The organism is Aquaspirillum soli, from assembly GCF_054781915.1.
In genome coordinates this window covers 1-55,846 of record NZ_BAAGTM010000010.1, presented here as the reverse complement: position 1 = coordinate 55,846, position 55,846 = coordinate 1, and the positions used below count along the sequence as shown (strand labels likewise).

The 55,846-nt window shown below is 50.3% G+C and carries 60 protein-coding genes, 3 tRNA genes and 1 pseudogene (1 of these 64 cut by a window edge); 33 read left to right on the top strand and 31 right to left on the bottom strand.

Annotation, left to right across the window (positions count from 1 at the left end):
• Nucleotides 1–709: the final stretch of a methyl-accepting chemotaxis protein gene (locus tag ACYVJG_RS09685; protein WP_460430878.1), read on the top strand. Its footprint begins 1,304 nt before the window's first position; 709 of the gene's 2,013 nt are visible here — the last part of the coding sequence; the start codon falls outside the window, past its left edge; the stop codon is at nt 707–709.
• A gap of 213 nt (nt 710–922) precedes the next feature.
• Nucleotides 923–2,506, top strand: a complete 1,584-nt coding sequence (locus tag ACYVJG_RS09680) for a methyl-accepting chemotaxis protein (protein WP_460430877.1) — start codon at nt 923–925, stop codon at nt 2,504–2,506.
• A gap of 44 nt (nt 2,507–2,550) precedes the next feature.
• Here the strand turns inward: ACYVJG_RS09680 and icd are convergent, their stop codons facing one another.
• The gene (icd, locus tag ACYVJG_RS09675; protein ID WP_460430876.1) at nt 2,551–3,798 is read right to left on the bottom strand and encodes an NADP-dependent isocitrate dehydrogenase; all 1,248 of its coding nucleotides are present in this window, start codon (nt 3,796–3,798) and stop codon (nt 2,551–2,553) included.
• A 338-nt stretch (nt 3,799–4,136) separates the two neighbouring features.
• On the opposite strand from icd, the gene aceK reads away from it, so the two are divergent.
• The 7 genes from aceK to ACYVJG_RS09640 all read left to right on the top strand — a co-directional run bounded on the left by aceK (nt 4,137) and on the right by ACYVJG_RS09640 (nt 9,690).
• On the top strand, nt 4,137–5,885 hold the full coding sequence (gene aceK / locus ACYVJG_RS09670; protein ID WP_460430875.1) for a bifunctional isocitrate dehydrogenase kinase/phosphatase: 1,749 nt from the start codon (nt 4,137–4,139) through the stop codon (nt 5,883–5,885).
• 136 nt (nt 5,886–6,021) lie between these two features.
• Nucleotides 6,022–6,348 carry a hypothetical protein gene (locus ACYVJG_RS09665; protein ID WP_460430874.1) on the top strand — a complete coding sequence of 109 codons (327 nt, stop codon included), beginning with the start codon at nt 6,022–6,024 and terminating at the stop codon, nt 6,346–6,348.
• 212 nt (nt 6,349–6,560) lie between these two features.
• Nucleotides 6,561–7,193 carry a pseudouridine synthase gene (locus ACYVJG_RS09660; RefSeq protein ID WP_460430873.1) on the top strand — a complete coding sequence of 211 codons (633 nt, stop codon included), beginning with the start codon at nt 6,561–6,563 and terminating at the stop codon, nt 7,191–7,193.
• Nucleotides 7,194–7,292: 99 nt separating this feature from the next.
• The gene (locus tag ACYVJG_RS09655; protein ID WP_460430872.1) at nt 7,293–7,877 is read left to right on the top strand and encodes a glutathione peroxidase; all 585 of its coding nucleotides are present in this window, start codon (nt 7,293–7,295) and stop codon (nt 7,875–7,877) included.
• 54 nt (nt 7,878–7,931) lie between these two features.
• The gene (gene folE2, locus ACYVJG_RS09650) at nt 7,932–8,732 is read left to right on the top strand and encodes a GTP cyclohydrolase FolE2 (protein WP_460430899.1); all 801 of its coding nucleotides are present in this window, start codon (nt 7,932–7,934) and stop codon (nt 8,730–8,732) included.
• Nucleotides 8,729–9,481, top strand: a complete 753-nt coding sequence (locus ACYVJG_RS09645; RefSeq protein WP_460430871.1) for an SDR family NAD(P)-dependent oxidoreductase — start codon at nt 8,729–8,731, stop codon at nt 9,479–9,481. The genes folE2 and ACYVJG_RS09645 overlap by 4 nt, the downstream gene beginning before the upstream one ends.
• A 68-nt stretch (nt 9,482–9,549) precedes the next feature.
• Nucleotides 9,550–9,690, top strand: coding sequence for a DUF2256 domain-containing protein (locus tag ACYVJG_RS09640; protein WP_460430870.1), 141 nt, complete (start codon nt 9,550–9,552; stop codon nt 9,688–9,690).
• Here the strand turns inward: ACYVJG_RS09640 and ACYVJG_RS09635 are convergent.
• The 6 genes from ACYVJG_RS09635 to hemE form a co-directional block, all read right to left on the bottom strand.
• Nucleotides 9,687–10,679 (bottom strand): NAD(P)H-dependent glycerol-3-phosphate dehydrogenase, encoded by a 993-nt coding sequence (locus ACYVJG_RS09635; protein ID WP_460430869.1) that lies wholly within the window; start codon nt 10,677–10,679, stop codon nt 9,687–9,689. The two genes, ACYVJG_RS09640 and ACYVJG_RS09635, sit on opposite strands and share 4 nt — an antisense overlap.
• Nucleotides 10,680–11,144 carry an SH3 domain-containing protein gene (locus ACYVJG_RS09630; RefSeq protein WP_460430868.1) on the bottom strand — a complete coding sequence of 155 codons (465 nt, stop codon included), beginning with the start codon at nt 11,142–11,144 and terminating at the stop codon, nt 10,680–10,682.
• Nucleotides 11,134–11,583, bottom strand: coding sequence for a protein-export chaperone SecB (gene secB / locus ACYVJG_RS09625; RefSeq protein ID WP_460430867.1), 450 nt, complete (start codon nt 11,581–11,583; stop codon nt 11,134–11,136). Before secB ends, ACYVJG_RS09630 begins: the two co-directional genes overlap by 11 nt.
• A 98-nt stretch (nt 11,584–11,681) precedes the next feature.
• On the bottom strand, nt 11,682–11,948 hold the full coding sequence (gene grxC / locus ACYVJG_RS09620) for a glutaredoxin 3 (RefSeq protein WP_460430866.1): 267 nt from the start codon (nt 11,946–11,948) through the stop codon (nt 11,682–11,684).
• A gap of 89 nt (nt 11,949–12,037) precedes the next feature.
• Nucleotides 12,038–14,224 carry a primosomal protein N' gene (locus tag ACYVJG_RS09615; RefSeq protein ID WP_460430865.1) on the bottom strand — a complete coding sequence of 729 codons (2,187 nt, stop codon included), beginning with the start codon at nt 14,222–14,224 and terminating at the stop codon, nt 12,038–12,040.
• Entirely contained in the window at nt 14,221–15,288 is a 1,068-nt protein-coding gene (gene hemE, locus ACYVJG_RS09610) for a uroporphyrinogen decarboxylase (RefSeq protein ID WP_460430898.1), read from the bottom strand. The genes ACYVJG_RS09615 and hemE overlap by 4 nt, the downstream gene beginning before the upstream one ends.
• Nucleotides 15,289–15,470: 182 nt before the next feature.
• Here hemE and ACYVJG_RS09605 point away from each other — a divergent pair, with 182 nt between their 5' ends.
• Nucleotides 15,471–17,090, top strand: a complete 1,620-nt coding sequence (locus ACYVJG_RS09605) for a DUF342 domain-containing protein (RefSeq protein ID WP_460430864.1) — start codon at nt 15,471–15,473, stop codon at nt 17,088–17,090.
• A gap of 39 nt (nt 17,091–17,129) precedes the next feature.
• Here ACYVJG_RS09605 and ACYVJG_RS09600 read toward each other — a convergent pair whose 3' ends face one another.
• The 6 genes from ACYVJG_RS09600 to ACYVJG_RS09575 all read right to left on the bottom strand — a co-directional run bounded on the left by ACYVJG_RS09600 (nt 17,130) and on the right by ACYVJG_RS09575 (nt 22,170).
• A complete protein-coding gene (locus ACYVJG_RS09600) occupies nt 17,130–18,311 on the bottom strand; it encodes a flagella assembly protein FlgT middle domain-containing protein (protein WP_460430863.1) in 1,182 nt (393 codons plus the stop codon).
• Nucleotides 18,312–18,319: 8 nt separating this feature from the next.
• Nucleotides 18,320–18,922: an LPP20 family lipoprotein gene (locus ACYVJG_RS09595; protein ID WP_460430862.1), complete on the bottom strand. Its 603-nt coding sequence runs from the start codon at nt 18,920–18,922 to the stop codon at nt 18,320–18,322.
• Between the two features lie 65 nt (nt 18,923–18,987).
• Entirely contained in the window at nt 18,988–19,839 is an 852-nt protein-coding gene (locus ACYVJG_RS09590; protein WP_460430861.1) for an NAD(P)-dependent oxidoreductase, read from the bottom strand.
• Nucleotides 19,840–19,841: 2 nt separating this feature from the next.
• On the bottom strand, nt 19,842–20,171 hold the full coding sequence (locus ACYVJG_RS09585) for an EscU/YscU/HrcU family type III secretion system export apparatus switch protein (protein WP_460430860.1): 330 nt from the start codon (nt 20,169–20,171) through the stop codon (nt 19,842–19,844).
• Nucleotides 20,164–21,609 (bottom strand): flagellar hook-length control protein FliK, encoded by a 1,446-nt coding sequence (gene fliK, locus ACYVJG_RS09580; protein WP_460430859.1) that lies wholly within the window; start codon nt 21,607–21,609, stop codon nt 20,164–20,166. The genes ACYVJG_RS09585 and fliK overlap by 8 nt, the downstream gene beginning before the upstream one ends.
• A 12-nt stretch (nt 21,610–21,621) precedes the next feature.
• Nucleotides 21,622–22,170, bottom strand: coding sequence for a DUF2802 domain-containing protein (locus ACYVJG_RS09575; RefSeq protein WP_460430858.1), 549 nt, complete (start codon nt 22,168–22,170; stop codon nt 21,622–21,624).
• Nucleotides 22,171–22,421: 251 nt separating this feature from the next.
• Here ACYVJG_RS09575 and ACYVJG_RS09570 point away from each other — a divergent pair, with 251 nt between their 5' ends.
• Nucleotides 22,422–23,327, top strand: coding sequence for a ProQ/FINO family protein (locus ACYVJG_RS09570; RefSeq protein ID WP_460430857.1), 906 nt, complete (start codon nt 22,422–22,424; stop codon nt 23,325–23,327).
• On the opposite strand, the gene ACYVJG_RS09565 is transcribed toward ACYVJG_RS09570, so the two are convergent.
• Together ACYVJG_RS09565 and ubiD are read right to left on the bottom strand one after the other, a co-directional pair.
• The gene (locus tag ACYVJG_RS09565; RefSeq protein ID WP_460430856.1) at nt 23,246–23,623 is read right to left on the bottom strand and encodes a DUF423 domain-containing protein; all 378 of its coding nucleotides are present in this window, start codon (nt 23,621–23,623) and stop codon (nt 23,246–23,248) included. The genes ACYVJG_RS09570 and ACYVJG_RS09565 overlap by 82 nt on opposite strands.
• Entirely contained in the window at nt 23,620–25,101 is a 1,482-nt protein-coding gene (gene ubiD / locus ACYVJG_RS09560) for a 4-hydroxy-3-polyprenylbenzoate decarboxylase (protein ID WP_460430855.1), read from the bottom strand. The genes ACYVJG_RS09565 and ubiD overlap by 4 nt, the downstream gene beginning before the upstream one ends.
• A 259-nt stretch (nt 25,102–25,360) precedes the next feature.
• On the opposite strand from ubiD, the gene ACYVJG_RS09555 reads away from it, so the two are divergent.
• The 9 genes and pseudogenes from ACYVJG_RS09555 to ACYVJG_RS09515 all read left to right on the top strand — a co-directional run bounded on the left by ACYVJG_RS09555 (nt 25,361) and on the right by ACYVJG_RS09515 (nt 31,313).
• The gene (locus ACYVJG_RS09555) at nt 25,361–25,969 is read left to right on the top strand and encodes an OmpW/AlkL family protein (RefSeq protein WP_022653426.1); all 609 of its coding nucleotides are present in this window, start codon (nt 25,361–25,363) and stop codon (nt 25,967–25,969) included.
• A 372-nt stretch (nt 25,970–26,341) separates the two neighbouring features.
• Nucleotides 26,342–27,412 carry a porin gene (locus tag ACYVJG_RS09550; protein ID WP_460430854.1) on the top strand — a complete coding sequence of 357 codons (1,071 nt, stop codon included), beginning with the start codon at nt 26,342–26,344 and terminating at the stop codon, nt 27,410–27,412.
• 130 nt (nt 27,413–27,542) lie between these two features.
• On the top strand, nt 27,543–28,802 hold the full coding sequence (locus ACYVJG_RS09545; RefSeq protein ID WP_460430853.1) for an HlyC/CorC family transporter: 1,260 nt from the start codon (nt 27,543–27,545) through the stop codon (nt 28,800–28,802).
• Nucleotides 28,802–29,032, top strand: a pseudogene (locus ACYVJG_RS09540) (prepilin peptidase); the annotation flags it as partial. The gene ACYVJG_RS09545 and the pseudogene ACYVJG_RS09540, both read left to right, overlap by 1 nt.
• Before the next feature lie 75 nt (nt 29,033–29,107).
• Complete coding sequence (locus ACYVJG_RS09535; protein ID WP_460430897.1) at nt 29,108–29,569, top strand: prepilin peptidase; 462 nt, start codon at nt 29,108–29,110, stop codon at nt 29,567–29,569.
• Nucleotides 29,570–29,582: 13 nt separating this feature from the next.
• A complete protein-coding gene (gene coaE, locus ACYVJG_RS09530; RefSeq protein ID WP_460430852.1) occupies nt 29,583–30,236 on the top strand; it encodes a dephospho-CoA kinase in 654 nt (217 codons plus the stop codon).
• Nucleotides 30,237–30,268: 32 nt separating this feature from the next.
• Nucleotides 30,269–31,027 carry a cell division protein ZapD gene (gene zapD, locus ACYVJG_RS09525; RefSeq protein WP_460430851.1) on the top strand — a complete coding sequence of 253 codons (759 nt, stop codon included), beginning with the start codon at nt 30,269–30,271 and terminating at the stop codon, nt 31,025–31,027.
• A 9-nt stretch (nt 31,028–31,036) separates the two neighbouring features.
• Complete coding sequence (gene yacG / locus ACYVJG_RS09520) at nt 31,037–31,219, top strand: DNA gyrase inhibitor YacG (protein WP_027405190.1); 183 nt, start codon at nt 31,037–31,039, stop codon at nt 31,217–31,219.
• Nucleotides 31,167–31,313, top strand: a complete 147-nt coding sequence (locus tag ACYVJG_RS09515; RefSeq protein ID WP_460430900.1) for a hypothetical protein — start codon at nt 31,167–31,169, stop codon at nt 31,311–31,313. The genes yacG and ACYVJG_RS09515 overlap by 53 nt, the downstream gene beginning before the upstream one ends.
• On the opposite strand, the gene ACYVJG_RS09510 is transcribed toward ACYVJG_RS09515, so the two are convergent.
• The 3 genes from ACYVJG_RS09510 to ACYVJG_RS09500 form a co-directional block, all read right to left on the bottom strand.
• Nucleotides 31,302–31,377, bottom strand: a tRNA-His gene (locus tag ACYVJG_RS09510). The two genes, ACYVJG_RS09515 and ACYVJG_RS09510, sit on opposite strands and share 12 nt — an antisense overlap.
• 23 nt (nt 31,378–31,400) lie before the next feature.
• Nucleotides 31,401–31,477: transfer RNA gene (locus ACYVJG_RS09505), tRNA-Arg, on the bottom strand.
• A gap of 43 nt (nt 31,478–31,520) precedes the next feature.
• Nucleotides 31,521–31,597: transfer RNA gene (locus ACYVJG_RS09500), tRNA-Pro, on the bottom strand.
• Between the two features lie 114 nt (nt 31,598–31,711).
• Between ACYVJG_RS09500 and folD the strand changes: the two genes are divergently transcribed.
• From folD to ACYVJG_RS09485, 3 genes are all read left to right on the top strand, one after another.
• Nucleotides 31,712–32,566 (top strand): bifunctional methylenetetrahydrofolate dehydrogenase/methenyltetrahydrofolate cyclohydrolase FolD, encoded by an 855-nt coding sequence (gene folD / locus ACYVJG_RS09495; protein ID WP_460430896.1) that lies wholly within the window; start codon nt 31,712–31,714, stop codon nt 32,564–32,566.
• 79 nt (nt 32,567–32,645) lie between these two features.
• Nucleotides 32,646–33,506, top strand: a complete 861-nt coding sequence (gene purU / locus ACYVJG_RS09490; protein ID WP_460430850.1) for a formyltetrahydrofolate deformylase — start codon at nt 32,646–32,648, stop codon at nt 33,504–33,506.
• Nucleotides 33,506–34,120, top strand: coding sequence for a hypothetical protein (locus tag ACYVJG_RS09485; RefSeq protein ID WP_460430849.1), 615 nt, complete (start codon nt 33,506–33,508; stop codon nt 34,118–34,120). Before purU ends, ACYVJG_RS09485 begins: the two co-directional genes overlap by 1 nt.
• Here the strand turns inward: ACYVJG_RS09485 and ACYVJG_RS09480 are convergent.
• Nucleotides 34,117–34,431, bottom strand: coding sequence for an ArsR/SmtB family transcription factor (locus ACYVJG_RS09480; RefSeq protein ID WP_460430848.1), 315 nt, complete (start codon nt 34,429–34,431; stop codon nt 34,117–34,119). The genes ACYVJG_RS09485 and ACYVJG_RS09480 overlap by 4 nt on opposite strands.
• Before the next feature lie 104 nt (nt 34,432–34,535).
• On the opposite strand from ACYVJG_RS09480, the gene gpmI reads away from it, so the two are divergent.
• From gpmI to ACYVJG_RS09460, 4 genes are all read left to right on the top strand, one after another.
• Nucleotides 34,536–36,062: a 2,3-bisphosphoglycerate-independent phosphoglycerate mutase gene (gene gpmI, locus ACYVJG_RS09475; protein ID WP_460430847.1), complete on the top strand. Its 1,527-nt coding sequence runs from the start codon at nt 34,536–34,538 to the stop codon at nt 36,060–36,062.
• 13 nt (nt 36,063–36,075) lie between these two features.
• Nucleotides 36,076–37,596 carry a murein hydrolase activator EnvC family protein gene (locus ACYVJG_RS09470; protein ID WP_460430846.1) on the top strand — a complete coding sequence of 507 codons (1,521 nt, stop codon included), beginning with the start codon at nt 36,076–36,078 and terminating at the stop codon, nt 37,594–37,596.
• Nucleotides 37,597–37,619: 23 nt separating this feature from the next.
• Entirely contained in the window at nt 37,620–39,038 is a 1,419-nt protein-coding gene (locus ACYVJG_RS09465) for a S41 family peptidase (RefSeq protein WP_460430845.1), read from the top strand.
• Nucleotides 39,039–39,210: 172 nt separating this feature from the next.
• Entirely contained in the window at nt 39,211–39,621 is a 411-nt protein-coding gene (locus tag ACYVJG_RS09460) for a hypothetical protein (RefSeq protein WP_460430844.1), read from the top strand.
• Between the two features lie 16 nt (nt 39,622–39,637).
• Here ACYVJG_RS09460 and ACYVJG_RS09455 read toward each other — a convergent pair whose 3' ends face one another.
• The 4 genes from ACYVJG_RS09455 to purM are packed head-to-tail and all read right to left on the bottom strand — an operon-like array spanning nt 39,638 to nt 43,542.
• Nucleotides 39,638–40,909 (bottom strand): RsmB/NOP family class I SAM-dependent RNA methyltransferase, encoded by a 1,272-nt coding sequence (locus tag ACYVJG_RS09455; protein WP_460430843.1) that lies wholly within the window; start codon nt 40,907–40,909, stop codon nt 39,638–39,640.
• A complete protein-coding gene (locus ACYVJG_RS09450; RefSeq protein WP_460430842.1) occupies nt 40,902–41,897 on the bottom strand; it encodes a DUF3108 domain-containing protein in 996 nt (331 codons plus the stop codon). The genes ACYVJG_RS09455 and ACYVJG_RS09450 overlap by 8 nt, the downstream gene beginning before the upstream one ends.
• A 10-nt stretch (nt 41,898–41,907) precedes the next feature.
• Entirely contained in the window at nt 41,908–42,501 is a 594-nt protein-coding gene (gene purN / locus ACYVJG_RS09445; RefSeq protein ID WP_460430841.1) for a phosphoribosylglycinamide formyltransferase, read from the bottom strand.
• A 3-nt stretch (nt 42,502–42,504) separates the two neighbouring features.
• Entirely contained in the window at nt 42,505–43,542 is a 1,038-nt protein-coding gene (purM, locus tag ACYVJG_RS09440) for a phosphoribosylformylglycinamidine cyclo-ligase (RefSeq protein ID WP_460430840.1), read from the bottom strand.
• 149 nt (nt 43,543–43,691) lie between these two features.
• Between purM and ACYVJG_RS09435 the strand changes: the two genes are divergently transcribed.
• Genes ACYVJG_RS09435 through ACYVJG_RS09415 form a run of 5 tightly spaced genes read left to right on the top strand, consistent with a single transcriptional unit; the run spans nt 43,692 to nt 48,073 of the window.
• A complete protein-coding gene (locus ACYVJG_RS09435) occupies nt 43,692–44,783 on the top strand; it encodes an AI-2E family transporter (protein WP_460430839.1) in 1,092 nt (363 codons plus the stop codon).
• The gene (hda, locus tag ACYVJG_RS09430) at nt 44,784–45,500 is read left to right on the top strand and encodes a DnaA regulatory inactivator Hda (protein ID WP_022654752.1); all 717 of its coding nucleotides are present in this window, start codon (nt 44,784–44,786) and stop codon (nt 45,498–45,500) included.
• A gap of 59 nt (nt 45,501–45,559) precedes the next feature.
• The gene (locus ACYVJG_RS09425; protein WP_460430838.1) at nt 45,560–46,243 is read left to right on the top strand and encodes a histidinol-phosphatase; all 684 of its coding nucleotides are present in this window, start codon (nt 45,560–45,562) and stop codon (nt 46,241–46,243) included.
• Nucleotides 46,240–47,127: an ATP-binding protein gene (locus ACYVJG_RS09420; RefSeq protein WP_460430837.1), complete on the top strand. Its 888-nt coding sequence runs from the start codon at nt 46,240–46,242 to the stop codon at nt 47,125–47,127. The genes ACYVJG_RS09425 and ACYVJG_RS09420 overlap by 4 nt, the downstream gene beginning before the upstream one ends.
• A gap of 1 nt (nt 47,128) precedes the next feature.
• Nucleotides 47,129–48,073 carry a class I SAM-dependent methyltransferase gene (locus tag ACYVJG_RS09415; RefSeq protein WP_460430836.1) on the top strand — a complete coding sequence of 315 codons (945 nt, stop codon included), beginning with the start codon at nt 47,129–47,131 and terminating at the stop codon, nt 48,071–48,073.
• A 47-nt stretch (nt 48,074–48,120) separates the two neighbouring features.
• Here ACYVJG_RS09415 and ACYVJG_RS09410 read toward each other — a convergent pair whose 3' ends face one another.
• From ACYVJG_RS09410 to surE, 8 genes are all read right to left on the bottom strand, one after another.
• Nucleotides 48,121–48,663, bottom strand: a complete 543-nt coding sequence (locus ACYVJG_RS09410; RefSeq protein ID WP_460430835.1) for a type II secretion system protein — start codon at nt 48,661–48,663, stop codon at nt 48,121–48,123.
• Between the two features lie 13 nt (nt 48,664–48,676).
• Complete coding sequence (locus ACYVJG_RS09405; protein ID WP_022652761.1) at nt 48,677–49,270, bottom strand: type II secretion system protein; 594 nt, start codon at nt 49,268–49,270, stop codon at nt 48,677–48,679.
• Complete coding sequence (locus ACYVJG_RS09400) at nt 49,240–50,364, bottom strand: hypothetical protein (RefSeq protein WP_460430834.1); 1,125 nt, start codon at nt 50,362–50,364, stop codon at nt 49,240–49,242. The genes ACYVJG_RS09405 and ACYVJG_RS09400 overlap by 31 nt, the downstream gene beginning before the upstream one ends.
• Nucleotides 50,365–50,443: 79 nt before the next feature.
• Nucleotides 50,444–51,400, bottom strand: a complete 957-nt coding sequence (locus ACYVJG_RS09395; RefSeq protein ID WP_460430833.1) for a histone deacetylase family protein — start codon at nt 51,398–51,400, stop codon at nt 50,444–50,446.
• A 197-nt stretch (nt 51,401–51,597) separates the two neighbouring features.
• Nucleotides 51,598–52,590, bottom strand: a complete 993-nt coding sequence (rpoS, locus tag ACYVJG_RS09390) for an RNA polymerase sigma factor RpoS (protein ID WP_460430832.1) — start codon at nt 52,588–52,590, stop codon at nt 51,598–51,600.
• A gap of 63 nt (nt 52,591–52,653) precedes the next feature.
• Nucleotides 52,654–53,901, bottom strand: coding sequence for a peptidoglycan DD-metalloendopeptidase family protein (locus tag ACYVJG_RS09385; RefSeq protein WP_460430831.1), 1,248 nt, complete (start codon nt 53,899–53,901; stop codon nt 52,654–52,656).
• Between the two features lie 143 nt (nt 53,902–54,044).
• A complete protein-coding gene (locus ACYVJG_RS09380; RefSeq protein ID WP_460430830.1) occupies nt 54,045–54,707 on the bottom strand; it encodes a protein-L-isoaspartate(D-aspartate) O-methyltransferase in 663 nt (220 codons plus the stop codon).
• Nucleotides 54,691–55,443: a 5'/3'-nucleotidase SurE gene (gene surE / locus ACYVJG_RS09375; RefSeq protein ID WP_460430829.1), complete on the bottom strand. Its 753-nt coding sequence runs from the start codon at nt 55,441–55,443 to the stop codon at nt 54,691–54,693. The genes ACYVJG_RS09380 and surE overlap by 17 nt, the downstream gene beginning before the upstream one ends.
• Nucleotides 55,444–55,647: 204 nt before the next feature.
• On the opposite strand from surE, the gene ACYVJG_RS09370 reads away from it, so the two are divergent.
• On the top strand, nt 55,648–55,846 hold a 199-nt coding region (locus tag ACYVJG_RS09370; protein WP_460430828.1), incomplete at its 3' end, for a hypothetical protein.

Below are 55,846 nucleotides of genomic sequence, written 5' to 3'. Positions count from 1 at the left end.
CGCTGCCAGCAGCCAAGTGGCGATGGTCACCGAGCGTCAGGCTTCTAGCCTTGAAGAAATCTCCGCCAGTGCCAATGAAATGAGCCAAGGTGTGGCGCAAAACGCTGAACGCACCCAACAAGCCGCCAGCATCAGCCGTGAAGCGGAACAGCTGGCCTCTCACAGTGGACTACAGATGGCGGCTCTGGTCGAAGAAATTGCCATGTTGGCCAGTAGCTCAGACCGAATTCGCGCTATTGTTGGAGTGATGGATGGGATTGCTGAACAAACCAATTTGTTGGCATTGAATGCGGCTATTGAAGCAGCGCGGGCGGGTGAAGCCGGGCGTGGGTTTGCAGTGGTGGCGGATGAAGTGCGGGCCTTAGCACAACGCTCAGTCGATGCGGCTCACCAAATTGACGCTTTGATTACTGAATCGACTGCCAAAATGGCCGATTCAAAACAGCGTGCAGCTCAGGTTGGCGTGGCATTACAGCAAGTGGTGACGGTGGTAGAACAGGTTCACAGTTTGATGGGGGAAATTGCCCGTGCCAATGCCACCCACGCCGATGGTTTTATTAACTTAAATGCTGCGTTGCGTGAAATTGATGCCACGACACAACATAATGCCGCTGTCGCAGAAGAAACCTTAGCCGCAACCAAATCGCTTGATGATCAAACGATAAATTTGGTAAAAACAGCAGCAAAATTGCAATTTTCTGAAGATTAAAAATCGACTTATGGCATAAGTTAAGCCACTGTTTTAATAAAGAGATTGGCTTAACTTGTCATAAAATTCTGTTTTGTCATTGCGGCAAAGTTTTCATTTTGTCGTTCATATTTTGACACAATCTTGTCACATCTCCCCCGTAGGCTTGGCGCGTTTTTCTTACTTCGACCGCGCTAAGTCCTACCGGCTATGGTGTCTGGAGCTGTGTCTCTAATGAAAATTTCTACCCGCTTATATGCACTTGCAGCATTAGCCACCCTCACCCTATTGGCGGTGATGGGGGGGAATGCGTGGCAGCTGCAACAACTCGAAGCGCGATTTGCCAACTATGAAACACGGCAAAATGCGATCTTTCGCCTCACCACGGTCAAAGCCAATGCGCTTTCTGTTGCCCGAGCTGATCCGATTTTAGAAGAAACCGATAAAGTGCTGCGTCAAACCGATGAGCTGATTCAGGCTGAATTGCTGGCGCTGCGTGATGATCTGGAGCCGAGCGAACATCAGCGTTTGGATGAACAAATCAATCAAAACTGGAAGAACTACCTCAAACAATTTCAAAGCGCAGTGAAAATTGCGGCCACGGCCCCCGAAGATGCTATTGCGATTCCTGAACAAATCTATCGCATTTATATGGCACCGATGGTCAGTGAAATTGATGGTTTGATTGCGATTGAACAAAAACGGGCGGTGGTGGCACGTGAACAAGCAAAACAGCGTATTAACCATCTTTTCTTAGGAATTTTAATTCCGCTGGCTTTATCAGCATTCTTGATTGTGGGCAGTCAAATTTGGGTTAGCCAATCGTTGGCGCGCCGTTTGAAACACATGAGCGTGGTTTGCGGTTTATTGGCTAATGGTGATTTACGCCAGCGTTTGCCCGTCGGCACTCAAGATGAAATTGGCGAAGTGGCACAGGCTTTCAATCATTTCATTCACACCTTGGTCGATTTGTTGCTCGATGGCCGGCAACATGCAGCAGAATTGGACGAAGGGGCGCGCCAACTGGCTGCAATGAGTGAGCGGGTGCGTGAACATACGCGGGAACATTCTGAAGCGGTGACGGCGGTAGCCAATGAAATTGAAGAAGTGGGCGAGCTAGTTCACCACATGGCGCTCAGCGCAGCAGAATCCGCCACTGCAGCGACCGAGGCTGAGCGACGTGCTTATGAAGCAGGGATTACCGGCAAGAAAGCGGCAGCGGATTTGGCCGACTCGGGGCAGGTGGTGCGTGATGCTGTGGCAAGGATGAATTTATTAGCCAATCGTATTCAAGAAATTGAGCGAATTAGCATCAGCATCCAAGACATTGCCGCCCAAACCAATTTATTGGCGTTGAATGCTGCTATCGAAGCGGCACGCGCAGGAGAACAAGGGCGTGGGTTTGCGGTGGTGGCGGATGAGGTACGCAAATTAGCCGAACGTACCGCAGCGTCAACCGCCGACATCTCACGCTTGGCTGAGCATGTCAAAACAGAAATCAGTGCGGCCCAAGAAGCGGTAGGCGCGGCGGCCGAGGCCAGCGTGCGAGGGGTGGAAGACGGACAAATTATTGTCAGTGAGTTGGATGGGATTGGTCAGGCCGTGGTAGCGTTGGCAGAAGCATTCCGCAAGCTAGCCGAAGAGGCCGAAGAACAAGCGCGTACCAGTCATATCATGTCTGATCGTCTCGAAGCGTTGGCCGAAGGGGCCGATCACACGGTATCGGTGGTCTCGGCATCACATCTGCAAGTCGAGGCACTTTCCCACGCGGCAGAAACCCGCTTATTGGTGGTAAACCGCTTCCAACTTGAGGCATAAAAAAACCGCAGCTGGCAGCTGCGGTTTTTCACGACAACACGTGATTACATGCGTTCGATCATTGCCTTACCGAAGTCAGAGCAGCTCACTTCAGTTGCACCATCCATCAGACGGGCAAAGTCATAAGTCACGATCTTGTCGCCAATGGCGGCTTCCATCGACTTGATCACCAAGTCGGCGGCTTCTTTCCAGCCCAGATGGCGCAGCATCATTTCTGCCGACAGAATCAGCGAACCTGGGTTCACTTTGTCCAGACCAGCATATTTTGGTGCAGTACCGTGGGTTGCTTCAAAGCAAGCGTATTGGTCAGAAATGTTTGCACCTGGGGCAATACCAATACCACCAACTTGTGCAGCCAAGGCGTCAGAGATGTAGTCGCCGTTCAGGTTGCAGCAAGCGATCACATCGTATTCAGCAGGACGCAACAGGATTTGTTGCAAGAAAGCATCAGCAATCGCGTCTTTCACCACGATTTCACGACCGGTGTTCGGGTTGGTGAATTTGCACCATGGGCCGCCATCGATCAGTTCTGCGCCGAATTCTTCTTGAGCCACTTTGTAGCCCACATCACGGAACAGACCTTCGGTGAACTTCATGATGTTACCTTTGTGCACCAAGGTAACGCTCTTACGATCGTTGTCGATCGCGTATTTCATCGCGGCGCGCACAATACGAGTGGTGCCTTCAACTGAAATAGGTTTGATACCGATACCCGAGGTGGCTGGGAAGCGGATTTTTTTCACGCCCATTTCGTTTTGCAAGAAGTCGATGACTTTCTTGGCGTTGTCGGACTCAGCTTGCCATTCGATACCAGCATAGATGTCTTCGGTGTTTTCACGGAAGATCACCATATCGGTTTTCGTTGGGTCTTTCAGTGGCGAAGGCACGCCAGTGAAATAGCGCACAGGGCGCACGCACTGATACAAGTCGAGTTCTTGACGCAATGCCACGTTCAACGAACGGATACCGCCGCCGACTGGGGTGGTCATTGGGCCTTTGATCGACACGGAATATTCTTTCAGTGCGTCAAATGTTTCTTTTGGCAGCCATTCATCAGCACCGTAGATGCGGGTGGATTTTTCACCAGCATACACTTCCATCCAATGAATTTTCTTCTCGCCACCATAGGCTTTCGCAACAGCAGCATCAATCACATCTTTCATCACCGGAGTGATATCGACACCAATACCATCGCCTTCGATGAAAGGAATAATCGGATTGTTAGGAACGGGTTGACCAGGGACAATTTTTTGGCCTTCTTGGGGGACCTTGATATGCGAAGTTGCGCTCATGCCTACTCCATCTTGAGTTGAGTTATTAAAGGTGTGGCTCGAACGGAGCCGCGCCCGGGTGGGGGCGGCTTGGCGCCATGAGGCGGTGCCCAGCGGCCCTCAGGGTACGAAAGTGCGGGCGAAGCGGAAAAAATATAATGTGGCAGGGTAGGCCAAACATCAGATTTTTTCGTGTTCCCCTCTATTATCCGGCAAAACCCGCGCCCCTGCTAGCAAGTCGTTGGCTTTTGCTGTGGCAAAAACTATCTTTGCCTGAGATCGAGACAACGCGCTATGCTTACGGTATTTTACCGTCCGTAACACACAAAACAAATAATCAAAAGAGGGGTGCTTGTTTTATGAATATCGCTGTCACTCGCCATCCAATTGCATGGGACATTGCCCAAGCTTTAGTCGATGGTTTTAATCGTCATTACCGTTTGTTCCGTGAGTGTAGCGCACGTGCCAAGTCGCAATTTGAAGCGCAAGATTGGATGGGGATGCAACGCACCATCCAAGAGCGGATTGATTTTTATGATGAGCGTGTGACAGAAACCACCGCTCGTTTACAAGATGAATTTCAGGCGCAGTCGTTGGATGAAACGGTGTGGCAGCAGGTTAAGCTGCACTTTATCGGTTTGTTGGTGAATCATCGCCAACCCGAATTGGCCGAGACTTTTTTCAACTCGGTGTTCACCCGCATCTTGCATCGTAACTACTTCAATAACGATTTTATTTTTGTGCGGCCGGTGATTTCGACCGAGTACATTGAAACCGACCCGCCCACCTATCGCAGCTACTACCCTGCCAAAACAGGTCTACGCGCCACCATTCGTAAAATCATCGAAGATTTTGGTTGGAAAACGCCGTTTGCTGATTTACAGCGTGATATTCAGCATGTGATGCGGGCGGTGTTTAATCATCTTGGCGGCGCGTGGCCACAGCCCGAGGTGAGTTATCAAATCCAAATTCTGCACTCGGCTTTTTATCGCAATAAAACCGCGTGGATCATTGGTAAAGTGGTCAACGGCGCACAGGTTTATCCTTTTGCCGTGCCGGTGATGTTTAACGACGATGGCCGTTTGCGTTTAGACACGGTGTTGTTAGAGGCGTGGCGGATTGGCGTGTTGTTCTCGTTTTCACGGGCGTATTTCTTGGTGGAAATGGAAGCGCCTTCGGGTTATGTGCAATTCTTGCGCTCGATTTTGCCGACTAAAACCAAGGCCGAGCTTTACACCATGTTGGGCTTACAAAAACAGGGTAAGAATATTTTTTACCGTGATTTCATGCACCATCTGCAACATTCCAACGACAATTTTGTGATTGCCCCCGGTATTCCGGGTTTGGTGATGTTGGTGTTTTTGCTGCCGTCGTTCCCGTTTGTGTTCAAGATTATTAAAGATGTGTTTGGTACGAGTAAGGAAGTTGATCATGCAACGGTGAAACGGAAATATCAGTTGGTGAAGCAACATGATCGTGTTGGGCGGATGGCGGATACGTTGGATTTTTCAAATGTTGCGTTTCCGAAACACCGTTTTGATCCTGAGTTGATGGAGCAATTACGCACATTGGCGCCATCGATTATTGAAGAAACCGAAGACAGCATTGTGATTCAACATTTGTATATTGAGCGGCGGATGAAGCCGTTGAATATGTATATCGAGAATGCAACACCGGAGCAGAAAGAGCACGCGATTAAAGAGTATGGCGATGCGATTCGTGAGTTGGCGACGGCGAATATTTTCCCGGGGGATATGTTGTGGAAGAACTTCGGGGTAACGCGTTATGGTCGGGTGATTTTTTATGACTACGATGAAATCGAGTACATGACCGATTGTAATTTCCGCAAAATCCCACCGGCACCCACGCCGGAGATGGAGATGTCGTCCGAGCCGTGGTATCCGGTGGCGAAAAATGATGTCTTCCCCGAGGAGTTTGCGACTTTCTTGCTTGGCAATCACGAAACTCGGCGGATGTTCTTGAAGTATCACCGCGATTTGTTAAGCGCGGAGTTTTGGATTGAGCGACAACAGAAAATTCGCGCAGGTCACATGGAAGACTTCTATCCCTATCCACAGGCCCTGCGTTTCTGTCATCAATTTGCTTAATGTTTTTTGGGCCGTTGGGTTGATTTTTTCAACCCAACCTACCCAGCTAAGATGGATGTTTTTGATCTGTATAATTAGACATGTTTAATTAGATATGTCAGAATGGTTTTTCTGCAACTAAAAAAGGAAATTTTCCATGTTTGGATTTGATGCAGGCTCTTTCTCTGATTTGGCTGAAACTCCACTAGGGAAAGCCATTTGGGACTTCCTGAATACAGCAGAGGCTTTGGCGTGTCTTGAGACAACAACTTTTCTTCAGCGGCCTGCGCTGGAAGGGCTACAGCCACAACTGGTCGCAAAATTCGGAGAAGAAATCCGTCAGGATCGCTGTAAGCAAATGACAGGGCGTATGGTTCGTCAGATTATGGAAAATCGCGGTTATCAGTTAGACCAAATAGGCGTAAGAACCCGAGTCGGTGATTTGTTTACCAGTGCAGCAAGGTACAAAAAAATGCCTAGTTAAAAACTGTAAGGCGGGTAAAACGTTTATCCGTACGGTGCCGTCACCCCGCAGGGGCGACGCACCAATTACTCAAATTACTCAAAACGCCACACAAATACACCGCTTCACCCCTACCCCCGCTTGCCTCACCGCAACATCATCGCCCTATCGCCACACAAATATGCTAAAAAACCGCCCCCGAACCTTATTACCGTTCAAAAACTCATCTTTCTATGTCAAAAGTCATCCTACTCAACAAACCCTACGGCGTGATTTGCCAATTTAGCCCATCACCCCCCCACCAATCCCTAGCCGACTACGTCCCTGTGCCAAAAATCTATCCCGCTGGCCGCCTCGACACCGATAGCGAAGGCTTGGTACTTCTCACCGATGATGGCCCGTTACAACATCTGATTGCACACCCCCGTTTCAAACAAGCCAAAACCTATTGGGTGCAAGTGGAGGGCATCCCCTCGCCACAACAAATCACCCAACTACAACAAGGCGTCGATTTAGGCGACTTTGTGACACAACCCGCCCAAGCTCGACAGATCGCAGAACCCACGCTGTGGCCACGACAACCACCGGTGCGGTTTCGCAAAAATATCCCCACCTCGTGGCTAGAAATCATCCTGAAAGAAGGCAAAAACCGCCAAGTACGGCGGATGACTGCCAAAGTTGGGCTACCCACTTTACGCTTGGTTCGGGTTGCAATTGGCGAATTACAGTTAGCAGATTTGCCCTTGGGCGCATGGCGCGAACTTTCCGACAGCGAGAAACAAGCTTTGTTGCCACCTGCCCCGCCCAAACGCGTGAAACCGTCGCTTCCTGCTATTCGACAAACAAGATGGACAAACCACAAATAACCTTAATTTGTTCAGTACAAAAATAAGACAAATTTCTTGACAAAGGGTCAGGTGGGGCATAAATTGATCTAAATCAATCTGCTTTGCGGGAGTCCCAGCATGTCTGCTCGCGTGTCTCGGCCAAATTGGCAACGTCTTAGTTGGTGTGGTGTCGCACTGTTTGGTGCAGCTTTATGGTGGAGTGGCGAGAGCCACGCCGCCTCACCAAAATGTCCTGCACTACTCGACCACCGTTTCACCACCCTACAAGGTGAAAAAATCAACCTGTGTCAGTACGCAGACCGCCCGATTTTGGTCGTTAACACCGCAAGCAAATGTGGCTACACACCGCAGTTTGAAAAACTAGAACAGCTCTACCGCCAACATCAGGGCCGTTTGTTGGTGGTGGGTTTTCCAAGTAATGACTTTTTGCAAGAGTTAACCAGCAATAAAGAAATCGCTGACTTTTGCAAGCTGACCTACTTCGTGCAGTTCCCGATGATTGAAAAATCGGTTGTGCGGGGGCCGCATGCGATGCCGTTCTACCAACAACTGCGTACCGCCACCGGCGAAAGCCCACGCTGGAATTTTCACAAATACGTGATCTTGCCGCAGGCAAGCAAAGTCTTGAGCTTTGGCAGTTCTGTCGAGCCTGATAGTGCCGCTATCCAAAATGTGCTGCGGCCTTATCTTGCTGCGAGCTAACCCTCTTGTGACTCACCCCCCATTCTTTTGCAAGGAACTCACACCATGAGCGCACTGGAAATCCTCCCTGATGTCCAAGCCACGCAGCAAGACTTTGGCCTTGCTATTGACCAAGTGGGCATCAAAGCCCTGCGTTTTCCGGTTTCCATCGCAACGGCAACTGGTGCCCAAAGCACGGTGGCTACCTTAGATATGTATGTTTCGCTGCCATCCGATCAAAAAGGCACGCACATGTCGCGCTTTGTCGAACATATCGAGGCTTTTGATGGCGCGTTTGACTTTGCCAGCTTTCAACAGTTTTTATCCGAAATGACGACGCGCCTTCACGCTGCTGACGGTGAGGTTTGCATGGCTTTCCCCTACTTCATTCGTAAGACCGCGCCGGTCTCGGGGGTGCAAAGTTTGTTGGACGTGCAAGCCAGTTTTACTGGTCGCTTGAGTGCAGAACAGGGATGGCAGTTTGAATTAGAAGTTAAAGCCCCGGTGACCAGCCTTTGTCCTTGTTCCAAACAAATTTCTCGCTATGGCGCACACAATCAACGTTCAGAAATCACCTTGCGTGTGGCGTTGAATGCAGCGATGTCGATTGAGGAATTGGTCAGAATCGCAGAAGAAAAAGCCTCGTGTGAAGTCTTTGGTCTGCTCAAACGCCCTGATGAAAAATGGGTGACTGAGCGTGCCTATGACAATCCAAAGTTTGTCGAAGACTTAGTCCGTGAGATTGCCTTGGCATTACGCGAAGACAGCCGAATTGATCGCTTTGTAGTGGAAAGCGAAAACTTTGAGTCGATTCACAACCACTCTGCCTTTGCCCGCGTTCGCTGGCAACGGCCCTCGGCGAGTGTGGCCGCATGAGCACAATTTTAATCACAGGTGCCACAGGTGGGATTGGCCGTGTCTTGGCACAGCAACTGCACCAACAAGGCCACCAACTGTTATTGCTAGCACGGGATGAAAGCAAGCTGGCACAATTGGCGGCAGAGCTGGGGTCAGAGACTGCTTACATAAGCGCGGATTTAACTGTCAGTGGTGCAGCAGAACAGGCCATTCAGCAACTGGCTGAACACCATCCGGTGATAGACGGTTTTGCACATTGTGTTGGCTCCATCAGCTTAAAACCGCTGCACCTGTGTCGTGAAGATGAGTTTGAAACGGTGTGGCGGCAAAATGCATTTACTGCGTTTAGCGCGCTGCGCGCTTTCACTGCCTTGGCCTTAAAGCGTCGCCATCCTGCCGCAGCGGTGTTGGTAGGCTCGTTGGTGGCGATGCCGCACAGTGGTTTTCCTAATCATGAAGCCGTAGCCAGTGCAAAAGCTGCCGTGGCTGCGTTGGCGATGAGTGCCGCTGCCAGTTATGCCAATAAAGGTATTCGGGTAAATACGGTGATGCCGGGCTTAACGCGGACGCCATTAGCTGCCCGTTTCTTAGCCAACCCAGAGGCCGAAGCGCGGATGCAAAGCATGAATCCATTAGGACAAGTGGCCGAGCCCGAAGATGTTGCTGGTTTGATGGCTTTCTTATTGTCACCAGCGGCGCGCCATATCACGGGGCAAGTGATTGCCGTGGATGGTGGTCAAGCCAGTTTACAACGTCCAGCTGTCTAACCTCACCAGCGGAAACGGCGCGTGCAGCGTTCTCCCTGATTGGGCGGTGAAAACCGCCCTTTTTTGCTATGACACATCACAAACTGACCTTGCCGAGCAAAATTTGTCTATGCTGTGGCCGTCCTTTTTTCTGGCGTAAAAAATGGGCCAAAGTATGGGACGAGGTGCGCTATTGTTCGACTCGTTGTCGCCAACAGCGCCGTGCTTAGAATTCGTGGCGCGGGCCACGTTCTAGTAATTGACTGACGGCAGTATGAATACTGACCGTGCCAGATAAAATTGCACACACGGTTTCGGTGATTGGCATATCCACCTGTAGCGCCTGTGCCAGCCGTTGTGTTTCATAGGCGGTTGCGACGCCCTCGGCAACATGACCGAGTTCTGCCAAAATTTGTGGCAAGGTCTTGCCACTGGCGAGGGCTTGTCCAACCCGACGGTTGCGTGATAAATCGCCGGTGCAGGTTAAAATCAAATCACCCATACCAGCCAATCCCGACAGCGTATGCGCTTCACCTCCCAAACGGCTGGCCAAACGTGCCATCTCTGCCAATCCTCGGGTAATTAACGCTGCACGGCTATTCATGCCGAACTGCAAACCATCAGCCATACCTGCCGCAATCGCCATCACATTTTTTACTGCACCGCCGATTTCGACACCAATCACATCGTGGCTGGCATATAAACGCAAACGGGAATGGTGTAAGGCTTGGGCGGTTCGGTCGGCAAAATCGACATCATGCGAAGCCAACACTAAGGCCGCCGGCAAATCGGCTGCCACTTCTTTGGCAAAGCTAGGGCCAGACAACACACCAACGGGCACATCGGCGGGATAACACTCAGCAACCACTTGATGCGGTAATAAGCCGGTGTTGGCTTCAATCCCTTTACACGCCCACAACAGCGGTTTGCACTGTTGTTGCTCTACCAGCTGTTGCAATGTCGGGCGTAACCCTGCCATTGGCGTAACGACCAACAGCAAGTCTGCATCACTCACCGCTGCCGAAAAATCAGCACTGAGAGCAAGTGATGGCGGTAAGGGTGCACCGGCAAGATAGCGGCTGTTTTCACTTTGTTGTGCCAGTTGTGCGATATGTTGTGCATCACGTGCCCACAGGGTCACCTGATGTTCTGGATGCCGCGCATAAGCGATGGCGAGGGCCGTACCCCACGCACCAGCACCGAGTACGGTTAAACGCATTTACAGACCCCAAAAAAACTGAATGCGGGCATAACCGCTGACACCATCACGGTGTTTCACTTTGACCCATCCCCCTTTGGGTGGCTCTATCAGCTCTAAAACTCCGTCTTTTGCCACAGTGAATAACAGGGGGGCGGTGGCTTGTGGTGCTTGGCGGACTTCGGCTTGTTCCGAGGTTACAACAACAGTGCGTTGTTTTAGCAAGTCAGGTGTTGCAATCCAAGCAATACCGCCGGACGCATCGCGTATCCGTGACCAACCATTTTGTTCTGCTAACACTTCTACCGGATAGCCACGGCTGACCACGAACAGTTTTTTTGCTGAACTCGCCGGCGCATCGTAGAGGATGCTGCCATGTTGTTTGACTGAGCGGAATTCTAGCGCCGAGGCCGGCATCGCCAGCAGCAGGGCAAATCCCCCTGCTAGGCCAGCGATTGACACCCGTTGGCGTGTTTTACGCTTCATTGCTAGCTTGAGCGACACGTTGTGCGTACAGCGCATCGAAGTTGATGGGCGACAATAAAACAGGTGGGAAGCCTGCGCGGTTGACGACGTCAGACACTGTTTCACGCAAGTAAGGGAACAGGATATTTGGGCATGCTACACCGAGGATAGGATCTAATTCTTCGGCTGGAATATGACGAATTTGGAAGATACCCGCTTGGGTGGCTTCTACCAAGAACATGGTTTTGCTGTCTGCCAATTTGGCGGTGACGGTGACAGTGATCGAGCTTTCGAAAATCCCTTCTTCCAGCTGTTGTGCACCCAGATTCAATTGCAGATCAATTTCTGGGGATTCGCGCTCCAAAAACACTTGTGGTGCATTTGGAATTTCGAGCGACAGGTCTTTGACGTAGATTTTTTCAATCGAGAAAGTGGGTTGCAGCTCTTTTTGTTCGCTCATGGCAAAGAAAACTTTCTAAAACAGCGGCCCGCAAAACGGGCCGATAGGTGAAAAAAGAAGGAGATTTGAGAATAACAGAAATTGCTGTTAGCGTGCATTTAGGCGCTTAACAATACGTCTAATTTCCCTGCCCGATCCAGTGCAGATAAATCGTCATAGCCGCCAACATGGGTATCCCCGACAAAAATCTGTGGCACAGTACGACGACCTGTTAATTCCATCATCGCTTCACGTTGTGTTGGGTCTAGGTCAACGCGAATTTTTTCAATATCACCCACCCCTTTTTGTTGCAACAAACGTTCTGCCATCTGGCAATAGGGACAAACAGCGCTGGTATACATGCGAACTTTGGCAGTGGCGGTCATGGTGCGGTTTCCTTTTCCTCGGTGAGATAAGTCATTAGTCTATTGCAGACCTTGCACATGGGGATGAGAGTAAAGTCTAGCAAGATGCTTTAGGCCTCCCAAGGATCAATCTCTAACGACCAGCGTAAGCCATGACCATAGGCACGGGCATATTGGGCCAGATGGGGACGGAGTGCTTGCATCACGGCGCGCAACGGGTTGCGGTGTTCGGCTTGCCACAATAAATGGGCTCGTTCTCGATTGGCTAAGCGAGTCATCGCAGCGGGTTGCGGGGGGAATAAATAGACTTCCCCTTGCGTGTGCCAATCTTGATAAATCTGTTCTAAAAAAGCCAAGGCCGTTGCCAGCTGTGGGGCATCAGCACGCAACAAGGCTTGATAACAATACGGCGGCCAACCGAGTTGTTGTCGTTCTTGCAACAGATGTTGGGTATACCCTTGGAAATCATGTTTTACCAAGGCTTGATACAGGCGGTCTTGTGGCAGTTGGGTTTGAATTAACACTTCACCACGTTTGTCTGCCCGTCCGGCTCGTCCTGCCACTTGGGTTAATTCAGCGAATAGGGTCTCACTTGCGCGATAGCTGGCGCTATACAGCGCACCATCGGCATTTAATACCACAACCAAGGCCAGCGCCGGAAAATCATGTCCCTTGGCCAACATTTGTGTGCCAACCAAAATATCTAATTCATGTCGGGCAATTTTACCCAATAGTGCATCCCAGCCACTTTTGCGTTGCATGGTATCGCGATCAATGCGCGCAATACGGGCATGGGGGAAGTGCTGTTGTAATGCTTCTTCCAGTCGTTGCGTGCCTTGTCCTAAGGGACGTAAATCCACATTGCCACAGCTGGGACAAGCAGGGGGAATCTGTTGTTGGTGGCCACAATGATGGCAGCGCAGCCGCTGTTGTGGTTTATGCCACACCAAACGGGCAGAACAACAAGGACATGCCGCCAGCCAACCACATTCACCACACGCCAATGCTGGGGCATAACCGCGACGATTGACATACACCAAACTCAGTTGGCCTTGCTGCAAGCGGTGGTTGATGGCGGCCAATGCCGGTGGAGAGAGACCGGCATCGAGTGGCTGTTGCCGAATATCGACCAGTTGCACGTTAGGCAGAGGGGCGCCGGAGGCGCGTTGATTCAAAGCCAAATAGCGATAACGACCACTTTGGACATTGGCGAGGGTTTCGAGGCTTGGTGTGGCCGAACCGAGCACAATCGGTATCTGGGTTTGCCGAGCACGCCAGACGGCTAAATCGCGTGCCGAATAGCGCAATCCTTCCTGTTGTTTAAAAGAACTGTCGTGTTCTTCATCAATGATGATTAAACCGAGGGCTGGTAGCGGCGTAAATACTGCCAATCGAGTGCCAATCACCAATTGCGCCTGTTGTTGCCATGCGGCAATCCACGCCTGTGCTCGTTCGCCTTCGGCCAGTTGGCTGTGCAAGCTGACCATAGGTGTGTGTGGAAACCGATGCCGAAAACGCGCTTCAAGCTGGGGAGTGAGACTGATTTCAGGGACTAACACCAACACCTGTTTACCCTGTGCTAACACCTCGGTAATACGACGCAGATAGACCTCTGTTTTGCCACTGCCGGTGATGCCATGTAACAGGGTCACGCTAAAACCGGTGGCTGTCTGTTGTAGTGCTTGTACGACATCCGTTTGTGCGGTATTGAGGGTCGGCTGTGGGCCAACGACCAGCGGTGGGGTTTCACCCGTCGCCGTGTCCACCACGCACACCCATCCCTGTCCCTGCCATTTTTCCAGCAACTTGGCTGCTGTTGGGTAATGTTGTTTAGCATGAGACAGGGATAAAGGCTGTTGTCGCAACACATCAAGTAATGCTTGTTGGCGGGGGGCGCGCGTTGAGCAGTGGGCTGATAATTTGCCAGCTTCAGTTAAACGATAGATCGGGTCGGTTTTTGCCTGCCATGCCTTGGGCTGCCGCAAACGCGTTGGTAAGGCGGTGAAGAGTGTCGCACCTAGGGGATATAAATAGTAATCGGAGGCAAATTTGACCAAATCCAGCCAAGCAGTCGGTAGCGGCGGCAAATCGTCTAGCACTGTCTGAATGGGGCGCAATTTGACTGGTGGCTCAAGGCTACCGGGCCCCATTACCACACCACATAATTGGCGGGGGCCAAATGGCACTACCACCCGCTGCCCAATTGCCAAGGCAGCCGAGGTGGTGTAATCAAAACAACGATCTAACGGTACATCTAACGCCACCTGTACCGTGTAGGGCGTGTCAAACAAGGTCATACAGCGTGATAAGGGCGGGAGAGACGATGCACTGCTTCGACCAAAGCTGCGGCATGTTCTGGTGGAACGGTTTGGCCAATACCATGACCGAGATTAAACACATGACCATGACCGTGACCATAGCTTGCCAAGATGCGTGCTACCTCGCGCTCAATCGCAGCAGGTTGAGCATGTAAGGCGACAGGATCAAAATTGCCTTGCAGCGCGACTTTATTGCCGACTTTTTGTTTGGCCACAGCAAGATCGGTTGTCCAATCTAAACCGATGGCATCGCATCCAATCGCGGCAATATCTTCAATCCATTGTCCACCGTTTTTGGTAAACACAATCACCGGTACGCGGCGGCCTTCGGCCTCACGGGTTAAACCGCTGATAATCCGCTGCATATAAGAGAGTGAGAATTCACGATAGGCAGCATGACCTAAAGCACCGCCCCACGTATCAAAAATTTGTACCGCCTGTGCGCCAGCAGCAATTTGGGCGTTTAGATAATCCGTGACGGTATCGGCGGTGACGGATAAGAGATGGTGCATTAAATCTGGCCGATCATAAGCCAAGGTTTTCACGCGGCGGAAATCGTCCGAACCGCCGCCTTCGACCATATAGCAGGCTAAAGTCCACGGACTGCCGCTAAAACCAATCAATGGCACTCGACCTTGTAATGCGCGGCGAATGCTGCTGACCGCATCCATAACATAAGCCAACTCGGTGCCAACATCGGGCTTGCTGAGCGCCAAAATCGCTTTTTCATCACGCACGGGCCGCTCGAATTTAGGCCCCTCACCTTCAGCGAAATACAGCCCTAACCCCATTGCATCAGGAATCGTCAGAATGTCAGAGAATAAAATTGCTGCATCAAGGGGAAAGCGTTCCAGCGGTTGCAAAGTCACTTCGGTTGCCAATTCTGGCGATTTGCATAAGGCCAAAAAGTGGCCAGCACGGGCACGAGTAGCGCGGTATTCTGGCAAATAGCGCCCTGCTTGCCGCATCATCCAAATGGGGGTGTATTCAGTCGGTTGACGTAACAGGGCACGTAAAAAAGTATCGTTTTGTAGAGGGGGCATCATATTCTCACGATAAAAAAATTGGCAGAAACGACAAGTATAACGGTTTCGTGCCGTTCAACACTCGCCAGTCAAGGCAAGACAGACGATAATGCCGCACTTGCTGTCTTTATGCTTGGCAGCCCATTTCGCATTGCCGGTGGCTGGCAATGGCGGAAAGACATAACAAGAGGATGATCAAGATGCCTGTGCCCGGTCTCTCACTGAATGAAAACCATGCCAACGAATTGGTATTGACCTATACGCCGGTTGACGGTGCCGATGTGCCCCGTACCGACCCCATTAGCTTGTTGCGTTGGGTTGAACAACAAGGTTATGCCGGTTGGAAAATTGATGAAAATGCGCTGCGGGTGGTGGTGCAGGCGTTTAGCCAAGAGGCTGGCTTTTCTAAAGTCATCGGGCAAAGAATTGATGCCCATTATGATGTCACAGTGGTGCCTGATCGTCTGACGGCTTATCTCAAAGTTTCCCCTGCTTGGGGCGGAAAAGTCGCTTCGCCACAAGATGCTGTGGCTGCTTTGCAAAAAGAAGGCATTAGCTTTGGTTTAGATGCTAAAGCGGTGTTGAATGCTGTGCGTGACCAGATCGGCGAAATGGTGCTTGTCGCTCAAGGTCGTGCTCCCGAGAAGGGCAAAGATGCGTGGTTTGAGCCTTTGGTAAGTGTCAATCGTGAACGTCATCCGCGCATGAATGAAAAGGGTGAGGTCGATTTACGCGATCTTGGTGTAATTCCAACGGTGGCGGAAGGGGCGCCGGTGATGCAACGGCATCCAGCTACCTTAGGTGTCGCAGGCAAAAATGTGTTGGGCGAAGATATTCCGCCACCGCCCGGTAAAGACACTCGCTTTGGCAGCCGTTTGCAAGGGGTAATGGTTGATCCAGAAAATCCCAATTTGTTGCGAGCGGCAGTTGCCGGTCAGCCAGTGTTATTGCGAGATGGGGTCAATATTGAACCTGTGGTCAAAATGGCAGTGGTAGATATCAGCACCGGCAATGTCGATTTTGTTGGCAGCCTGACGATTACCGGAGATGTGCAAAGTGGCATGAAAATCAAAGTCGGTGGTGATGTGACGGTTGAAGGCACGATCGAAGCAGCTGACATTGAAGCCGGCGGTAATATCATTGCCAAAGGTGGGATTATTGGCCAAGGGGCGCACGGTGAAGGCGATGCCCCTGCACCACGCATTCGTGCAAAGGGCAATATCCGCGCTCGGTATGTCGAAAATGCTATTTTGATTGCTGAACAGTCAGTGTATATCAGCGAAACCTTAATCAATTCCGATGTAATGGCGATGAATCGGATTGAGGTTGGCAAAAAAGGCACCAAGAAAGGTTACATCATGGGTGGCTATATCCGTGCCACACAGGGGGTGAGTGCCGATTTTTTGGGGGGGCCGGGCAGTGGGCATACGCGTGTTTCGGTGGGAGTGAATCCTTTGTTGCAACAGATGATGGAAGCAAAAAAACAGGCCATCGCAGCAAAGGTGCGGGAACATGCCGACCTCAGTAAATTGATTAAATTGTTACAGGAAAAACCTGATAAACGCGAGATGTTAGACCGAGCGCGTAATACCTTGCGTAAAGTGTCCGAGGAAATTTCCGCTGCGATGGAAGAGGAACGTGCTTTGTTATCTGAAGCCAAGCTGGCAGATCAGGCCGATATTGCAGTGCGTGAAGGTATTTTTGGTGGCACCACGGTTACCGTCGGGCGCCGTTCAAAATTTATTGCAGAAGATTGTGGCCGTGGCGTGTTCCGTCTCACCGAAGGCCAATTGGTCTATGCCGAGAAGAAAAATGGCTAAGAAATAGTGCAGTATGGCTGATAAGCACAGCGTATCCGCCTAATCTGTTTGTGGCCGGGGGGCAAGGGGAAGCCGTACCCAATCCCCTGCTTGCACCGAGCGCAAATTGCCATCGGCGGCGGTAGCAACGGCTAACAAAGGCTGTACTTGAGTGACGGTAACACTGCCAACAATTTGTTCCGCCAATCCTAATGGATCAGCCGTTGTCGTAGCGGCCAGAGGGAAAGTGCGTGCTTGACGATAGACTAACAGCGTATCACCAACCGCTAAGGACGATTCTCCACCCGCAGAAAGATAAAACTGGCCTTTCTCAATCCGCAAAATTCGTGCTGTAAAAGGCAAACACGAGAGCGCTTCTGTCATGTGAGCGGCCATCTCTCCGAGCCAATCTTGAATCTGTGCTGGCTTGGCTTCTGCCATATCGTGGGTAAATAGCTGGCGCCACAGCACATTCCCCGTTAAGCCATCATGAACCCACATCTCCCATTGCCAACGGCGTGCAGTGGGTTTTTGCATCAAGACCGGTGCAGCCCAGTCACGTTCTTGTTGTGGTGCGGCATCTTCACCCAATAGCCAAGGACCAATCCGCCATCCCCGTCCACTCACACTGGCATCCAGAATTCGCCCTGCCACAATAAATTGTGCGTGATGTTGTGTTGCTAACTGGCGCGCTTGGGCATTGCCGCTACTGGGGTGTGAATGGGCATCGTTCAATGGACTCCATTGCGCCACCCCAACTGTACGAAACCATCCAGTGCTAGCAAGTTGATGGCCAAACCAAGTGGGCCAGTGAGGTAAATCCGAGGCTAACTCATTCCCTCCTCGATCAGGTGCCGGCGGCCAAAAAGGGGTGATTAACACGCTGCGGCGCAATGGCTGTTTATCTTGCCCAACACAACTACCGCCAAAATCAGGGGCAAGAGTAAGGTACAGCAAATTGTTTTCTTGTCGCTCGGCGATAATGGCAGGCCGATCAAACAGCGCACGGCCACGCAATTTCCCTGCTTGATAGGCTGTACCATCACTTTGTAGGGTTTCGCTGACCGAAATTTGGATACCAAGACGGCGATTGCGTTCGCGTAGCGCATCTTGATAGGCCATTTCACGAGCCACAGTTAGCCCATATTGCAGTGGTGCCACGCCAGTATCTGCGCGGGTACCACTGCATAGCACACCTAGCAGGGCAAACAATACTGTGGTGCGACAAGGAAAACGGGACAAAGTAAGCATCAATGGGCGAGGTAGTAGTTACCCTTTACCGGGGTAGCAGCAGAGGTCTTCTTTACGGTGTTGTCTTGCATCGACTGATAGGCCATTAAGAATTGGCGGTAGAAATCGCGATCAATTTCAATTTCAGCCCGTGCTTCGTAGCTACCATCACGATTTTTGCTGGTGGAAACGACATTCACACCACGCAAATAGGCATCCACATAGGTACGGAAACCATCATGTTTCACCGCCATAGATTCAACCGTACTGTTACCCACCAAGCGTAAGCCTTGAACTTGTTCAGCAATCGCACGATATGCATCTAATTTTGCGGCACGCATTCCCAGCAGGTGGCGCTGAGTGGTGCTCAGTCCTTTGGTGGTTGGACGCGCGCCATAACCAACGACACTGACTTTAATTGGTTTATAGGCGTTTAAGTCTGGTGCTGGTGGCACAACAACCGAGCCCGGCCCAGCATAGCCGATGGCGCTGTTATCAGTGAGCACTTTGTTTGGTGTGACCTGTACTGGTTTATCGACATAAACCACAGGTGCAGGGGCGGGATGATGAACGCAGGCGGCCAACAGTGAAACCGCAGTGGCACAAGTCAAAATACGTAACATAAGCACACACCTCGAAAAAACAAAAGACGATACGATATACGGATATCGTGATGCTGTCGAATCACTCAAAAACGTGCAATCGCGGACGAATCGAGTTCTCCATCACCTTGAGCCACCAAACGATCAATCTTTTCTTGAACCAATTTGGCTGCAGGTAAGTCAACGTTTAACGCTGCGGCAGTGTTTGCCACAATCCCCATGTCTTTTTGATGCAATTTTGCCTTGAATCCGGGGGCATAGTTATCATCAATCATCCGTTGACCATGTATGTCTAAAACACGACTACCGGCAAAACCACCTAGCAGCGCCTCGCGTACTTTCGCAGGATCTACACCCGCTGCGCGTGCTAATTTCATGGCTTCGGCTGCGGCTTCGATATGAATCCCAACCATAATTTGATTACATGCTTTAGCAATTTGGCCGGCACCTGACTCGCCAATATGTGTGATACTGCGTCCCATTGCTTGTAAAACCGGCATCGCTCTTGCCAATGCCTCGGCCCGCCCACCGACCATAATGGTCAAGGTGCCCTGTGTGGCTCCCACCTCACCCCCCGAGACGGGTGCATCTAAAAAGTCTACCCCTGCTGCTGCCAGTTTCTCGGCAATTTGACGGGCAGTAAGCGGATTGATCGTGCTCATGTCAATGGCAACGAGGCCCGGATGTGCTCCAGCGATCACCCCTTCCTCTCCCAACATCACTGCTTCAACATCGGGGGTATCTGAGACATTAGAACAGACTACTTCAACCTGTCGTGCAACCTCTGCGGGTGATTGGCAGAATGTGGCACCTGCAGCAACCAATTCAGCGGCACTCTCTGGGCGACGGGCATAAACAAATAAGCGATGTCCGGCTTTAAGTAGGTTCAAAGCGCAAGGGCGTCCCATGATACCAAGACCAATATAACCAACATTCATGTTTAGGAATCTCCTCGTGGTGGGGGTGGCATGACAGGAATAGGGGGTAGAGCACTGTCATTACCGGCTTGTCGTTCAAGAAAATAGACAAATGCTAATACTTCGGCAACCGCTTGGTAGAGCTCGGGCGGAATATTGCTATCTAAATCCACTTGCATCAGCAGATTAACCAACTCCGGTGATTCATGAACAAAGACCCCCGATTCTTTTGCGCGATCAATAATCCGTTCGGCCAATTCGCCCCGTCCTTTAGCAACCACCCGTGGTGCTGTTTGCCCTGAACCATACGCAAGGGCAACGGCGGTTTGACGTTTATAGCGTTGGTTAGTCATGCGAACCCCGGTCGATTTGGAACTGGTTCAGTGACAGGCCGGCGCTTAAAAAGCCTTGTTGGAGTCGCGTGCGATGGGTATCGATGAGTTGTGCGACATCACCTCGCTCGGTCACAAAATGTAATGACACACCCTGTGGCCCAACGCTTAAACGTGCTTCCACACCACCAAGAGAGGGTAAGTCCATCGCAAGACGGGTGTGCCAAGTCCTTTCTTCTTCGCTGCCATAGGCTTGACGTTCTTCGGTACGTTGTTCTTCCGGTGGCTGTTCAATTTGCAGGATAAAAGATTGTCCCGGCCACAATTCACCCTGAAAAGCGACTTGTCTAAATTCGAATACGTCGAGTTGTTTTGACACAATCTGTCCAAGCAGGGGACTCATATTGACAGAGCTTGACTCTTTATTTGCACCCTTGCCCGCAAGGTCGGCCAGTTTATTAGCTAATAAAGCTTCATCAATCGTTTGACCTTCGGTAGGTTTGAGTAAATTGAGGATGGCTCGTGGCAACTCGGCCTTTGCTTGAGGTTGTTCTAATAACTCGGCTAAAGGACGTTCTCCTTTAAACCATTCTTTCAGATGCGATTCATAAAATAAACCGCTACTAGACACCAATTTTTTCAAGCCAGCCGCTAAGGTTTGACTGTCTGGAAGCGCGGTATCCTGTATTGTTAACTTTGGTGAGAGCAGTATTTTTTGCTGGGGTGAAAGTTGCAACTCACCACTTTCCATCATGACATCATTAGTTTGTGTTGGAGTAGCTGATGTTTGATGATTAGTAGGTGTATTGACTGTGTTAGCGGCAGGTTTGATATGGGGTGCTGTGTTAACCAAAGGGCCAACTCCTGCCATTTGACTAGGCCAAGGTTTGGCAAGACTGGTTAATCGGGTGGTTAAATTAGCCTGTTTACCGAGTGCAGCCGCGCCAAAATCAACCACTTTCCCTGCGGCTTGATTGTTCCAATTCATGTCACGGCCAAAGGCCGTATTGCGTGCCGATAGACGAGGCTCTCCACTTTCTGAAGGGAACTGACTGCGTGCTTGTAGCAACAGTGCTGACAAATAGCGTGTGGCACCGGACAGTGTGACACGGCTCATCGAGCGGTTAACGGGCTCGTTGGCCACCTCTGACGCCATGGTGAAGGTTAAGCGTGGGCCGACCGAGGCCACTTTTAACTTCATTAAAGAGCCCGGTTCCGCGCCAAGTGCTTGTTCACCACGGGTGCTGACGTTTAGTGTCAGTAGATTATTCTTTACCATCACCACAAAGCGGTTGTCAGGTAAGGTGTTGACAACCCTCGCTGTTACCTCTTCGCCTACCTTAAGTGAGGGTAAGCGTGGCGGGATGGGATTGACTTCAAGAAGAGGCTTGCCGACGTCTTTGACGAAGCGGGCCAATTGCACCGGATTGAGACCGGCAACGGAATTAACCTGTTGCATAAGAAAACCTCATCAAGAAGGGGTTCGGCGATATAAAGCCACAATCAGTTCAGCCTCTGAACGTGAGATACCACAGGCCTGTGCTACTTCTGCTGCTGCAACACCACTGCGGGCCAATTCAATTGCACGCCGATAGGGCGTGCTATTTGGATCAGGCACAGAGGGATCCACCACTTTGGTGCGCGGAGGTGGACTGATCGGTTTTGGTGGCGGAGGGATGTGGGGTGGTGGTGTTTCTGGTATCGACTCTGTCGGTGACGGTACCGGTGCTGGTGCGGGAGGAGGGGGATTGATCACAGGGTCAGGTATCAGCGAAATATCGGCCACAGGACGTAACACCTCTTCACGCATAGGGCGTCTTTCTAGGCGTTCTATCCGCTGTGCAAGGGCTCGCATGTCTTTTTGTAATGCAGTCATTTGTTTTTGTAATGTATCAAGATGAAGACTATCCAACTGTGACCGCCGATGTCGGCGTAGGAGTAGCCACATTTCCAGAGCATATAAAGCCGCAAGGGCCATCAATACCCAAATTAGATCAGACCAGGAAACCGCATGTTCCATATTGGTAATCCATCAAATAAAAGAATACACACGACTGCAAAAGCTATTTTAAGAAAGTCTAGGTGGTTTTAGGTGACTCTACTACTGTCTTGAATGCCGCTGCTTCTCACTGCTAAGCTGATCGCGCGTTACTTCCCAAAGTCAATGACACCTTTTCTTGGTGGGCGTAAACGACAACAATCGTGGCATTTTCGCATAGAAAACCGGCTTGGGTTGTGCGCAACTTCAGCAAAACTGCTAACTTTGATGCTATGGCTACCAACTCTATCTCAAGTTCTATTTTGCACGAGGCATGGGCGGCTTCCATCCAACGCCTTTCCAAACGAGAACAATTGCGCCGCGCTGAACAAGAAGTGTACCGGCGTTTTAGTGTCTTTAAAGCATACCAACCATTACAACACGGCATACATCATGATTTACAACAGGCGTTGCCCGTTTTTCCTCCTGAGGTGATTCAACGCGTGTTGCAGTGGCATTGTGCTCGTGTTCGCTATTTAAAAGCATTGCGTGCAGGTGGGGCGCGATATAATTTGGCTGGGGAAGCGGTTGCGTTGGTGTCTGATGAAGAACAGGCTCAGGCGGCAATCCGATTGGCAAGTTTAGATGAAAAACAGGGTGTTTCTTCCGCTGGTTTGGAGACAACGACAGTGAAGCAGTTTGCGCATGGTTTAACATTTTTGCCGGTGGAGGACATACCAGTACCTGACACCCTGATTTTCTGTGATATCACTGATGCTGAACCAACGGAAATCCCCACCACCGTCCCCCCACCAGCGCCGCTAGCCACAGCTTTACCTGTTGCCTCTGCCTCGCCTTGGTTGGCGCAAGTCGTGTCTCGTCCGGCTTCTGCTCGTCCTCAAAAACCAAAGACGTACGCTATTGGCCAACGCCGGCTGGTTGCTATCAAAACAGAAAAAACGCTCATCTTGCAGCGTGTCACTCAACAATTGCGGCACGTGTTGGTGGATCTCGGTGGGGCGTGCCCACCGGGTCTGCCGCCTCGCCCAGAGCCTTTACCCTCGGCTTTTCCCTCGCGTCATCGGGTGGCACGCCAGATGACGCGACCTTTGCGTTCTCAATCGCGTGCGCGCCATGCCCAATATGCGGTCCAAAACCAACCGACCAGCATTAAACTGCCACCAATCGGCGTCAAATAAACTAAAGGTTTCCAGCCGGAAAGACTGTGTAGATACAGACTGCCAGAAAATAGAGTCGTGCCGATTAACAGCAGTAACGCACTTAGGTAAAAACGCTCGAATGCTGGCCGTTGGCTGGCGATTAGCCACAGTAAACCCGCACCCAAGCCATGCCAGAATTGGTAATTGACTGCGGTATGCCAATTCTGTAAGGCAGTCGCACTCAATTGGTGTTTTAAGGCATGGGCGCCAAATGCGCCCAGTGCGACGCCCACGGCTAATAAGAATAGCGTATAGGTGAGCACATAACGTTTCACAGTCCAAGCTCCTGCCATATCGTATCGATTTTATTTTTGGTGGCTTGATCCATCGTGATTGGCGTACCCCATTCGCGATGGGTTTCCCCTGGTAATTTGTTAGTCGCATCCAGTCCCATTTTGCCACCTAAGCCAGAAATGGGGCTGGCAAAGTCAAGGTAATCAATCGGCGTATGCTCGATCAGCGTGGTATCTCGTACGGGGTCCATTCGTGTTGTAATGGCCCAAATGACTTCCTTCCAGTCACGGGTATTAACATCCTCATCAACAATGACAATAAACTTGGTATACATAAACTGGCGTAGGAAAGACCACACACCCATCATTACCCGTTTTGCATGGCCGGGGTATTGTTTTTTGATACTGACCACTGCCATGCGATAACTGCATCCCTCTGGCGGCAAGTAGAAATCAACAATTTCTGGAAACTGCTTTTGTAAAATCGGTACAAAAACTTCATTGAGTGCGACACCGAGAATCGCAGGCTCATCTGGGGGTTTGCCGGTGTACGTACTGTGATAAATCGGCTGCTGGCGCATGGTGATGCGCTCGATGGTAAACACGGGAAAATGATCTTGTTCATTGTAGTAACCGGTGTGGTCACCATAAGGGCCTTCCAGTGCAAGATCATTTGGATAGATAAACCCTTCCAACACTATTTCGGCACTTGCTGGGACCTGTAAATCTGATCCAATGCACTTCACCAGTTCAGTGCGACTGCCGCGCAGTAAGCCAGCAAATTGGTATTCACTTAATGTGTCCGGTACGGGTGTCACTGCACCTAGAATGGTGGCGGGATCACAACCCAAGACCACTGCAACGGGGTACGGTTGATCGGGAAAGCGTTGTCTAAATTCTCGGTAGTCGAGGGCGCCACCACGATGTGCCAGCCACCGCATAATGACACGATTACGACTGAGTACCTGTTGGCGATAAATTCCCAAATTTTGTCGTTTTTTATTTGGCCCTCGGGTGACAGTGAGTCCCCAAGTGATTAAAGGTGCAACGTCACCTGGCCAACAATGTTGTATTGGTAGCCGACTGAGATCAACTTCCTCCCCTTCCCAAATAATATCTTGGCATGGCGCCTTTTTTACCTCTTTTGGTGCCATGCTGAGCACTTGCTTCAGTAATGGCAGTTTGTCCCATGCATCCCGCAGCCCTTTGGGGGGCTCTGGCTCTTTGAGATAAGCCAAGGTTTTGCCGATTTCGCGCAACTGCGCTAGATCTTCGGCTCCCATACCTAGGGCAACCCGTTCTGGGGTACCAAATAAGTTGGCCAACACAGGAATGTCATAGCAGGTGTTGCCATGTTGTGGGGTTTGAAACAACAAAGCAGGGCCACCTTGTCGTAACACACGGTCTCCAATCTCTGTCATTTCTAAAATGGGTGAAACTGGGCGTGAAATTCGGTGGAGTAACCGTTTTTTTTCTAGTAAATCGATAAAATCTCGTAGATCGCGATAAACGAATGACATTTTCTTATGGCTTCTCATGCGAAAAATAGGGTTTGATGCAGTGAAAACTGTCGTCAATTTGCTGCATTGAGTTCGCTGCTGTTTGATTTAAGTCATATCCACACCGGATTAGCGTCTGTTTTTTACAACAACAGGGTTTTTTTCATACTCTAGCTTGGGTAGAGTGCGTGCAGTTAAAAAAGTTTACCCTGCTTGACTGTGCGGTAGTAACCGCTTGGTGGCAAGTTTTTGAAAATCGTTTGTATCTTCGGAGAAAAACATGAAAAAAATCGCTCTCGCCCTCGTGGCTGGCTCGTTGTTCGCTGGTGTTGCTGCTCCTGCTTTTGCTGAAGCGGGTGATGTGTTGGTTCGTTTGCGCGCTATTAGCATCAACCCAGAAGAGTCTCGTACCGCCACCATCAACGCTTTGGGCGTGAATGTGTCGAACCAAGTGGTACCAGAACTCGACCTGACCTACTTCGTGACCAAAAACTTGGCTGCTGAATTGATCTTGGGCACTGCCCGTCACGAACTGAAATCTGGTGGCACCAGCTTGGGCAAAATCAGTCACTTGCCTCCAACTGTGACTTTGCAATGGCACTTCAACCCAGAAGGTCAAATTCGTCCATACGTTGGTGCTGGTCTGAACTACACCTTCTTCTACGACAATGACCTGAAATTTGCTGGTAAAAAATTGGACGTGGAAAGCGGTAGCTTCGGTGGCGCTTTGCAAGCAGGTGTTGATATTGGTGTGACCAAAGACGTGTTCGTGAACGTGGACGTCAAGAAAATTTGGATTGATACCGATGTGAAATTAGATGGTGCCAAAATTGGTAACCTCGGCATCAACCCATGGGTCTTCGGTGTGGGCGTAGGGATGAAGTTCTAAGCTTTATTTATTCCCTCTCGTTGTATCTTGCGGCACTGTTTTTTGGCAGTGCCGTTTTTTTTCTGTCATTTGTCGGATGGTGTTATGCCATGGTGTTGTGTTTTTTGTACACCTTTTCTGAAGATGACTTGATGTGTGTGTTTTTTGCAACACTGGCTTAAACACAAAAATGTTTTTTTAAACATGATGTTATGTGTTTTTTGTTTGCTGCAGTGCTTTGATTGTCGTGTTATGACTTGGCCGGCGTTGGTGTTTTTGCAACGATGACCGCTATATTGCACTGCAAAGACTGGTGTTCGTGTTGCGCTGGTTTTTCTCAAGCTGGGCTGTGATGTTGCCAGCTTTGTCCAACAAAAATTAAGGATTCTTGCGATGAAAAAGTTGATTGCGATTGCAATTGCTACTTTGCCAGCTGCTGCAATGGCTGACGTGGTTCTGTACGGTAAATTGGCTGCTGAAGTTGGTTACAACAAAACCTTGGGTGACTCCTTCGCGATGGCACCTAACGGCGACCTGAAAGGTGGCATGACCGTTAACATGGTTGACACCTCTCGCATCGGTTTCAAAGGTTCTGAAGACCTGGGCAATGGCCTGAAAGCGATTTGGCAAGTTGAGCAAGGCCTGAGCTTCGACGACAACGCTTCCGGCAACCGCTTCGCAACCCGTGACAGCTTCATCGGTGTTGAAGGTGGCTTCGGTAAAGTGCGCGTGGGTCGTTTGTCCACCTACCAAAACAGCGACATGGAACAAGTTGATCCATGGATGTACGGTTCTGCCAAAGGCAGCGTAAACGGTTTGGGCATCTTCACCCGTACCGACGGCCGTGTGAACAACGCTATCCGTTACGACAGCCCTAACTTCGGTGGCTTCACTGTGTCCGCCCTGTACGGCGCTGACGAAGTGCGCGCTTACAATGCTGGCGAACGCACTGACAAAAACACCGCTAACTTGGCTGTTGCTTACAGCAACAACGGTATCTTTGCCGCATACAGCTACTTGCGCTACGGCGATGCCATCAAGAACAACGAAGCTGGTCATGGTCATCGCGTAGAAGCCGGTTACGATGCTAACAACCTGTACGTGGCATTGGGCTACCAGCAAGTTAAAGGCGGTGAAGAAGCTAGCTACGGTTCTTACTCTGGTGCGATCCCTGCTGGTTTAGCTGGTAACGAAGTGAAAACTCGTGAAATGGCATTGACTGCTTCCTACACCATCGGTGCAATCACGCCTCGCGTGTCCTTTGCTAAAGGCTGGGACATGAAAGTGAATGGCAAAGAAGCTAACGACTCTGGCTACAACCAATTCGTGATCGGTGCTGACTACGCATTGTCCAAGCGCACTGCTGCTTACGTGTCCTACGGTCAAGTGAACTGGGACAGCAACATTGCTAAAGATACCGACAAAGAGCAATCTTTCGGTGTTGGCGTGCGTCACAACTTCTAATTTTTTCCTCGCGAGAGGGTGAAATTAAGAATGAAAAAAGGCAGCTTCGGCTGCCTTTTTTGTTGCGCTTGACAGCGACCTATCCTCCTCACGATACTGCTGCAGTCTTTATTCTTTACAAATATCTACCTTGGACGACATTCCTTTATCCACGCTTTCCTTAGCTTTGGTATTGTTATTATTATTCTCTGCCGGTTTCTCTATGTCAGAAACGGCAATGATGGCAGCCAACCGCTTTCGCTTAAAAAATCAAGCCACACAAGGTCATCGTGGTGCAAAATTGGCGCAAACCCTATTAGCGCAAACGGATAAGTTGCTAGGTGTCATTCTGTTAGGCAATAACTTCGTTAACTCCGCTGCTGCCTCTCTTTCAACAGTGATTACTTTTCGACTATTCGGTCAAAATGAAGCCGCACTCGGTATTGCAACGTTAGGCGTTACCTTTGCCATTCTGGTTTTTTCCGAGGCAACACCAAAAGTGATTGCTGCAACGCATCCCGACCGAATTGCTGTCGTCGCAAGTTATCCGCTAACTGGATTGTTAAAACTGTTTTATCCGGTCGTTTGGTTTGTAAACCTATTTGTTAAGGCGACCATTCGTATCTTGCGTGTGCAACCACAACCTGAAACGCCCATGTTGACCCCAGAAGAGCTGCGGGTATTGGTATTGGAGTCGGGACAGTTTGTTGAGAAGAAACACCAAAGTATGTTGCTCAACCTATTTGAGCTGGAGAATCAAACAGTCGATGATGTGATGGTGCCGCGTGGGCAAATTGAAATGATCAATCTTGCAGATGAGATGGATATCATCGACCACCAGTTGCGGACTTGCCACCATACGCGGTTATTAGTGTGTGAGGGTAATCAGGACAATATTGTCGGTATTTTGCATGCCAAAAAAGTTTTGCATCTTTCTAGTGAAGATCTCAGTGTTGATGCTTTACGTTCTGTTTTGCGTGTGCCTTACTTTATTCCTGCAGGCACACCACTCTTTACTCAATTGCAAAGCTTTCAAGAAAACCATCGCCGAATTGCGATTGTGGTGGATGAATATGGTGAGCTACTCGGTTTAGTCACCCTAGAAGATATCCTAGAACAACTCGTTGGCCGTTTTACCACTCAAGCCCCTGCTCGTGACAATCGATTATTAGCCAAAGAAGATGGCATGTTAGAAGTTGATGGCACAATACAGTTGCGAGAACTGAATCGTCTGTGTGGGACAAATTTCCCTCTCGATGGCCCCAAAACCTTGAATGGTTTAATCCTCGACTATTTTCAAGACATTCCCGAAGTGGGGACCTGTTTCAAACGCTATGGTTGTGTATTTGAAATTCTGCAAACACATGAGCGTGCCGTGAAACGTGTTAAACTGATTCCCTGTGTTCGCTGATGTTAGCTTTGGCCTGTGTCCTTGGTTTGCTGTGCGGTAGCTTTTTAAATGTCGTGATTTATCGGCTACCGCTGATGCTGATGTCGCCCGAAGGCACGACTCGCTTCAATTTGGCGTGGCCACCCTCTCATTGCCCAAACTGTCAACACCGGCTGGTGGCCATAGACTTAATACCCGTAGGGAGTTTTTTGGCGCAACGGGGACTGTGCCGCTATTGCCAGTCACCGATCTCACGCCGTTATCCTCTGGTTGAGTGTGCAACCATGCTTTGTTGGGGCGGCTCATATTGGTTCATTGCAACACCTGTGACTGCTTTCATAACAGCGCTGTTGCTTAGCCTCTTGTTTGCCCTCGCGATGATCGACATTCAGCATTTATTGTTGCCGGATGTTTTGACACTCTCCTTGTTATGGCTGGGGCTATTGTGGACTGTGCTGGGCCCAGATCAGCGTCTCTCGACACAAGAAGCCGTGCTTGCCGCTGCCCTTGCTTATCTTCTGCTATGGCTTGTTGCTCAGGGCTATTGGTTATGGAGAGGTGAGATGGGACTTGGTTTAGGCGATGCTAAGTTATTTGCGGCGATTGCGGCGTGGATTGGCTTAGAAAATTTGCCTTTAGTGTTATTATCCGCCTCGTCCTTGGCGATTGTGTATGGTGTGTTGTGGCGTCAACGACAGCAAACACCTTACATCCCATTTGCACCTGCACTGGCCTGTGCTGGGGCGGTCATCTATCTTTGGCAGCTTTTTTCTTATTCTCATCAGTAAAAGGAATCGCCCTTTGTTGTCCCCCGCTTCTTTACCTACGCTTCCCGTTCACCTTTGGGTCCTTGGTTTAACAGGGGGTATTGGCAGTGGTAAGAGTGCTGCGGCTGCGCATTTTGCGACATTCGGTATCGCAGTGATTGATACGGATGTGATTGCACATCAGTTAACCTCTGCCGAGGGTATGGCAATGCCAGCCTTAGAAGCCGTATTTGGTCGTGAGTGTCGCTTAGCCGACGGGGCACTGAATCGGGCTTGGATGAGACAGCGTGTGTTTAATCAGCCAGAGGAAAAACAAAAACTCGAACAGGTTTTACATCCGTTAATTTTGACACAAAGCCTACAGCAGTTAAGCCAAGTGACGACACCGTATGCGGTGTTGGTGGTACCGTTGTTATTCGAGTTGGGGCATTACACCCCGCATTTATCGCGCACGCTGGTGGTTGATTGTGCCGAGCAGCAGCAAATTGAGCGGGTGCAACAGCGTAGTGGATTGACGGTCGAACAAGTGCAAGCCATTATGGCCAATCAATTGACCCGTGCACAGCGACTTGCTGCGGCGCAAGATGTGATTGACAATAGCAAAGATTTATCACACTTATTGCTGCAAGTTGAGCAGAAACATCACTATTATCTAGCGCTTGCCAAGCAAGCTGCTTCCAGATTGTAGTCCGTCTCCTATTCTTTTCCTTTGGCCACGCAGTGATTTGCTTTGAATTTCCCCTCGCAGAAAAAATTCGTACCCTTTTGCGCCTAGAAGATATTTTCAAGCGCTTAGCGTTTTTTCAACAACAAGAACAAGGCCATGCGCATTATATTGCGCTATTGGTATTGTTTGAGTTGCTCGATTTAGCGGGTCGTTTAGATTTGAAATCTGAATTAGTGCAAGAGCTGGATAAGCAAAAGCATATTCTAGAAGGCTTGCGTGATAATCCCTTGATTGCAGAAGACAGTTTAGATGCCACTTTAGAGAGAATCGAGCAAACCTCCGCCCAATTATTAGAAAATAGTGGCCGTTTGGGGCACCATTTACGCGAACATGAATGGCTCAATAGTGTGCGCCAACGCGCAAATATTGCTGGTGGCGTGAATGAATTTGATTTGCCGTCGTTGCATTACTGGCAAAATTTAGCCAGCGCAGAGCGTGGTGAATTATTGCAACAATGGGTGCAACCGCTTTTGCCGGTGAAAGAAGCTGTCGATATTCTGTTAAAGCTATTACGCCATCGCGGCAAAAAAATAGCCCATCTCGCCCCACGAGGTGCTTTTCAACAGATGTCCGGTGGGAACGTTTTTCACCTACTGCGGCTAGAGATGGCAGCAGACATAACAGCGATTCCAGAAATTTCGGCCAGTAAATATGCTGTCAATGTTCGTTTTATCACGCCAAATTTTGATGGAGGTGGGAAGCAAGTTATCGACCAAGCGATCCCCTTCACCATGACGTATTGCAAACTGTAAAGAGAAAATATGGCTGTGCGTACTGTATCGTGCCCGATTTGTCGGAAATCTGTCGTGTGGGAACCAGAGAGTCTATATCGTCCGTTTTGTTCTGAACGATGTAAATTAATTGATCTTGGTGCATGGGCAGAAGAAAAATATGCTGTTCCAGCGCAAGACGAAACACCAAGCCAAGAAGGTCAGCGAGAATAAAAAAAATCGCCGTGATGTTGACGGCGATTTTTTTCTATCTGAAAAAAACAAAAAAGCCCGCATTAAGCAGGCTTCTTTATTTTGGGGTGGCTGATGGGACTCGAACCCACGACAACCGGAATCACAATCCGGGACTCTACCAACTGAGCTACAGCCACCAGTGTAAACACTTTTGCGCCTTTGGCGCGCCCGACAGGAGTCGAACCTGTGACCCTCGGCTTAGAAGGCCGATGCTCTATCCAGCTGAGCTACGGGCGCTTTCTGTTGCCTGATGGTCAGGGACACCAGTCAGAAGAATTCTTGGTCGGGGCGGTGGGATTCGAACTCACGACCACCTGGTCCCAAACCAGGTGCGCTACCAGACTGCGCTACGCCCCGCCGATCAAGAGACCCGAATATTATAGATAAAATTTCGGGTTGTCAACACAAGTTGAGGCAAGATGTAAAAAAATGCGAAAATTCTGTTTTAGCCACCCTGAAGCGGATGCTTATATGACTGCCCAACTGATTGACGGAAAAACTATTTCTGCTGCTTTGCTTGATCGTGTTGCCGAAGGTGTGCAAACACGCTTAGATCAAGGTTTGCGCGCACCAGCCCTTGCGGTGATCCTCGTGGGCAATAATCCTGCCTCAGAAATTTATGTGCGTAACAAAAAACGTTCATGTGAAAAAGTCGGTATTCGCTCGCTGTCTTACGATTTGCCAGCCTCAACGACACAAGAAGCCTTATTGCAGTTGGTTGCCACATTGAACCAAGACCCTGAGGTTGACGGCATCTTGGTTCAACTGCCACTGCCTGAGCACATCAACCCAGAAACCATTATTGAAACCATCGATCCGAAAAAAGATGTAGATGGTTTTCATCCTTACAACGTCGGTCGCCTAGCGTTAAAAATGCCACTGTTACGTCCATGCACGCCACGTGGTGTGATGATTATGTTGGAACACGCCGGCATTGAGGTAAAAGGCAAACACGCGGTGGTGATTGGGGCATCAAACATTGTGGGCCGGCCAATGGCATTAGAGTTGTTGTTGGCTCGTGCTACGGTGACGGTTTGCCACTCTGCGACGGCTGATTTAGCCGCTGAAGTACGGCGAGCAGATATTATTGTGGCTGGCGTGGGACGGCCTTTCTTTGTGAAAGGTGATTGGATTAAACCCGGTGCGGTGGTGATTGATGTCGGGATCAACCGACTCGATGATGGCAAGGTGGTAGGGGACGTGGATTTTGCAGCGGCACAAACGGTGGCGTCGGCCATTACACCTGTCCCAGGTGGCGTGGGGTTGATGACAGTGGCGACATTGTTGCAAAACACCCTCGATGCAGCGAATTTACATGCAAAATAATTGAGGCTTATCCAGACATTGCCAGCGCGGCAGTGTCTGGTTTGCTGGTCTTTGTTTGATTTTTTTCACCGGATGCTTTATGTCGCACAAACATTCCGCCACTTTGTTGATCTGTTGTCCAGATCGCAAAGGCTTGGTGGCAACCATTGCTAATTTTTTACTCTCTTACAACGCCAATATTTTGCACGCGGATCAGCATCAAGATGCTGATGCTGGGTTATTTTTGATGCGGGTGGAGTGGGCCCTAGATGGGTTTACTTTGCCGATCGCCGATTTTGCAGCGGCATTCGAGCCGATTGCCCGCGAAAATCGGATGGAATGGAAAATGGCGCTGTCGGAAAACAAACCGAAAATCGCGATTTTCGTCTCCAAATACGAGCACTGCCTAATTGATTTACTGCATCGCTGGCGTATCGGTGAACTGCACTGTGAAATTCCCTTGATTATCTCTAACCACGAGGATTGTCGCCGTATCGCCGAATTTAATGGTATTCCTTACCATGTCGTCCCGGTTACACGGCAAAATAAGGTGGAACTTGAGCAACAACAGTTTGCCTTATTAGAACAACATGGTGTTGACCTGATTATTTTGGCGCGCTACATGCAGGTGTTATCAGAAGAATTTGTACAACGCTACCCCAATCGGGTGATCAATATTCATCACAGTTTTTTACCTGCCTTTGATGGTGCAAAACCCTATCATCGCGCACATGCTCGTGGGGTGAAATTGATTGGTGCTACCAGCCACTATGTGACAGAACAGCTGGATGAAGGGCCAATTATTGAACAGGAAGTCACTCGAATCTCTCATCGTGATGATGTCGATGATTTGATTCAGAAAGGACGTGATTTAGAGCGAATGGTGTTATCTCGCGCGGTGCGTTGGCATTTGGACAACCGCATTCTGTCTTACAACAACAAAACGGTGATTTTCGACTAATGTTTGCCCGACTTGTGCAAGATGCACTTGATTTAATGCGGTTTAGAGTCCGGTCAATTGGCCACTATCAATATCCACTTTCGGCAGTAATCCTGTGGTTATTGTGTTTGGGGTTGGCGTCTGCGCTGGTCGCTGACACGTTCACGGGTGGCATGGCCAATCGACTGGCTTTTTTTATGGCAGTCAATGTGGTTGAAAGCGGTCTGTTAGCGTGGTTTATGGCGTGGTGGTTGCGCCAATCTGGTTGGCAAGGCCAAGAATCTTTATTTGGGCTGGTGGTGTTGTCGCATACGCCACAATTGTTAGAGCCGCTGTTATTGGCCGTGCCGGCACCACTTGATAGCTTTTTGGCCTTTGGTTTGGCCGCGTGGGGCATCACCATTTTGGTTCAAGCATTACATCTGACCACCGCCATGACACGCGGACGAGTGATCGTTGGGATGATTCTGTTTATGCCGATAGCGGTGTTTGCACTCAGCTTAATGTTGGGCGCCGCTGCGCATCAGGGATGGATTAGCTTGCCACAGGAACTCACGACCCCTGAAACCGCGCCCACTACCCCTGCGCCAGCTGAACCTGCCCCGCCGAATCACAGCGGGGTGATGGACAGTTAATCGTGGCTGTCTTCGTCATCACTAAAGCCACAAAAGACTTCACGCATCAGTTTCAAAACTTCTAATGTGCGTAAGTCACCTAAGCGATAATAAACCCGATTGGCGTCTTTGCGTGTTCGCAAGACGCCTTTTTCACGCATAACGGCAAGGTGTTGCGAGATATTACTTTGTGAGGTACCGACCTGTTCGACGATCTCTTGCACACTGACTTCGCGGTCTTGTAACACGGAAATAATTTTTAACCGCAGCGGATGTGACATTGCCTTCATGGCACGAGAGGTCTGCTCGATATGCGTATAGTTGGATGGCAAAGCCAGTCTCCGGTAAAAGGCTGTAAAAACCGTTACAATCGTAAGTTGTTTGGCTGTAAACATCAACAAGCCCTAATATTAACTACCGAATAGATTCTTGCACTATGTCGAATGTAACCCCTGTTTTGCTGTTGATTTTGGATGGTTTTGGTCATCGACTTGAGGGAGAGGACAATGCAATTCTGCATGCCCAAACCCCCAACTGGGATCGACTGCGCCGTGACTATCCCTATACAACTTTAGATGCATCTGAACACGCGGTTGGTTTGCCTTCCGGTCAGTTTGGTAACTCAGAAGTCGGCCATCTCAACATTGGCGCTGGACGGGTGGTTCAACAAGATATCAGTCGCGTTGACATGGATATTGAAACCGGTCAATTTGCCAATAACCCCGTGATTACCGAAGCGATTGCGACAGCAAAACGTCAAGGTGTTCTTCACATCATGGGTTTGCTGTCAGATGGGGGTGTCCACAGCCATGAAGCACATATCCATGCCTTAATCCAAGCCGCACACACTGCCGGTGTACCAGCGATTTATGTCCATGCCTTTTTAGATGGCCGTGATACCCCACCACGTAGCGCTCACACCTATCTTAATCGGTTAACCACCGTCTTGGCCGCGTGTCCTCAGGCACGCTTAGTCAGCATGGTCGGTCGTTATTGGGCGATGGATCGCGATAAGCGTTGGGAACGTGTCTTACCGGCTTATCAGCTCTTGGTAGAAGGTGAAGCTGTTTATCACGCCACAGATGCCACCTCGGCCCTTGATGCGGCTTATGCTCGCGATGAAAACGATGAGTTTGTGCACGCCACGGTGATTGGTGAACCGGTCAAAATGCAAGACGGCGATGTGGTGCTGTTTATGAATTTCCGCGCTGATCGTGCCCGTCAACTGACCACCGCGTTGACCGATCCGGCCTTTGATGCCTTTGCTGCGCGGCGGGTTGCTTTCTCTTACTTTGCCTCATTGACCAGCTATGGCGAGGCCTATCAACATCCGGTTGCCTATCCACCCCAAAAAATCCGGCAAACCTTAGGTGAGTACTTATCGGGTTTGGGCCTACGTCAGTTGCGGATTGCTGAAACGGAAAAATACCCCCACGTCACCTATTTCTTTAACGGTGGCGAAGAAGCGGTGTATGAAGGTGAAGACCGCATTCTGGTGCCATCGCCCAAAGTAGCGACATACGATTTACAACCTGAAATGAATGCACCAGAAGTTACCGCCCATATTGAACAGGCCATTGCTTCTGGACAGTACCACGCGATTATCTGTAACTACGCTAACGGCGATATGGTGGGTCACACCGGTGTGATGCCAGCGGCAATCAAAGCGGTTGAAACCCTCGATGAATGTGTGGCGCGCTGTGTCACTGCGATGTTGGCAGCGGGTGGTGAAGTGTTAATTACTGCTGATCATGGTAACTGTGAACAAATGCACGACCATGCCCATAATCAAGCGCATACCCAACACACCTTAAATCGTGTGCCATGTTTATACATTGGTCAGCGCGCCGCGCATTTTGTCGGTGAAGGGGCATTGCGTGATATTGCACCAACACTTTTGGCTATGATGGGCTTGTCCCAACCGGCTGAAATGACTGGCCGCAGCTTATTACACTTTGATTGATTGCGAAGTTACTATGAAAAAGCTGCCTGTGGCGGTATGGCCTTGGTGTGTGATGGCCTGTTTGGGTAGCGGCATGGCCTCGATGACATGGGCAGCTCCCGAGGCGTTGCCCAGCTCTCCTGCTGCACCACAGGCAGACTTAAAAGATATTCGTCAACAGATTCAAACGCTGTCGAAAGAGATCAAAGAAACAGAGGAAGACCATAGCGAGGCCAGTGATGCTTTGCGGCAATCTGAAATTGCTATCAGTCAGGCCAAACGGGCGTTGGCTTCCTTGACCGAGCAAAAAGACCGTTCAGAGGGTGAACGCGGTCAGGTTCGACAGCAAATTCAAGACATTCAACAGGGGATGAAAGCCACTCAGGAACGGATTGCCCGTGTATTGCGTAATCAACACCGTGTGGGTGAAAGCGATGTCTTGAAACAATGGTTAGACCAAAAAAACCCCAATCAAAGCGCCCGTGAACAAGCCTACCAACACTACTTAGCACGGGCAGAACATCAAGTCATCAACCGTCTGCGCGAGCAATTAGCGGAATTACAACGTTTGTCAGCGCAATTGGCCTCTGAAAATCAACGTTTACAGAAGATTGCCGGCGAACAACAGCAACAGACACAAAAACTCGAAGCAGAAAAACAACAGCGAGAGCAACTGGTCGCCAAGCTATCGAATCAAATTCGGCAACAGCAACAACAAATTGGCAAATTACAGGCCGATGAAAAACGTCTGACGCAGTTGATCGAACAAATCAATCGTGAAATTGAACGTAAACGACGTGAGGAAGAAGAACGCCGACGCGCTGAAGCCAAGCGCCAAGCGGAATTAGCCGCCAAACGCAAAGCGGAAGAAGCCAAGCGTCGCGCGGAACTCGCGGCAAAACGCGAAGCCGAACGCCGAGCACGAGAACAAAAACTGGCAGAAGCCAAAGCTGCCCAAGCACGCGCCGCCGCCCGAGCTGAGGCAAAACAAGCACAACAACATCGCGCTGAAGTGGCTCGTCTTGAAGCGGAAAAGCGCCGGTTTGAACAAGAGCAAGCAAGCCAAAAAGCGCAAGAAGCGCGGGCAGCCAAACAAGAAGCCGAAGCAGAGCAAAACAGTAAAACCACACCGCCGCCCGAACCCACCGCTGCAGGGCGAGGGTTTGCCGCCTTAAAAGGCAAAATGCGCCTCCCCACCTCGGGAGCCATCACGGGGCGTTTTGGCACTCGGCGCGGTGAAACCAGCACAGTGTGGAAGGGGATTTTTATCCAAGCGCCGGCTGGACAAGCGGTGCGCGTGGTGGCTGAAGGCCGTGTGGTGTACGCCGATTGGTTGCGTGGTTTTGGCAATATGGTCATTGTCGATCACGGCAATAGTTATATGAGCATTTATGGCGGCGCAGAGGCGTTATTGAAACAAATCGGTGATCGTGTTCGCGCAGGTGATACGATTGCCACCACCGGTGCCAGCGGTGGGGCTGCGGAAAGCGGTTTGTATTTTGAACTCCGTCATCTGGGACAGCCCATCAACCCTCAGCAATGGGTCGGTGGTTAAAGAATACGATCAAGGAATCAGCAATGTCGAATTTACGCAATACCTTTGCTTTGGTGACGGGTGGGGCCGTACTCGGTGCGGTGCTCACGATGAGCGTGTCTGCAGTGGCAGAACGCGAAGCCAGTGCACCTTTGCCATTGAATGAGCTGCGTACCTTTGCCGAAGTGTTTGGCCGCATCAAACAAGATTATGTTGAACCGGTTGAAGATAAAAAACTGATTAACGAAGCGATCAATGGCATGTTGACTGGGCTTGATCCCCATTCTGCTTATTTAGACCCTGAAGCCTACAAAGAATTACGAGAAGGCACACAGGGCGAGTTTGGTGGCCTTGGGATTGAAATTGGTTCGGAAGACGGTTTTATTAAAGTCATTGCCCCGATTGAAGATACCCCTGCTTTCCGTGCGGGCCTGAAAAGTGGTGATTTGATTGTCAAAATTGATGAGACCTCGGCGCGTGGGCTGTCAACGACCGATGCAGTGAAAAAAATGCGTGGCAAGCCGGGGACAAAAATTACCCTGACTATTGCCCGCAAGAGTGAAAATCGCACCTTCACTGTACAAATCACCCGTGCCATTATCAAAACCAAGAGTGTGCGTTGGAAGTTATTAGAGCCCGACTATGGCTATGTGCGCGTTGCTCAGTTCCAAGAGCATACTGTTGAAAATCTGGTTGATGCCTTGGTCGCGGTGTCGAAAGACAATAAAAAACCGCTTAAAGGGTTGATTATTGATTTGCGTGATGATCCGGGTGGTTTATTAAATGCAGCGGTTGGGGTCTCGGCGGCCTTTTTGCCGAAAGATGCGCTGGTGGTCTATACCGAAGGCCGCGCCCCTGATGCCAAAATGCGTCTGACGGCATCGGTACAAAATTACAGCCGTAAAGGAGAAGATCCTTTAAACCGCTTACCTGCTGAAATGCGCGATATACCGCTGGTGGTGTTGGTGAATGCCGGTACAGCATCGGCATCTGAAATTGTGGCAGGGGCACTGCAAGACCATAAGCGTGCCGTTGTTGTAGGGGTGCAAACTTTTGGGAAAGGGTCGGTGCAGTCGATTCTGCCGTTGGGATCTGCTGGTGGGATTAAATTGACCACTGCGCGTTATTTCACACCAAATGGTCGTTCTATTCAGGCGAAAGGGATTGAGCCTGATGTAGTGGTGGAAGAACAAATCACACAAAAAGCGGCAGCAAGCGCCCAAACCCCATTGCGTTTACGCGAGGCAGATTTAGAACACCACTTAAGCAACCCAAGTGATAAATCCACACCGAAGTCGGTTACACCGTTAACACCGGTGGAACAAAAAGAGGATAAACCAGAATCAACGGTTAACCCACGAGACCCCAATCCGAAAACGGATAATCAACTGGGACAGGCCTTAAATATCCTCAAGGTGCAACGCATATTGGAAAGCAAAAACACCAATCCGGCAAAACCGTAGTTGATGAGGTGTAGCAAAGGATCAGGGCGCACAATGCTGCGCCCGACTTGCATATCTTTGCGCTTGGACGAATACTGGAAAGCAAAATCACCCGCCCTACCCGACCAAAACCCCAGTTAATGATCCAGAATATCGTGCTGGGGCGTTTGATGTGATGTGAGGAGGACTTGTTATGCCACACCGCCGCCCGCCCGTTCATGAACTGTTTAAGTGCCACGACATCGTTTTTCACCCCTTTCCCCCCGGACAGGCGGAACAAGCTGCACAGCGGTTACAACATATCTCAGGCGTATCGGCGCTCGCCTTCCCGCATCAAAACCGAGTGTTAGTCACCTATGTATTAGGGGAATCGTCGCTGGCTGCGCTGTTGCAATGGCTACAGGACGAAGGTTTTCATATTGACAACAACCTCTTGCAAAAGCTGCATCATGCTTTGATTACCTACTGTGAAGCAGTGCAATTAGAAAATCTGGCAGAACCGGCCAAGCCCACCAAGAGCCATGAAGCCTACTCAAAAGTGTACGAGCAACATTTGCATGGCGATCATGACGACACACCAGAAGAACTCCGGCGTGCCTTGTAAGCTATCAAATTAAAATTTAGTAATCGTGGCGAACCAGTGCAGCAGCAAAGAAACCATCGGTGCCATGTTGATGGGCGGTGAGGTTGAGATACTCGTCAGGCATCGTCAGATCGACCCGTTGTGCGGCTAACAGCTCATTGGCGGGAAGCAAGCTAAATTGCGGATTGTCAGCAAGGAAAGCTCTGACGATTTCTTGGTTCTCCGCTGGCAGAATACTGCATGTGGCATACACCAAACGGCCACCCACTCGCACCAAACGAGAAGCCGACTGTAAGATATTGCGTTGTAAAGTATTGAGTTCGGCAACCGATTCCGCGTTTTGCCGTAATTTCAAATCAGGATTACGGCGCAAAGTGCCCAAGCCTGAACACGGGGCATCGACCAACACCCGATCCATTTTATTCACCAAGCGGCTGATACGGCTGTCGCGTTCATGTTCAATCCGTTGTGGGTGAACATTCGACAAACCAGAGCGTGCTAGGCGCGGTTTCATCTTGCTTAACCGTCCCTCAGCGACATCGAACGCATACAGACGGCCTGACGATTGCATCATTGCCCCCAGCAACAGGGTTTTGCCCCCAGCACCCGCACAGAAATCGGTCACCATCTCGCCGCGCTTTGGCGCCAGCAACAAACCTAACAATTGGCTACCCTCGTCTTGCACTTCGACTTTACCGCCAGCGAATAAACTGTGTTTATTCAAAGCAATTTTGTCTTTTAAGCGGATGCCAAACGGTGAATACGGCGTGGCTTCAGCAGCAATCCCTTCACGCTCCAGTTGTGCTAAGACATCTTCACGCTTGGCCTTTATGGTATTGACCCGCAAATCTAACGGGGCAGGCCGTTGCATGCCACGACCTAAAGCCAAAATGGCTTCATCGCTCATGCCACTGCCTTGCAATGAGGTCACGGCCCACGGTGGTAATTCCGCTTGTTCGGAGAGGGTCAATTCAGGATGAGCGCCTTTTAAAGTCACCACCCATTCTTTTTCATCACGTCCCAAATCATGCTCAATCGCCCGAATAGGAACACCACGCAATTTAATCAGTGCCGCAATCGCAAAAGCGCGAGGGGTATCGTATGGGGCAATCAATGCGCGCAGATAGGACAAACGGCGCAGCGTGGCAAACACCGTTTCTGCAATATGATGGCGGTCGCTGGCGCCCAATTTCGGATGGGTACGGAAAAAATGCGACAACACGGTATCTGCTGGATGTTCAGCAGGCAAAACACGGTGTAATGCACTGACAATCGCCAGTAAAGGAATTGGGGAGGAAGAATCAGCCATGGGCTTGGGGTCTTTCTTTAGGAGGGCGTTCCAGTTGGGTTTCGCCGTTAATACTGAGAAAAATCAATCGTTGATCGAGCGTCAGCTCGGGGCTATGCCGCCGAATGCGTAAAGGAAGATTGGCAAATTGTGGGGCAAACCAAAATTCGGTACTTTCTTGGTCGGTTCGGCTGGCGAGATGGAATACCGGAATCGAGTGTGATTCTAGGGTAAAAGTCGCCTCGCCGATCACGGTCAGAGGATAATGATAGAGTTTGCGGCCATTGGTTACCGCTAATTCTTGTTGTAAAACTGATGCACCCTGCAAGGCAATATGGAATGCCACGCTGAGAATATCTTGTGCCGCATCAGGCAGGGGACTGAGGTGTTCCAGCTGTGCACCATAACGCAACTGTTGTTGCGCGTAATCAAATTCAGCCTGCTCGCGCACTTGTCCTTTGCGTTCACCATAAAATCGCTGCGGTTTCAGGCCATTTTTCTCTATCTGGCCCTCACTCTGATACAGCAGCGGACGGCTAAACACCGGCTGCAATCGCAACTGTAGCTGGTAATGCACTCCCTGTTGTTGCCAATTCAGCTCGGCGAGTCCTGCCAATAAATTGCCATAAAAAACCTCATAACGCAGCAAAGCCTGTTGGGGGAACATTGGCACATCGGCTTGCGCTGATGGTGGCTGTGCTGCGGTCGCCGCATCGGTTTCTGCGGGTGTTTCAGCAACGGCTGGGGATGTTTCGCTCGGCTCAGGGATTGGCTCGGTGAGCGTGGGTGATGGCTTGACTGGCGGGAGGGTGATGTCTGCCTCAGCGACAGCGGGGACAGCAGGCGGTGGTGCGGTGTTGACTGCCACGGTTTGCTGAACCCATGTCACCGATAAGGGGCTGATAGGTACGGCGACCTCGGTTGCCGGCAGTTGCCATCCCCCCTGTGTCAACACGATTGCATGACACAGAAGGGACAGCCCGATTGCCACACTCAGCGGCATCCGCATGACGTCAGGCCTACACCGTTACCACTCGATTGCCACGAATTTGCAAGCGCCCTGCCACAAAATCAGCCACCGCTTGCGGATAAAGCTGGTGCTCAATGGTTAAAACCTTAGCTGCTAAACTATCGGCATCTTCATCATCTGCCACACTCACCACCCCTTGCGCGACAATGGGACCATGATCCAACTCGGCAGTCACAAAGTGCACGGTGCAGCCAGCCACTTTACAACCCTCGGTAATCGCCCGTTCATGGGTATGCAGTCCGGGGAAAGCTGGCAGCAGTGAAGGGTGGATATTTAACATCCGTCCTTCGTAGTGACGGGTAAACTCGGGCGTCAGAATCCGCATAAAGCCAGCCAACACCACCAAATCGGGTTGATAGCTGTCGATACAATCTGCTAAGGCTTGATCAAACGCCTCGCGGTTTGCAAAAGCTTTATGGTCAACGACCGCAGTAGCGATGCCGCGTGCGGCAGCCCAAGCTAAACCGGCGGCATCTGGTCGGTTCGAAATCACCGCTGCAATCTGGGCACCGCTGATTTGCGCGTCCACGATGGCCTGCATATTCGAACCACGACCAGAAATCAGAATCACAACATTCTTCATTGCTTACGCCACTTGGGTTTGATGTTCGTCACCCTGACGTGGGCGAATGTGGCCAATACGATAGACCGTTTCGCCTTGGGCCGTTAAGAAGGCAGCAGCACGGTCGGCCTCTTCAGCAGCAACAATCACCGCCATGCCAATACCACAATTAAAAGTACGGTACATTTCTTGGGCATCCACATTGCCCTCTTGCTGCAGCCATTGGAACAGTTTTGGTAAGGTCCAACTCTTGGCATCAATTTGTGCCACCGTGTTGACAGGCAACACGCGAGGGATATTTTCAGTCAACCCGCCGCCAGTGATATGTGCCATCCCTTTGACTGTCAATTCTGCCATCAATGCCAATAAAGGTTTGACGTAGATACGGGTTGGGGCGATGACCGCTTGACGCAGGGTCGTGTCACCATCAAATGGGGCATCCAAATCTGGCTGTGCACGGTCGATGATTTTACGTACCAAAGAATAACCGTTGGAGTGAGCACCGTTGGAGGCTAAGCCCAACACCACATCACCCGCCACAATGTCGCGGCCAGTGATAACTTTGGCTTTTTCAACCACACCGACAGCAAAACCAGCGAGGTCATATTCACCCACGGGGTACATACCGGGCATTTCTGCGGTTTCACCACCGATTAACGCACATCCGGCTTGTTCACATCCGGCAGCAATGCCTTTGATCACATCCGTTGCACGCGGCACATCCAGCTTACCGCAGGCAAAATAATCTAGGAAAAACAGCGGTTCTGCACCTTGCACCAAAATATCATTGACGCTCATCGCCACTAAATCGATACCAACGGTGTCGTGTTTGTCCCAATCAAAGGCCAATTTCAGTTTAGTGCCGACGCCATCGGTACCCGATACCAACACGGGTTCTTGATATTTTTTGCTGATTTCCACCAGCGCGCCAAATCCCCCCAAATCGCCCAAAACTTCTGGACGCATAGTGCGTTTGGCAAACGGTTTGATGTTTTCAACAAGTTGGTCACCGGCATCGATATCCACGCCAGCATCACGATAACTGAGGGAGGTTTGGCTCACAAAAAGACTCTCTTTCTTGCTAATTAAATTCTGTGGTGTAATTTGCTCTCATGTTGCGCCGCAAGAAATCGCGAGCAGTGAAGCAAAAACTGCCGATATTTTAACAGATTGCGCGCACTCTCTTTCCCTGTTTGCTGCGAGTGTAAAAGATGGTTGCTTCTCGTCGTGCCTCATCATGGTGGATTGGTCTGGCCATCACCTCGGCATTGTTGTTATTTGGGATGCTGATGTATTTCCTCGGCCCTATTTTGACACCGTTCGTCACAGCAGCGGTGTTGGCCTATATCACCACCCCCTTGTCACAGCGCTTACAGCGTCTTGGTTGTTCGGCGGCGGTGGCAGCGGTGTTGGTCACCTTATTATTGGGGATTGGCGTGTTGCTGATGTTGTTGCTGTTGTTACCCATGTTATTGCAACAAGGCCATTTATTATCAAACCGACTGCCGAGTTTGGTGGATTGGCTACAAAATACCGTTGCACCGTGGGCAGAGCACACTTTGGGGTTCACAGTACAACTCGATATCAGCGGTTTACGGCAAGTGTTGGTGGAGCATGTCGATGCTATTCGTCGTGCTGTCGGCAATACCTTGCCCGCGCTAACGTCGCAGGGCTTAGCATTATTGGCTTTTTTGGCCAACTTAATTTTGGTGCCGATTTTGTTTTACTACTTTTTGCGCGACTGGCAAGCGGTGGTAGATCGTTTTACTCGCCTGATCCCGCCACGCTGGCAACAGCACACCGATCGGATCGCGGCTGAACTTGACCGTGTATTGGGTGAATTTTTGCGTGGGCAATTATTGGTGATGTTATTGATGGCGCTGATCTATGGCGGCGGTTGGTGGTTGGCGGGGTTGCAATCGGGATTAGCCATCGGGGTTTTTACCGGTTTATTGGTATTTATTCCGTATGTCGGTGCCTTTATTGGGCTAGGATTGGCAACAATCGCAGCGATTTTACAAGGCGACGGTTGGAGCTTGTTGCTGGCGGTGTGGGGAATGTATGCCTTCGGCCAGCTGTTAGAAAGTTATCTGATTACCCCTTATTTAGTGGGTGAGCGGATTGGCCTATCTCCGTTAGAAGTTATTTTTGCTCTGATGGCATTTGGCCAGTTGTTTGGTTTTGTGGGGGTGATGATTGCCTTGCCTTTGGCTGCGATTGTGCGGGTTTTATCAGTCGAAGGACTGCAACACTATTACGCCAGCCGCTTTTATCAGGGTAGAATGCCCCCTCGATGTTTGTGAGTGCGCCGTTTTCTTTCACCTTTTGACGTTTCCGGTACCGCCTTGGATCAATTAGTCCTCGACCTCACGCCGCCGTCTTCTCCGGCCTTCGATCATGTGATTGCTGAATATAATCAGCAGATCATCGCCGCGTTGACCGACCCCTGTGGGGAGCGTTTTATCTACCTATGGGGTGAACCCGGGGTGGGCAAAACTCATCTGTTAAAACAGTGGGTAGAACACGCTCATGCAATTGGACGGGCGGCCATTTATCTGGATGCTCGTAGCGAGAGCCTGCCCGACTTTGCCCGAGAAGCCCGCTGTGTCGCTGTCGATCATGTGGATGATCTCACCCCAGATGATCAAATCACCCTGTTTTCTATTTTCAATACACTGGTCGATGGTGAAGGCCAGCTATTAACCGCCGGTCGTATCCCGCCACAACAACTCAAACTGCGTGATGATTTACGCACCCGTTTGGCGTGGGGCTTGGTGTTTGAAGTGCATACCTTATCTGATGCTGACAAATTAGCCGCTTTGCGCCGCCATGCCCGTTCGCGGATGGTGGATATCCCCGATGATGTGTTTGCTTGGCTGATGAATCACTGGCGGCGGGATATGGCCAGCTTGATTGATATGGTCGATGCGCTTGACCATTATTCTTTGGCACTCAAAAAGCCAATCACTGTTCCGTTTGTAAAAAACATTCTCAAGTCACGTTTTAACGTCCAACGTTAAGGCCACCGCCAACTTGGCTTGCTTGGCCGTGGTCGCCCTTTGTTGTGGAAAAATATGTCATGAATAATCTCGCTTTATTTGATTTGGATAACACCCTGCTGGCTGGCGATTCAGATGTCGAATGGCCGCGTTTTTTAATCAACCAAGGGGTGTTAGACGCTGAGTATTACCACCGCGAGAATGACCGTTTTTATCAACAATACAAAACCGGCACCCTCGATATCTACGAGTTTCTCGACTTTCAATTGGCCCCTCTTACACGGTTTTCACGGCAAGAACTGGATGCCATGCACGAACAGTATCTGGCGCAACATATTCGGCCTTTAATGACCACAGCGGGTCAGGCTAAAGTCGATGAGCATTTAGCTGCTGGCGATACCGTGATGGTGATTACCGCGACCAATCGTTTTATCACTGCGCCGATTGTGGCCGCGTTTGGTGTGCCTCATTTGATTGCAACTGAACTAGAAGAACGGGCTGATGGCAGTTTCACCGGCAAACCACGCGGTACACCGAGCTTTCAAGATGGCAAAATTATTCGCCTGAATGAGTGGCTGGCGGCACAAGGCCGTCGTTTAGAAGACTATCCTCGTTCCTATTTCTACAGTGATTCCCGCAACGATATTCCCCTATTAGCAGCGGTGACCGACCCTGTGGTGGTCGATCCAGACGAGGTATTACGCGCCCATGCCGAGATTCAGGGGTGGCCGATTGTGTCGTTCCGCGAAGGTGCCTCGCAATGAGTACCGACGCTTTAACCCAACTGTTACAACGGGCAGAAGCGGTTTTAGCGCGTTTCGAGGCCACGTTACCACCGCCTTTACCCGAGATTGACTGGCAAGCCACGGCTTTTCGCTGTCGTAAGATGGTGGGGGGACGTTGTTATCTCGAAGCTGTCCCACAGCCACACAGCGTACCGTTGACCGATTTAACACACATTGATCGCCAAAAAGAACGCTTATTGCGTAATACGGCGGCGTTCGTTGCCGGTCGTCCAGCGAATAATGTGTTGTTAACCGGTGCGCGTGGTACGGGAAAATCGTCTTTGGTGAAAGCGTTACTACCGCAGTTTGCCGCTGAGGGTTTGCGGTTGATTGAAGTCGATAAAACACAGTTAGTGGATTTGCCGGATATTGTGCAACTGATTGCCGAACGGCCAGAGCGTTTTATTTTGTATTGTGATGACCTTAGTTTTGAAGAGGGTGATGATGCTTACAAAGCATTAAAAACCGCTTTGGACGGTGGAATTGCTCGCCGCTGTAACAATGTATTGGTCTATGCCACTTCGAATCGCCGCCATCTGATGCCAGAACGGATGCGCGATAACCTAGAACATCAGCTTGATGAAGAGGGCGAAATTCGTCCGGGTGAAACAACAGAAGAAAAAGTGTCGTTGTCCGAACGTTTTGGCTTGTGGTTGTCGTTTTATCCGTTTAGCCAAGAGGATTACTTAGCAGCGGTGGCGGTGTGGCTAAATCACTTTAAGTTAAAGATGAATGCTGAAGCCGAAAAAGCGGCTTTGCGTTGGGCGTTGATGCGTGGTGCGCGCAGTGGGCGGGTGGCATGGCAATTTGCTTGTGATTGGGCTGGCCGTAAACCTAAAGAGCGTAAGGTGGATTTACTCTAAAATGCGCGACTTCACTCCATTTAAAAACCGTTTGTTGAAAAATGCTCGTCATCTCAAGAAATGGGCCAAGCGGCAACAAATCGAATGTTACCGGCTTTACGACCGTGATTTGCCCGAGTTTCCGCTTGCTATTGATTTGTATGGTGAGCGTTTGCATGTGGCTGAATATGATACTGGCTGGCAAATTGAAGAAGCCGAACATGCCCTGTGGGTGCAAGCTGTATTGATTGCGGCATGTGACGTCTTACAGCTCGACCCGGCCCTTGCTGCTTTTAAGACCCGCCGCCGCCAAAAGGGATCGGATCAATACGAGAAAACCGGCCAACTTGGCGAAAATTTTGTCGTGCAAGAAGGTGGCCTCAAGTTTTGGGTCAATTTGGATAATTACCTTGATACGGGTTTGTTTCTTGATCACCGTCCGACCCGAGCGCAAGTACGGAACGAAGCCGCCGGTAAGCGATTCTTGAATCTGTTTGCTTACACTGGGAGTTTCACCGTGTATGCCGCCGCGGGTGGGGCAGTCGAAACCACCACCGTGGATTTGTCGAATACCTATCTCGATTGGGCCCACCGTAATCTGATTTTGAATGAATTAGATGGCCCACAGCATGAGCGTGTGCGGGCGGATGTGTTGCAGTGGTTAACAGATGCAGTCGAAATCGGGCAAAAGTTTGATTTGATCGTGATGGATCCCCCCAGTTTTTCTAACTCGAAAAAGATGTTAGAAATTTTGGATGTACAACGCGATCATGTTCGTTTGGTTGAACAGGCAATGCAGCTGTTGAGCCCGACAGGTACGTTGTATTTCTCGAATAATCTACGTGGTTTCCAACTCGACTCAACATTGGCTGAGCGTTTCAATATCCGCGACTTATCCGCGCAATCCGTCCCTGAAGACTTCCGTAATCGCAAGATTCATCAGTGTTTTCGTATTCAGAAAAAATAATTAAGTAAGGCGCATCAACCTAAAAGGTTGATGCACCATGACCCTGACTAATAAATCTCAAAATAGAGGTGATTGCTGCCGCTGACTTTGCTGCAATCATCTGTCTTCTGATAACTGCTTGCCCCCACAGCGCCAGCAGTAGCATTTGAACGTACTGAGCCCTCATTCGGTTCCCCATCGTCAATTCGATTATCAAGCGTGCAAATGGTGGCTGTTTGTACGCCTTTTAAACCGGCATATACACGGTCTTTGTCCAAATTATCATTATTTCCTGTTCCCTTTTGGCTTACCCACTTACCGCCTAAGGCATCTGAAATATCCCCTGCACTCAATAACTTTTTATCCATTAATTCATACAACAATGAATGAGGCGTATTTTTTTCGCCATTTTCGCTATGCGGCGGATTCACACCGTATCGCTCGCTATACAGATTACTCGCAGCCAAAATTTTGGTGCTGGTGGCTTGTACGGCCTTAATTTCTGCCGAGTAGATTAAATCTCGGCCCTTAAAGGCCATCCCCAAAATCAGGCTAATCACCACCAACACAATTGATAACTCAACCAAAGTAAAACCACGCTGCCGTTGCATTATGTCCTCCTGTCTATTTCATGGTTGTGGTTAAAACACCTTGCTTTGCTAATTGATTTTTTACTGTTGCCACCGTTAGCCAGCGAGCACGGTTATCGTGATCAGACGATGGCAATAAGGTTTTGCTGATACGTAATTCATTGGGGACGCTGTCGCTGTCGGCTTTGGCGCCGGTATGCCAGACAATCGCGGCAAGGTTGTCTGCCAAAATCACATCTTCCTCAGCATCCTTCACAGAGATAGCGATATCAGAAGCGGTTTGCACACTGATTTCTTTACCATTGATGAGCGTGGTTGCCACCTGATAATGCCAAGGTCGTTGCCACGGGTCGTAACGAGGTAAGCCGAGTGTTCGCCACGGTAGCTCTCCCGCCGTTTTGCTACAGTCTTCTGCCCCAGTCTCATTGGCTGCGCAAGGTAGGCTACGGTGTAAAAGCAAATGGGCTTCTAGTGCTGCGATTGCGGCTTCTAAACCGCGTTCAGCTTCACGATATTTTTGGTACTGCCAATAGCTACGCCACGGTGTGAGTAAAGTAAACAACAGCCCCAGTAGCGATAGCACAATCGCCAGCTCAATTAAGGTGAAACCACGTTGACGAGTTGACATTGCCCTGCTCCATTCACCGACTCAATTTGATGCTCAATGTGCGCTGCGGACGCCCCCGCTGCGGCTACCCACCGCCACCGAAATTTCAGCTGCGGGCAATGATGAAATTGCAGGGTGAGCTGTGGCCCATTCGATTCGATGTTGGCGACTTCATCTGCCCACTTCGATAACCAAGGTCTTTTATGGTCATAGGGGTAACAGAATTCTGCCCACCGCTCTGCAGCCTGTTTAAATGCTGCAATATCAGTTGGCCATAACGAACTCGGTGTCATGTTATCAACGGGCTCTAAACAATTTGGCCGGTTGCTTTGGCGTTGAATTTCAAACCTCAACCAGTGCCACGCCCATTCGTGGCTGATCCGCGAGGCCATCGCAGTGGCTAATTCGTTGACATCAATTGCAATCCATTGATCGTTGCTGGCATTGGTAAAGCGTAGTGGATGACTGCGGTAGTTTTTTTCACCACTGGTGAGCACTGGCAGTGGGCCTAGATTGGCAGCGGGTAGGCTTTCGAGATAGTGTCGCGCAATATCTGGTAACAGGGTTTGAGCAGCAGGAAAAGTGGGGCGTTGTTGCTGTGGTAAGGCGGTACCGGCGAGGATAAAGACACTGACGAGATGTTGATAATGACGGCCATTGCGGTCGATTACGCTTAATAGACGCTGTTGTTCAATGTGGTTTTTCAATCTGCTTAGATTGGGCGAGGGATAGTTAAACAATGCGCGGGAGGTGGCGTACCACAACATACGGTTTGCGGAGGGAGGGGGCAGGCTTAATGGTCGCCACGGCAACGCACCAATACAGAAATTGATGGCGGGGGTAGGAGGACAGCTTTCATCAATACTGCCAATAATCGAATCGGGCTCACCTTCAAATAAACCAGCACCCCGTAAGGTATCTGGGCGAATAGGATCACCGGGGGGGCTGGCTTCTGATTTGGTCATTCCCCCGATAAGATAGTGAAGGGCTGCGGCCTTCGCTTGCTGTAACAAAGCGCTTTGCTGTTGCTGTTCATGGCTCCGCCAGTCGCGTAAATCGGCCATCACCGCCCCAAGCCCCAACAGAAATAACGGCAGCAAAACTACTAACAACATAAAACCATGCTGATTTTTCATTTATGTCATGAAGAAAAAGCAAAGAAAAACGGGAGAAACTGCGTTCTCCCGTTTGACGTTAAATGTCGGTTAATACTCTGACATGGGCCGTTACGCTGCGCCCAAGGGCTGACAGGTCGTAGCCCCCTTCCAACACAGACACCACCCGACCTTCACAGTATTCATCTGCAAATTTCAACAACTGACGGGTGACCCATTCATAGTCGGCTTCCACCAGTCCCATCATCCCCATATCGTCTTCGCGGTGGGCATCAAAACCGGCAGAAATAAATAAGATTTGTGGTTTGAATTCGCGTAAACGGGGTAGCCATCCATCCATCACTGCATCACGGAAGTCAGCCCCAGTGCTGCCCGCTTTCATCGGGATGTTGACCATATTCGGCCCCATTGGCACATCGCCGGAATAGGGGAAGAAAGGATGTTGGAAAATCGAGGCCATCATCACTTGTGGATCGTCACGGAAAATTTCTTCTGTGCCGTTACCATGATGGACGTCAAAATCAATCACTGCGGCACGTTCCAAACCATGAACAGCTAAGGCATGACGAATGCCAACCGCGATGTTATTGAAGTAGCAAAACCCCATCGCCTTTGACGATTCGGCATGATGCCCCGGTGGGCGAATGGCACAGAATGCATTAGGTGCTTGACCTTGGCACACCATATCGACCGCTTTCACCACCCCACCGGCAGCACGTCGGGCCGCTTTCAGGGTATTGGGCATTAACGCCGTATCGGGATCGACTCGGAAAGTGCCGGTGAGCGGTTGGCTCATCTCGAGGTATTCTAAGTAACGAGGGGTATGTACACGAGCCAGTTGCTCGTCGGTCACTTCTGGCGCTTCGACTTCATGTAGGCTATCGAAAATTTGTGACGCCATCAGTTGGTCACGAATCGCAACCAAACGTTGTGGACATTCAGGGTGCATGTCGCCAACATTGTGCAACATACAGTCAGAATGGGTGATATAGGCAGTCAGGCCGCTTTGCAGCCCGTTCTTGATCCAGCTCAACAAGGCCAGTCTCCTCTGGAAAGTGCAGCGTCTTAATTTTTATGACTTTCCAATAAATTGTGCGCTTATTGTGAGGAGAATGCAATCATTTCTGCACGCAATTTTGATCTAAACCTGGAATTAAATAAAAGGCAACGCGCTTTGTGCCCGTTGCCTTTGCTTGCAAAACCCTGTTGTGCTGATGGGTCTTCAATCAATCATCAAAACAACATATCTCGCGACACCCCACCTCGCCGCAAAATACGGCGTAGACTTTCGAGTCCTTCAATTTGAATTTGTCTGACTCGCTCGCGGGTAAGGTTCAAACTGCTGGCCAGTTCTTCCAAGGTACTCAAGTCATGGCCATTTAACCCATAGCGGCGTTCAATGACCATCCTTTGTTTTTCAGTCAATTGCCGCAGCCAATCTTGGACGTAATGTTCAATTTCAGCATTGTGCAATAAGTCTTCGGGCGCCTCGGCTTGTTCATCTGGGATCGATTCGCCAATTGAGAGCATCGGGTCGATATCCAGTGGTGCGTCTAGCGAAGCCATCCGCTCATTCAGATTCAACACCCGCCGCACTTCTTCTGCAGGTTTATGGACCAGATGGGCAATTTCTTCTACTGTCGGCTCTCGCCCTTCTTGTGCCTCGAAATGGCGACTGGCGCGTAAGTAGGTATTGAGTTCTTTAATGACATGAACCGGCAAGCGAATGGTGCGCGATTGATTCATGATGGCACGCTCAATCGATTGTCGAATCCACCATGTGGCGTAAGTGGAGAAGCGGAAACCGCGCTCGGGATCGAATTTATCTAAGGCATGCATCAAGCCAATATTGCCTTCTTCAATCAGATCCAACAACGCTAAACCACGGTTGACATAGTGTTTAGCGATGTTGACCACCAAACGCAAATTGTGTTCGATCATCTTTTGTCGTGCTTGATGATCGCCTTGATGAGCTCGCCGTGATAAATCGCGCTCTTCTTCTGGGCTGAGCAAAGCATTGGCGCCGATATCATTCAGATAAATCTGTGTGACATCTGCGCTGTCCTCATACGCCACCCGCGTGACCTCTTCTTGATCGGACAGGGCGTTATCTACTTCTAACGCCGCCGTGTCGATCAACGCATCCGCAGCGGTATCGTCGGCTGTCAACAATGCAGTATCAAAGGCTTCTTGTTCTTCAGCGTATGCTATTGCCTCGGTTTTCATGATGTTTCCCCCTCGTAAGTCCATCATCTTGCCAGCGGGAAACGTCGATGTTTCCACACTTGGCTATGGCTTGCCCAGATAGGTGATAGGGTCGACCGGCTTGCCAAACCGGCGGATTTCAAAATGCAGTTTTACCTGATCAGCGTCCGTATTCCCCATCTCTGCAATTTTCTGGCCCTTCTTCACATCGTCGCCTTCTTTGACCAGCAAATGACGGTTGTGTGCGTAAGCGGAGAGGAAGGTTTTATCGTGTTTAATGATGATTAACTTACCATAGCCACGTAAACCGGTTCCGCTATACACCACTTTGCCCGAATTTGCTGCGTACACAGGCTGGCCACTTTTCCCTGCAATATCAATGCCTTTATTGTTTTCATTAAACGAGGCGATTAACTTGCCTTGCACCGGCCAAATCCATTCTGCATTCAAGTTGCCGGGTGCGACTTCGGCTTTAGTAGTAGTGCTGGTGTTTTTCTCTTTTTCAAGTGATTTTGAATCTTTTTGTTCTGTTTTACTATCGGTTTTTGCCTCGGCAACTTTACTGCTACTTACCGCTGCCGAGGGTTTTTCTACAGCAGTTTTCTCTGCCGGTTTTTCTGCTTTGGCCACTTCGGTTGGCTTCGCTGGGCTTATCGCTTTGCCTTCTGCTTTTTCGCCAACCTGAGCTGCTGCTTGGGCAGAATACGGCTGTTTCACTGCTTTTGGATAGGTCTTTTGTGTCTCACTCTGTTGCCCTGTACGACTGCTTGGCACAGCAGAAGGTTCGCTGACAGCAACCGCAGGGGGTTTAGCGTGATCCACCACCGGACGGGCTTGATTAAAGAGTTCTTGGTTGTTTCGCAAACGCAACACTTGACCCACTTTGATCTCGGCTGGATCGGCAATACCGTTTAATTCGGCCAGCTCGCGATAGCCCAAGCCATTGTTTAAAGCAATACGAAATAGGTTGTCCCCTGCCTTGACGACATAGGTTTCTGGCGGCAGCTCATCGTCACCCAGCGTTGGCTTGGCGACAGCAACCGGTGTGGTTGGCACAATAGGTTTGACCGGCGGTTGAGAGGGGGTACGCAGTGGTGCTGCCGGTGGTGCGGAGAGGACTTGTATTTGGCCAGAGGGCGGCGGTTGGTAAACGGTTGCTGCACTTTGGCTCGGTATCGGTAACGGTGTGGCAACCACAGGAGCAGTTTCCATCCCTGGGCGATTTTTATGCACGATTGGGGCGGGCTCTTGCACCAAACTTGAACAAGCAGACAGCCCGATTACCACCACAGGTAGGCATCGCATAAGATGACGAGAAGAGAAAAAAGACATGCAAAATCATCCTGAATGACATCTTCCCCAACTGACTGCTGGGGAGGGTTTCAGCGTCAGCCCATCACTGGCGCAATACGCTGGATAATAGGGTTGTTTTATCCGCTACTGGCGGCCTGTGTGTCACAAAGCCGCAGGGAACCCTAGCCACGTCCCGCTAATAGGGGCACAAAGCGAACTGGATCATAACGGGTGCGACGTTGTTGGCGGTCGATCTCTTCAATCACCCATAAATGTTGCTGTGTGGCATCCCCCAACGGCATGATAATTCGCCCTTGGGGTTTTAATTGGGTCAATAAAGCCGCTGGCACATCACGACTGGCCGCTGTGACTAAAATCGCATCATAGGGTGCGGCCTCGATCAAACCGGCTTGACCATCGGCATGAGCCAAACGGGCATTGCGAATGTTGAGGGCTTTTAGGTTGGCACGAGCGCGCTCTAACAATGTTCCCAGTCGTTCGACAGAGAAAACCTCATCGACTAAGCAGGACAAAATACTGGTTTGATAGCCGCAACCCGTGCCAATTTCTAATACCTTGCGTGGTTTCAGCGGAGACGCCAACAACAACTCACTCATTCGCGCCACGGTATGGGGCTGAGAAATGGTCTGTCCTTGTCCCAATGGTAAGGCAGCATCATCATAAGCACGACTTGCTAGCGCAGGTTCAACGAAGACATGACGTGGAATATTGAACATGGCTTGTAGTACCTGTTCATTTTGTATTCCTCTGTCGCGCAGTCGTTCAATCATGCGCAACCGTGTGCGCTCTGATGTCATGCCAATACCATTACGAATCAGATTCATCCCACCATGCCTCAAGTGTTGCTAATTGCGCGTAGGCGCTTAGGTCAATTTGCAACGGAGTAATTGAAATTTTTCCAGCTGCATTTGCATGGAAATCTGTCCCTGGGCCTGCGTCCTGAGCACTGCCTACCGGCCCCACCCAATAGACTGTTTCACCACGCGGATTCTGTGTTTTGATCACGGGTTCGGCATGATGACGACGGCCCAAACGGGTGATTTCCACCCCTTGAATATCCTGCCACGGTCGATCTGGCACATTGACATTCAACAACACTGGTGCAGGGAGTGGCCGATTTTGGATGCGCCGCACCAAGCGAGAGGCAATTTCGACTGCCGAAGACAGATGCTCACCAGGTTTGCCGGTCAGTGATAGCGCAATTGACGGCACGCCGAGTAAAAATCCTTCGGTTGCCGCTGCGACAGTACCGGAATACAGCGTGTCATCTCCCATATTGGCACCGTGGTTGATCCCCGACAGCACGAGGTCTGGCAGATGATCCAACATCCCCGTGACAGCCAAATGCACGCAATCGGTGGGGGTGCCATTGACGTAGAAAAACCCATTGGGGGCTTTACGCAACGACAATGGGCGATCTAAGGTCAATGAGTTGCTGGCGCCACTGCGGTCACGCTCCGGTGCCACCACGGTAACATGGCCAAAGGCTTGCATCGCTTCGGCCAACGCAGCAATACCGGGTGCAAAGTAACCGTCATCATTGCTAATTAAGATATTCATAGAATCTCCGCAAGGAAACCCGCGATTTCAATCGCGGGAGGAATTGCGGGTGCGCGAAGCTCACCCTGTAGTATAAACTGTGACGCATGATTGATGTTGTCACGAAGCGTAATTGCGTCTATCAAACGGCGCACCATGTGATCTGGTGCCCGAAGTATCGGCGCGACGTGCTGATTGGCGCGGTGACGGAGGAAACAGGGAGCGATGATGCGCACGGCGTCGATTCGGCTTGATACGACGGCAGAACACGCGGGCCGTCTTGCAGCACTTCAAGTGGCCTATGCGGACGCCTGCAACCGTCTTGTTCCCATCGTGCGCGAGCACCGTCTCTACAACCGCGTCGGTCTGCACCAGCGCACCTATACGATGTTGCGCGAAGCGACACCGCTGGGCAGCCAGATGT

What these genes read in the sequence shown, in the direction of transcription:
- ACYVJG_RS09680 (WP_460430877.1), top strand. Translation starts at nt 923, where the DNA reads ATGAAAATTTCTACCCGCTTATATGCACTTGCAGCATTAGCCACCCTC.
- icd (WP_460430876.1), bottom strand. Translation starts at nt 3,798, where the DNA reads ATGAGCGCAACTTCGCATATCAAGGTCCCCCAAGAAGGCCAAAAAATT.
- aceK (WP_460430875.1), top strand. Translation starts at nt 4,137, where the DNA reads ATGAATATCGCTGTCACTCGCCATCCAATTGCATGGGACATTGCCCAA.
- ACYVJG_RS09665 (WP_460430874.1), top strand. Translation starts at nt 6,022, where the DNA reads ATGTTTGGATTTGATGCAGGCTCTTTCTCTGATTTGGCTGAAACTCCA.
- ACYVJG_RS09660 (WP_460430873.1), top strand. Translation starts at nt 6,561, where the DNA reads ATGTCAAAAGTCATCCTACTCAACAAACCCTACGGCGTGATTTGCCAA.
- ACYVJG_RS09655 (WP_460430872.1), top strand. Translation starts at nt 7,293, where the DNA reads ATGTCTGCTCGCGTGTCTCGGCCAAATTGGCAACGTCTTAGTTGGTGT.
- ACYVJG_RS09645 (WP_460430871.1), top strand. Translation starts at nt 8,729, where the DNA reads ATGAGCACAATTTTAATCACAGGTGCCACAGGTGGGATTGGCCGTGTC.
- ACYVJG_RS09640 (WP_460430870.1), top strand. Translation starts at nt 9,550, where the DNA reads ATGACACATCACAAACTGACCTTGCCGAGCAAAATTTGTCTATGCTGT.
- ACYVJG_RS09635 (WP_460430869.1), bottom strand. Translation starts at nt 10,679, where the DNA reads ATGCGTTTAACCGTACTCGGTGCTGGTGCGTGGGGTACGGCCCTCGCC.
- ACYVJG_RS09630 (WP_460430868.1), bottom strand. Translation starts at nt 11,144, where the DNA reads ATGAAGCGTAAAACACGCCAACGGGTGTCAATCGCTGGCCTAGCAGGG.
- secB (WP_460430867.1), bottom strand. Translation starts at nt 11,583, where the DNA reads ATGAGCGAACAAAAAGAGCTGCAACCCACTTTCTCGATTGAAAAAATC.
- grxC (WP_460430866.1), bottom strand. Translation starts at nt 11,948, where the DNA reads ATGACCGCCACTGCCAAAGTTCGCATGTATACCAGCGCTGTTTGTCCC.
- ACYVJG_RS09615 (WP_460430865.1), bottom strand. Translation starts at nt 14,224, where the DNA reads ATGACCTTGTTTGACACGCCCTACACGGTACAGGTGGCGTTAGATGTA.
- hemE (WP_460430898.1), bottom strand. Translation starts at nt 15,288, where the DNA reads ATGCCCCCTCTACAAAACGATACTTTTTTACGTGCCCTGTTACGTCAA.
- ACYVJG_RS09605 (WP_460430864.1), top strand. Translation starts at nt 15,471, where the DNA reads ATGCCTGTGCCCGGTCTCTCACTGAATGAAAACCATGCCAACGAATTG.
- ACYVJG_RS09595 (WP_460430862.1), bottom strand. Translation starts at nt 18,922, where the DNA reads ATGTTACGTATTTTGACTTGTGCCACTGCGGTTTCACTGTTGGCCGCC.
- ACYVJG_RS09590 (WP_460430861.1), bottom strand. Translation starts at nt 19,839, where the DNA reads ATGAATGTTGGTTATATTGGTCTTGGTATCATGGGACGCCCTTGCGCT.
- ACYVJG_RS09585 (WP_460430860.1), bottom strand. Translation starts at nt 20,171, where the DNA reads ATGACTAACCAACGCTATAAACGTCAAACCGCCGTTGCCCTTGCGTAT.
- fliK (WP_460430859.1), bottom strand. Translation starts at nt 21,609, where the DNA reads ATGCAACAGGTTAATTCCGTTGCCGGTCTCAATCCGGTGCAATTGGCC.
- ACYVJG_RS09575 (WP_460430858.1), bottom strand. Translation starts at nt 22,170, where the DNA reads ATGGAACATGCGGTTTCCTGGTCTGATCTAATTTGGGTATTGATGGCC.
- ACYVJG_RS09570 (WP_460430857.1), top strand. Translation starts at nt 22,422, where the DNA reads ATGGCTACCAACTCTATCTCAAGTTCTATTTTGCACGAGGCATGGGCG.
- ubiD (WP_460430855.1), bottom strand. Translation starts at nt 25,101, where the DNA reads ATGTCATTCGTTTATCGCGATCTACGAGATTTTATCGATTTACTAGAA.
- ACYVJG_RS09555 (WP_022653426.1), top strand. Translation starts at nt 25,361, where the DNA reads ATGAAAAAAATCGCTCTCGCCCTCGTGGCTGGCTCGTTGTTCGCTGGT.
- ACYVJG_RS09550 (WP_460430854.1), top strand. Translation starts at nt 26,342, where the DNA reads ATGAAAAAGTTGATTGCGATTGCAATTGCTACTTTGCCAGCTGCTGCA.
- yacG (WP_027405190.1), top strand. Translation starts at nt 31,037, where the DNA reads ATGGCTGTGCGTACTGTATCGTGCCCGATTTGTCGGAAATCTGTCGTG.
- ACYVJG_RS09515 (WP_460430900.1), top strand. Translation starts at nt 31,167, where the DNA reads ATGCTGTTCCAGCGCAAGACGAAACACCAAGCCAAGAAGGTCAGCGAG.
- folD (WP_460430896.1), top strand. Translation starts at nt 31,712, where the DNA reads ATGACTGCCCAACTGATTGACGGAAAAACTATTTCTGCTGCTTTGCTT.
- purU (WP_460430850.1), top strand. Translation starts at nt 32,646, where the DNA reads ATGTCGCACAAACATTCCGCCACTTTGTTGATCTGTTGTCCAGATCGC.
- ACYVJG_RS09485 (WP_460430849.1), top strand. Translation starts at nt 33,506, where the DNA reads ATGTTTGCCCGACTTGTGCAAGATGCACTTGATTTAATGCGGTTTAGA.
- gpmI (WP_460430847.1), top strand. Translation starts at nt 34,536, where the DNA reads ATGTCGAATGTAACCCCTGTTTTGCTGTTGATTTTGGATGGTTTTGGT.
- ACYVJG_RS09470 (WP_460430846.1), top strand. Translation starts at nt 36,076, where the DNA reads ATGAAAAAGCTGCCTGTGGCGGTATGGCCTTGGTGTGTGATGGCCTGT.
- ACYVJG_RS09465 (WP_460430845.1), top strand. Translation starts at nt 37,620, where the DNA reads ATGTCGAATTTACGCAATACCTTTGCTTTGGTGACGGGTGGGGCCGTA.
- ACYVJG_RS09460 (WP_460430844.1), top strand. Translation starts at nt 39,211, where the DNA reads ATGCCACACCGCCGCCCGCCCGTTCATGAACTGTTTAAGTGCCACGAC.
- ACYVJG_RS09455 (WP_460430843.1), bottom strand. Translation starts at nt 40,909, where the DNA reads ATGGCTGATTCTTCCTCCCCAATTCCTTTACTGGCGATTGTCAGTGCA.
- ACYVJG_RS09450 (WP_460430842.1), bottom strand. Translation starts at nt 41,897, where the DNA reads ATGCGGATGCCGCTGAGTGTGGCAATCGGGCTGTCCCTTCTGTGTCAT.
- purN (WP_460430841.1), bottom strand. Translation starts at nt 42,501, where the DNA reads ATGAAGAATGTTGTGATTCTGATTTCTGGTCGTGGTTCGAATATGCAG.
- ACYVJG_RS09435 (WP_460430839.1), top strand. Translation starts at nt 43,692, where the DNA reads ATGGTTGCTTCTCGTCGTGCCTCATCATGGTGGATTGGTCTGGCCATC.
- ACYVJG_RS09425 (WP_460430838.1), top strand. Translation starts at nt 45,560, where the DNA reads ATGAATAATCTCGCTTTATTTGATTTGGATAACACCCTGCTGGCTGGC.
- ACYVJG_RS09420 (WP_460430837.1), top strand. Translation starts at nt 46,240, where the DNA reads ATGAGTACCGACGCTTTAACCCAACTGTTACAACGGGCAGAAGCGGTT.
- ACYVJG_RS09415 (WP_460430836.1), top strand. Translation starts at nt 47,129, where the DNA reads ATGCGCGACTTCACTCCATTTAAAAACCGTTTGTTGAAAAATGCTCGT.
- ACYVJG_RS09410 (WP_460430835.1), bottom strand. Translation starts at nt 48,663, where the DNA reads ATGCAACGGCAGCGTGGTTTTACTTTGGTTGAGTTATCAATTGTGTTG.
- ACYVJG_RS09405 (WP_022652761.1), bottom strand. Translation starts at nt 49,270, where the DNA reads ATGTCAACTCGTCAACGTGGTTTCACCTTAATTGAGCTGGCGATTGTG.
- ACYVJG_RS09400 (WP_460430834.1), bottom strand. Translation starts at nt 50,364, where the DNA reads ATGTTGTTAGTAGTTTTGCTGCCGTTATTTCTGTTGGGGCTTGGGGCG.
- rpoS (WP_460430832.1), bottom strand. Translation starts at nt 52,590, where the DNA reads ATGAAAACCGAGGCAATAGCATACGCTGAAGAACAAGAAGCCTTTGAT.
- ACYVJG_RS09385 (WP_460430831.1), bottom strand. Translation starts at nt 53,901, where the DNA reads ATGTCTTTTTTCTCTTCTCGTCATCTTATGCGATGCCTACCTGTGGTG.
- ACYVJG_RS09380 (WP_460430830.1), bottom strand. Translation starts at nt 54,707, where the DNA reads ATGAATCTGATTCGTAATGGTATTGGCATGACATCAGAGCGCACACGG.
- surE (WP_460430829.1), bottom strand. Translation starts at nt 55,443, where the DNA reads ATGAATATCTTAATTAGCAATGATGACGGTTACTTTGCACCCGGTATT.